The organism is Pseudomonas putida (genome assembly GCF_003228315.1).
Lineage (GTDB): Bacteria > Pseudomonadota > Gammaproteobacteria > Pseudomonadales > Pseudomonadaceae > Aquipseudomonas > Aquipseudomonas putida_S.
On the sequence record NZ_CP029693.1, the window covers coordinates 2765204 to 2822874 of the forward strand.

Below are 57671 nucleotides of genomic sequence, written 5' to 3' on the forward strand. Positions count from 1 at the left end.
GAAAACCAGCGCCCCTTGGCGGTCACGCTGCAAGTTGTCTCCATCGTCCTGTTTACCTTTATCGGCTACCTGAACATCGGCATTCCCCTGGCGGTGCTGCCCGGCTACGTCCATAGCGAACTGGGCTTCGGCGCGGTGATCGCGGGGCTGGTGATCAGCGTGCAATACCTCGCCACCCTGCTCAGCCGCCCCTACGCCGGGAAAATCATCGACAACAAAGGCAGCAAACTGGCCGTGATGTACGGCCTGGCCGGCTGCGGCCTGAGTGGCGTGTTCATGTTGCTTTCGGCCTGGACCCAGAGCCTGCCGATGGTCAGCCTGGCCAGCCTGTTCATCGGCCGCCTGGTGCTGGGCAGCGCGGAAAGCCTGGTGGGATCCGGCTCGATTGGTTGGGGCATCGGCCGGGTCGGCGCGGCGAACACTGCCAAGGTGATTTCCTGGAACGGCATCGCCAGTTACGGCGCACTGGCGGTCGGCGCGCCGCTGGGGGTATGGCTGGTGGGGCAACTGGGCTTGTGGAGCATGGGCGTGAGCATCGTGTTGTTGGCGCTGTTGGGTCTGCTGCTGGCATGGCCGAAAACCGCGGCGCCGATCGTCGCCGGCGAACGTTTGCCATTCATCCACGTACTGGGACGCGTGCTGCCCCATGGCTGCGGGCTGGCGCTGGGCTCCATCGGCTTCGGCACCATCGCGACCTTTATCACCCTGTATTACGCCACCCAACACTGGGATAACGCGGTGTTGTGCCTGAGCCTGTTCGGCGCCAGTTTCATCGGCGCGCGGCTGCTGTTCGGCAACCTGATCAATCGTCTGGGGGGCTTTCGCGTGGCGATTGCCTGCCTGTCGGTGGAAACCCTGGGATTGCTGTTGCTGTGGCTGGCACCGGACGCCCATTGGGCGCTGGCGGGCGCGGCACTGAGCGGCTTTGGCTTCTCGCTGGTGTTTCCGGCGCTGGGGGTTGAGGCGGTCAATCTGGTGCCCGCCTCCAGCCGCGGGGCGGCGGTCGGCGCCTATTCCCTGTTCATCGACTTGTCGCTGGGGATCACCGGACCATTGGCGGGGGCTGTGGCGGCGGGCTTCGGGTTTGCTTCGATCTTTCTGTTCGCCGCACTGGCGGCCATCAGCAGCCTGATGCTCTGCATTTACCTGTACCGGCAGGCGCCGAAGAACCGTCAGGCTCGGGACGCGCGCTAAAAGTCCACCTTGCCGCGCCCGGCCTTGATGTTGCCGCGCTTGCTTTTGGCTTCAAGCCGGCGCGTCTTCGAACCGAGGGTCGGCTTGGTCGGGCGGCGTTTCTTTTCGACCTTGGTGGCGCTGAGGATCAATTCGGTCAGGCGCAGCAGCGCGTCGGCGCGGTTCTGCTCCTGGGTGCGGTATTGCTGGGCCTTGATGATCAACACGCCATCGCTGGTGATGCGACTGTCGCGCAGCGCCAACAAGCGCTCCTTGTAGAACTCGGGCAAGGACGAAGCCGGGATGTCAAAGCGCAGGTGTACGGCGCTGGAGACTTTGTTGACGTTCTGCCCTCCCGCGCCCTGGGCACGAATGGCGGTCAACTCGATCTCGGCATCCGGAATGTGCACGTTATTGGAAATTACCAGCATGGGCCGTCGCTACCTCCGCGCTTTGGGCCATCTAAACAAAAATGCCCGTATCCTGCGATACGGGCATTTTTTATTCAGCTGCGATGTTTATTCAGCAGCCGGTGCCGCCGGCTTGCGGCGCTTGAGCGGGGCCATGCCGTCCTTGCTGACCAGCGACGGCGCTTCGGCCTTCGGACGGTTGGCGGACTTGCGCTTGGTCGGGGTCTTGGCGGCGACTTTTTTCTTGTCACCCTTTACGTCGGTCTTTTTCTTCTTGGTGCCGGCGGCCTTGCCCGAAGCCTTGACCTTCTTCGGTCCGGCGTAAGTGCCCTTGACTTCCTTGATGGTACGGCGCTCGAAGCTCTGCTTGAGGTAGCGCTCGATGCTCGACATCAGGTTCCAGTCACCGTGGCAGATCAGCGAGATGGCCAGGCCATCGTTGCCGGCGCGACCGGTACGACCGATACGGTGCACGTATTCGTCGCCGCTGCGCGGCATGTCGAAGTTGATCACCAGATCGAGGCCGTCGACGTCCAGGCCACGGGCGGCAACGTCAGTGGCCACGAGGATCTTCACCCCGCCCTGCTTCAGACGGTCGATCGCCAGCTTGCGATCCTTCTGGTCCTTGTCGCCGTGCAGCACGAACGCCTTGTATTCCTGCGCCACCAGGCGACCGTAGATACGGTCGGCCATGGCCCGGGTGTTGGTGAAGATAATGGCCTTCTGATAGGTCTCGTTGGCCAGCAGCCAATTGACGATCTGTTCTTTGTGCTGGTTGTGGTCAGCGGTGATGATTTGCTGACGGGTCGTTTCGTTCAGTTGGCTGACCGCATTGAGTTGCAGGTGCTCAGGGTTGTTCAGGACCTTGGCAACCATTTCGCGCAGCCCCGAACCACCGGTGGTGGCGGAGAACAGCATGGTTTGCTGGCGGTTCGGGCATTCGTCCACCAGGCGCTGCACGTCATCGGCGAAACCCATGTCGAGCATGCGGTCCGCTTCGTCGAGTACCAGTACTTCGACTTCCTTGAGGTCCAGGTTGCCGGCGTTTAGTTGCTCGATCATCCGGCCCGGCGTACCGATCAGGATATCCGGCACCTTGCGCAGCATGGCGGCCTGGACCTTGAAGTCTTCACCACCAGTGATCAAGCCGGCTTTGATGAAGGTGAACTGCGAAAAGCGTTCCACTTCCTTCAAGGTCTGCTGGGCCAGTTCGCGGGTCGGCAGCAGGATCAGGGTCTTGATGCTGACGCGGATTTTCGCCGGGCCGATCAGGCGATTGAGGATCGGCAGGACAAAGGCCGCGGTCTTGCCGCTACCGGTTTGCGCCGTCACCCGCAGGTCACGCCCCTGGAGCGCCAGCGGAATGGCCGCTGCTTGCACAGGCGTTGGCTCGACAAATTTCAGTTCGGCCACGGCTTTGAGCAGGCGTTCGTGCAGGGCGAATTCGGAAAACACGGGTGCTACCTCGAAGAAATGCAAAAAATCAGCTGCATAGGGTAACGGTTTCGAGCGCGTAGGCCGAGTTTCTTTATGCAATCGGCAGCAAACAGTGGCTTTTTTGTTGCCTGATTTGTCATCGACCGTAATAGAAAGTGTCTTAAATGCTCTAATCGCCCGTCGCGTCTTACAGAAGAATCGTTTCTACCCATGGATATCAAACAGCTCTGGCTCAACATCCAAGACCTTTGGGGCACCCTCGAACAGCACCCGCTGCTGCAAGCCAGCCTGGCCCTGGTCGTGCTTTTGGTCATCGCGCTGATGCTCGGACGAGTGGCACGCTACCTGATCCTGCATGCCAGCCGAATGCTCGGCCGTCAGCCAGCCCTGCACTGGATCAACGACTTTCGCCATAACAAGGTGTTTCAGCGCCTGGCACAAATGACGCCATCGCTGGTGATCCAGTTCGGCCTGCACCTGGTGCCGGAACTGAGTAAAACCGCGCTGAATTTCCTCGGAAACGTAGCGCTGGCGTTCACCATTCTGTTCCTGGTGCTGGCCATCAGCGCCCTGCTCAATGCCTTGCTGGACATCTACGCCCGTACCGAACACGCGCGCACCCGCTCGATCAAAGGCTACGTGCAACTGGCGAAGATGGTTTTGTACGTGTTTGGCGCGATCATCATTGTCGCCACCCTGATCGACCGCTCGCCCTTGTTGCTGCTGTCAGGTCTGGGTGCCATGTCGGCGGTAATCCTGTTGGTCTACAAGGACACGCTGCTGTCGTTCGTCGCCAGCGTGCAGTTGACCAGCAATGACATGCTGCGGGTCGGCGACTGGATCGAAATGCCGCAGGTGGGTGCCGATGGCGATGTGGTGGACATCACCTTGCACACCGTCAAAGTGCAGAATTTTGACAAGACAATTGTGTCGATCCCTACCTGGCGCCTGATGTCCGAATCGTTCAAGAACTGGCGCGGCATGCAGCAGTCCGGTGGTCGACGGATCAAGCGCTCCCTGTTCATCGATGCCAGTGGCGTGCGCTTCATCCGTGATGACGAAGAGCAAAAACTGTCCCAGGTACACTTGCTGACCGACTACATCAGCCGCAAACAGGCCGAACTCAAGGCCTGGAACGAAGCCCAGGGGAATGTCGCGGCGATGTCAGCCAACCGTCGACGCATGACCAATATCGGCACGTTCCGCGCCTATGCGCTGGCGTATCTGAAGAGCCACCCGGAGGTTCAGCCGAACATGACCTGCATGGTCCGGCAGATGCAGACGACGGCCCAAGGCATCCCGCTGGAAATCTACTGTTTCACCCGCACCACGGCGTGGGCGGATTACGAGCGGATTCAGGGGGATATTTTTGATTACCTGCTGGCGGTGTTGCCGGAGTTTGGCTTGAGCCTTTATCAGCAGCCCAGCGGTACGGATCTACGGGCCGGGTTGTTGCCGGCGGTGTTGGGGGCGAGTCATATCCCCGAGCCTGAAAAACACATTATGTAAGCACGGCCACGTCTCTGTAGGAGCAAGGCTTGCCCGCGATGGCGTAGTGTCAATCGAAATCATCGTTTCCTGACGCACCGCCATCGCGGGCAAGCCTCGCTCCTACGAAGAGCGGACTGCAGCGGGCCTGATGCCGAGTCGGCTGATCCACACCGCCAACAGAATCACCGACCCGCCCAGCAGCAACCGCCCCAATTCCTCGTGCTGATTCCAGATCAGCAGATTGATCAGCAAGCCCACCGGCACATGCAGGTTGTTCATCACTGCCAGTGTCCCGCCGTTGACCAGGCAGGCACCTTTGTTCCACCAATAAAGCCCCAGTGCGGTCGATACCAGGCCGAGGAACAACAGCACGCCCCATTGCAGTGGCGCTTCCGGCAGGAAGTTCTGTTTGCCGAACAACAGGAATGCCGGCAATGCCACCGCCAGCGCGCCGAGATAGAAATAGCCGAAGCGCCGGTAGTGCGGCAGGTCGCTCGGGTGGCGCGCCACCAGATGCTTGTACAGCACCTGTCCGGCGGCATAAGTGAAGTTGGCCAGCTGCAGCAGCAGGAAACCCATGAAGAAGTCCGGATTGATACGGTCATAACGAATCACCGCCGCCCCCGCGACCGCCACCAGCGCCGCGATCAAGGCCCAAGGATTGAAGCGCCGGTTCAACGCATCTTCGATCAGCGTCACGTGCAACGGCGTAAGGATGGTGAACAGCAACACCTCCGGGACCGTCAGAACGCGGAAACTCAGGTACAGACAGACGTAGGTCACGCCGAACTGCAATGCACCGATCAGCAGCATGCCGCGCATGAACGCCGGTTCCACCGACCGCCAGCGCGTCAACGGAATGAATACCAGCCCCGCCAGCAGCACGCGCACCAGCACCGCGAAGTAACTGTCGACATGACCGGCCAGGTACTCGCCGATCAAACTGAAGGAAAACGCCTGAATCAGCGTGACAAAAAGTAGATAGCCCATGCTCGCCTCGTTTCGAATGGCGGCGACGATAGCGGGTTTTGCTGTCGATCGCACCACCTCCTGTAGGAGCAAAGCTTGCTCGCGATGGCTGAGTGTCAGTCCACATTGATGCAACTGATCCAGTGCTATCGCGAGCAAGCTTTGCTCCTACAGAAGGAGGCGCGGATTCATCAAATCACGGGCAAAAAAAAGCCCGATCTCGCTAAAGCGTTCAATCGGGCCAACGCACTCAGGAGCAGAAGTGCAAGGGGAGATTCGATGCGCGTACAGGCTTGAAGGGTTGCGCCAGGTCACTAGACCATCCGGTGATTATCTGGCGATTAACACATCAGGCCACTTGGGAAAGCCGGGCGTTCGCCTGATTCAGGCCTTTCTCCTGGAAGTCGCCACCCAGGTTCATGCCCTCGGCGTGGATGAACGTCACGTCGTGGATGCCGATGAAGCCCATGACCTGACGCAGGTAAGGTTCCTGGTGGTCGGCGGTGCTGCCGGCGTAAATCCCGCCACGAGCGGTCAGGACGTAGGCGCGCTTGCCGCTGAGCAAACCCTGTGGACCGGTTTCGGTGTACTTGAAGGTCACGCCGGCACGCAGTACATGGTCGAGCCAGGCCTTGAGAGTGCTCGGAATCGCAAAGTTGTACATCGGCGCGGCCATGACCAGCACGTCGGCGGCCAGCAGCTCATCAGTCAGCTGGTTTGAGCGTTCCAGGGACAGCTGTTCGATGTCATTGCGCTGATCGGCGGGCTTCATCCAGCCGCCCAACAGGTTGATGTCCAGGTGCGGCACCGGGTTGACGGCCAGATCACGGACGGTGATCTCGTCCTTCGGGTGCGCGGCTTTCCACTGATTGATGAAGGTCTGGGTCAGTTGACGGGAAATCGAGTCTTGCTGACGGGCGCTGCTTTCGATGATCAGGACGCGGGACATGGTTTGTAGGCTCCATCTGAGAATGCTGTAAGGCGATGGAGTGAAGGTTAAACAGCGTCATATCGATAAAAAAGCGCAAATAACTGCTATAACCGATCAATAAATTCGTTTATAAGCGGAGCATGGCTGGCGAACCTGCTCCGCTGGAGGTCATTGCGGCTTGCAGGTCATGCTGATGTACAGCTTGATGATCTTGCGATTGAACTTGGCGGAAAGGTCCGCGCTTTTACCGGCAGCCAGATTGATCCGACGGGTCTTTGGCGACTCGGGACCATTGCGAAACACCACCGCGCAGTCGGCAGCGACATCGCCGTAGTTGTTCACGGTGATGGAGCCCATGTCGTAATCGGTGGCGTAAGTGGTGTAGTCGATCTTCAGGCCATTGAGTTCTTTTTGTACGTCGATCGGGTAGGCAAAGGCCGTCAGCGGCAACATCGCCAGCAAACTCAAACAGATTTTTTTCATGCAGCAGTCTCCAATAAGAACTGCGCAGCTTAGGACAACAGGAGCCCATCATGAAAGCGCCCCGCGTGACCCTTGATCAATGGCGAACGCTTCAGGCCGTGGTCGACCACGGTGGCTTCGCCCAGGCCGCCGAGGCACTGCACCGTTCGCAATCGTCGGTCAGCTACACCGTGGCGCGCATGCAGGATCAGCTCGGCGTGCCGCTGCTGCGCATCGACGGGCGCAAGGCAGTGCTGACTGAAGCCGGCGGCGTTTTGTTGCGTCGCTCCCGGCAACTGGTGAAACAGGCCAGCCAGCTGGAAGACCTGGCCCATCACATGGAGCAAGGCTGGGAAGCCGAAGTGCGATTGGTGGTGGACGCAGCGTACCCCAGCGCCCGCCTCGTCCGCGCCCTGACCGCCTTCATGCCGCAAAGCCGCGGCTGTCGGGTGCGTCTGCGCGAAGAGGTGTTGTCAGGCGTCGAAGAGGTATTGCTCGAAGGCGTGGCCGACCTGGCCATCAGCGGTTTCAGCATTCCCGGCTACCTGGGCGCGGAGTTGAGCGACGTCGAGTTCGTCGCGGTGGCCCACCCGGAACACCCGTTGCACCGGCTCAATCGCGAGCTGAATTTCCAGGACCTGGAAAGCCAGCTGCAGGTGGTGATCCGCGACTCCGGTCGCCAGCAACCCCGGGACGTCGGCTGGCTGGGCGCCGAGCAACGCTGGACCGTCGGCAGCCTGGCCACTGCCGCGACGTTCGTCGGCAGCGGCCTGGGCTTTGCCTGGCTGCCACGGCACATGATCGAACGAGAACTCAAGGAAGGTACGCTCAAGCTGCTACCTTTGGATCAGGGCGGCAGCCGAAACCCGAGTTTTTACCTGTACTCGAACAAGGACAAACCCCTGGGGCCGGCCACGCAGATCCTCATCGAACTGCTGCGTACCTTCGACACCGCGCCGCTGGACGCACCGTTCGCCGCCCCTGAACAAGCCTGACACGGAGTGTATGCATGGCCTATTTCGAACACGAAGGTTGCAACCTGCACTATGAGGAATATGGCCACGGCACGCCGCTGCTGCTGGTCCACGGCCTGGGGTCGAGCACCCTGGACTGGGAAAAACAGATCCCCGCGCTGACCACGCGCTACCGGGTGATCGTCCCCGATGTACGCGGTCACGGGCGCTCCGACAAACCTCGCGAGCGTTACAGCATCTCCGGGTTCAGCGCCGACCTGGTGGCGTTGATCGAACACCTGAACCTCGGCCCCGTCCATTACGTGGGCCTGTCCATGGGCGGCATGATCGGCTTCCAGCTGGGCGTGGATCAGCCGCAACTGCTCAAGAGCCTGTGCATCGTCAACAGCGCGCCAGAGGTCAAGCTGCGCAGCCGCGACGACTACTGGCAGTGGTTCAAGCGCTGGAGCCTGATGCATGCCCTCAGTCTGCGCACCATCGGCAAGGCCCTGGGCGGCAAATTGTTCCCCGAACCCGAGCAGGCCGACCTGCGAGAAAAGATGGCCGAGCGCTGGGCAAAAAACGACAAACATGCTTATCTCGCCAGCTTCAATGCCATCGTTGGCTGGGGGGTTCAGGAACGACTGTCGAAGGTGTCCTGTCCAACCCTCATCGTCAGCGCCGACCATGACTACACGCCGGTCTCGCTGAAGGAAAATTACGTAAAGCTGCTGCCCGATGCGCGACTGGTGGTGATCGCCGACTCGCGTCACGCCACCCCGCTGGACCAGCCCGAACGCTTCAACCAGACACTGCTGGATTTCCTCACCACCGTTGAAACCACCCCACTCAGGATCACTGACCCATGCTGAAAAAAATCGCCCTCGCCGCTGGCTCCGTTCTGTTTGCCGCCAACCTGATGGCGGCAACGCCTGCCAAGGCGCCGCATGTATTGCTGGAAACCACCAACGGCCAGATCGAAATCGAACTGGACCCGGTCAAGGCCCCGATCAGTACCAAGAACTTCCTTGATTACGTAGACAGCGGCTTCTACAACAACACGATTTTCCACCGCGTGATTCCGGGCTTCATGGTCCAGGGCGGCGGTTTCACCCAGACCATGCAGCAGAAAGACACCAAGGCGCCGATCAAGAACGAGCACAGCAATGGCCTGGTCAACGTGCGTGGCACCTTGTCGATGGCCCGTACCTCGGTGCCGGATTCGGCCACCAGCCAGTTCTTCATCAACGTCAAGGACAACGACTTCCTCGACCAGGGTGACGGCTATGCGGTGTTCGGCAAAGTGGTCAAAGGCATGGACGTGGTAGACATCATCGTCAATTCGCCAACCACCGTGCGCAATGGCATGAAGGACGTGCCGGCTGACCCTGTATTCATCAAGTCCGCCAAGCGCATCGACTGAAACTAAGCTGGACATGGATGTCCGAGCCGTTGCCGGTTTTTCCGGCAACGCTCAACCCGTCAAAAGGAGTGCCCGCTCGCGGGTGGAAAAACGATGCTTTATCGCCGTTTTGAAAAACTGATCGATATCTTTCGCGACGCCCCGACAGCCGCGCCGCCAAATCGGGTCTGGCCCTTCTATACCTATTACCTCAAGCAGGTCTGGCCCAGCTTCGCCGCCCTGCTGGTGGTCGGCCTGTTCGCCGCCCTGGTCGAAGTGGCACTGTTCAGTTACCTGAGCCGCATCATCGACCTCGCCCAAGGCACGCCCAACGCCGACTTTTTCAAGGAACACGGCCTCGAACTGGCCTGGATGGTGGTGGTTGCACTCATCTTGCGTCCGGTGTTCGTCGGCCTGCATGACCTGCTGGTGCACCAGACCCTCAGCCCCAGCATGACCAGCATGATCCTCTGGCAAAACCACAGTTACGTGCTCAAACAGAGCCTGAACTTCTTCCAGAACGACTTCGCCGGGCGCATCGCCCAGCGCATCATGCAAACCGGCAACTCCCTGCGCGACTCGGCTGTACAGGCCGTCGATGCCCTGTGGCATGTGCTGATCTACGCCATCAGTTCGCTGGTGCTGTTCGCCGAAGCCGACTGGCGCCTGATGATTCCGCTACTGACTTGGATCGGCGCCTTCATCGCTTCGCTCTACTACTTCGTGCCACGGGTCAAGGACCGTTCGGTGAGGTCTTCCGATGCGCGCTCCAAACTCATGGGGCGGATCGTCGACGGCTACACCAACATCACCACGTTGAAGCTGTTTGCCCACACCAACTACGAACAGCAGTACGCCCGCGAAGCCATCAAGGAACAAACCGAAAAGGCCCAGATGGCCGGTCGTGTGGTCACCAGCATGGACGTGGTCATCACCAGCCTCAACGGCCTGCTGATCGTCTGCACCACCGGCCTGGCGCTATGGTTGTGGACGCAGTCGCTGATCAGCGTGGGGGCGATTGCCCTGGCCACCGGGCTGGTGATTCGCATCGTCAACATGTCCGGCTGGATCATGTGGGTAGTCACCGGCATCTTCGAAAACATCGGCATGGTGCAGGACGGCCTGCAGACCATCTCACAACCGGTCAGCGTCACCGACCGTGACCAGGCCAAGCCGCTGGCCGTGGGCCGTGGCGAAGTGCGTTTCGAACATGTGGACTTCCACTACGGCAAGCACAGCGGGGTCATCGGCGACCTTAACCTGACCATCAAGCCCGGTGAGAAAATCGGCCTGATCGGCCCGTCCGGCGCCGGCAAATCGACCCTGGTGAACCTGCTGCTACGGCTGTATGACGTGGAAAGCGGACGCATCCTCATCGATGGTCAGAACATCGCCGACGTCAGCCAGGAAAGCCTGCGCGAACGCATCGGTATGATCACCCAGGACACGTCCCTGCTGCATCGTTCGATCCGCGACAACCTGCTTTACGGCAAGCCCGACGCCACCGAAGGCGAACTCTGGGAGGCCGTGTACAAGGCCCGGGCCGACGGTTTCATTCCGACCCTGTCGGACGCCGAAGGCCGTATTGGCTTTGATGCCCATGTCGGCGAGCGCGGGGTGAAGCTATCCGGTGGTCAGCGCCAGCGGATCGCCATTGCCCGAGTGCTGCTCAAGGACGCGCCGATCCTGATCATGGACGAAGCCACCTCGGCACTGGATTCGGAAGTCGAGGCGGCGATTCAGGAAAGCCTGGAAACCTTGATGCAGGGCAAGACCGTGATCGCCATCGCCCACCGGCTTTCGACCATCGCCCGGATGGACCGGCTGGTGGTGCTGGAGAATGGCAGGATTGCGGAAACCGGCAGCCATGCTGAACTGCTGGCGCTGGGCGGGTTGTATGCGCGGTTGTGGGCGCATCAGACGGGTGGGTTTGTCGGGATCGACTGAATTTGAGATCCCCGCCACTGTAGGAGCGAGCCTGCTCGCGATGGACGTCAACGATGACGCGGGATGTCTGACACCCCGTGGCGTTCTCGAGTTCATCGCGAGCAGGCTCGCTCCTACAGAGACCAGCATTCACTCCTGGCGATAAGGCAAAGCCGTCCTCGCTTCCTCCGCATACGCCATCACCCCTACCCGCTCCTGCTGAAGGAAGTCTTTGACCGCCGCCTTCAACCCCGGATGCCGCAGGTAATGCCAGGAATGGGTGATCACCGGTTCAAAGCCGCGAATCAACTTGTGCTCACCCTGGGCTCCGGCGTCGAAGCGCTGGTAGCCATTGACAATCGCGTAGTCCATGCCCTGATAGAAGCAGGTTTCAAAGTGCAGGCGATCAAACTCCGCCAGGCATCCCCAGTAACGACCGTAGAAACTGTCCTTCCCCACCAGACTGAACGCCATCGCCACCGGACGTGAGCCTTGTTTGGCCAGCACCACGCGAATCGATTGCGGCATGCGTTCGGCCAGCAGGCTGAAAAATTCCCGCGTCAGGTAAGGCCTCTGCCGGCGTACCGCGTAGGTATTGGCATAGCAGGCATAGACAAAATCCCACTGCGCCTGGGTCAGTTGCCGCCCTTCCAGCCATTCGAACTCAAAGCCCTGCCCCGCCACTTGCTCGCGTTCCTTGCGCATCTGTTTGCGCTTGCGCGAGCTCAAGGCATCTAGGAAATCCTGGAAGTCCCGATAGTCGCGGTTCTGCCAGTGGTACTGGCAGCCGATACGTTGCAGCCAGCCTGGCTGCTCGGCCAAGGCGGCATCGGTGAAAGGGTCGGTGAAATTGATGTGAGCACTGGAGAGTTGTTCGATCTCCAGATAACCCGGCAGGCTTTTGAGCAACTCGAAACCGTCCTCGACACGGGCAGCCAGCAATCGCGGGCCACTGACCGGACTGAACGGCACGGCGGAAAGAAACTTGGGGTAGTAATCGATCCCGGCGCGCTCGCAGGCGTCGGCCCAGGCGTGGTCGAACACGTACTCGCCGTAGGAATGCCATTTGCGATAACCCGGCAAGGCGGCAATCAATCGATCGCCTTCGACATGCAGTAAATGCTCGGCTTGCCAGCCGGAATGAGGACCCACACTGCCACTGTCCTCCAACGCACTCAGGAAGGCGTGACTGAGAAACGGCTGGTCCTCGGGCACCAGGGCGTCCCAGGTTTCGGCGGTCACTTCGGACAGACTTTGCAGGCATTGCAACGGCATCACCGTCCTCACTCGTTCAGGGTATGAAAGCCTCGCGAGTATCGCTTATCGCCCTCCAATGCACACCCGAAAACCGATGACAACGCTCTAGCTCAATAGTTCGGAAAGACTTCATATCGTCACCGACATGCCATCACATTGCCACCGCTCTGTAATAAACCATCGCGATACTGGCGCCTGTTTTTAGAGCGCCGGGTTATAGCCCGGTCACTGTTTTCCGTCCATCAATGGTCGGTTGTGCCCTGGATGGCTCAAGCCATCCACTCTCATCTTCGGAGATTGATATGCGTCTTGCTTCCACGAAAACTGCGGCGGCCCTGTGTGGTGGCCTGCTGTTGGCCATGAGTGTTCCGGCCACTGCCGCAGTCGACGCCAAACTGCTCGACATGCTCAAGGCTAACGGCTCGATTACCAACGCCCAGTACACCGAACTGCAAGCCGAACTGGCCCGCGATCAGAAAGACCAACAAATCGCCCGTCAGGCTCAGCAAGAGACCAACGAGCAAATCGCAGCAACTGCGAAGAAAACCAATGAGCTGAGCACTTTCGACCAGAAGCTCGCCTGGGCTGCCAAGACCCAATTCAAGGGCGACGTGCGTTTCCGTCAGGAAACCGTGCAAAACGACGGCGTACCGAACAACAAGGACCAGAACCGTCAGCGCGTTCGTGCCCGCCTGGGTGCCTACACCGAGATCAACCCGCAGGTTGATACCGGTATCCGTATCGCCACCGGCAACAACGATGACCCGCGTTCCACCAACCAGAGCCTGGACAACTACTTCGACAAGAAGCAGATCTGGCTGGACCAGGGTTACGTCGACTACCACCCCGACGCCATCAAGAACCTGCACATCGTTGGCGGCAAGATGCCACAGCAATGGGTGAGCATGGGCGACATCATCTGGGATAGCGACATCAGCCCCGAAGGTCTGTCGCTCTCGTACAAGTACCCGCTGAGCGGCAACACCGAACTGTTCGGTAGCGCCGGTCACTACACCCTCAAGGACAACGTCGATGGCGAGGGCGTGCAGTTCAAACACGACCTGCGTCTGTACGCCGGCCAGCTGGGCGCGCGCTTTGCCATCACCGACAACCTGAAAATGACCCTGGGCGGCAGCGTCTACGGTTACGACAACGATGACAACATCACTCCGGTTGCCGGCGTGATCCCAGGCCAGCTGGCGATCAACGGCAACAGCCCGAACGAGCAGTTCAAGCTGTACGAAGGCTTCGGTCAGCTGGACATCGGTGGCCTGGCAGTACCGCTCTCGCTGTACGGTCAGTACGTCAATAACAAGGACGCCAGCAACGACCAGGACACTGGTTGGTTGACTGGTGTGAAGACCAAAGTCTACGGCTTCGCCATCGACTACAACTACCGCGACGTGCAGCGTAACTCGGTGGTGGGTGCCTTCACCGACTCCGACTTCGCCAACGGCTTCACCGGTTCGCGCGGCAGCAAGCTGAAAGTGAGCTACGAGCTGGACAAGAACTTCGCCCTGGGTGCCACCTACTTCATGGCAACCTCGGACCAGACCAACGCCAACATCAACAAGAAAGATTCGGACATCAACACCCTGCAACTGGATGCCGAAGCCAAGTTCTGATTCACAGCTTCACGAGTCGGGCAAGGAAGCCCGGATCGCCTTTACAGCCTGGCGTTGGTCTGACGGTCCCCATCATCCGTCCGGCAGATCAACGCGAGCTGTTTTCCCGCCCTCCCGCGCCACTTCCTCGAATCAGCACAGGTCTCAGACCCGCGCCTGACTCTTGCTCCAGTCGGTCAGCAGACTGTACGCCACCGCCAGCAATGTCGGCCCGATGAACAGGCCGATGAAACCAAACGCCAGCAACCCGCCAAACACCCCAAGCAGCACGATCACCAAGGGCAGATTCCCGCCGCGACTGATCAGGTAAGGCTTGAGCACGTTGTCCACGCCGCTGATGATGAAAGTGCCCCAGATACCGAGGAACGCCGCCATCGTGTAGTCACCTTTCCAGGCCAGCCAGGCCGTGGCCGGAATCCACACCAGCGGCGGTCCCATGGGAATCAGGCTGAGCAGGAAGGTTACGATGCCCAGTACAAGGGCCCCCGGAACCCCGGCAATCAGGAAGCCGATCAGCGCCAGAATCGCCTGGGCCGCAGCGGTACCGATTACCCCGTTGACCACCCGTTGCACGGTGCCCGCAACCAGCTCGATGTAGTAGCCGGCGCGATCGCCGATCAGGCGCTCCAGCAGGCTATGGACGAAAGCCGCCAGTCGCGGCCCGTCGCGATAGAAAAAGAACACGAAAACGATGCTCAGGGTCAGCTCGAGTACGCCACCGCCGATCTGTGCGCTGCGCGCCAGCAGCCAGTTACCGACCTGCCCGAGATAGGGTTTGAGCGACACCATCATGGCCGCGCCCTGCTGGTCGATGCTGTTCCAGATCTCCATCAGACGCTTGCCCACCAACGGAATGCTGCCCAGCCAGGCGGGCGCTTCCGGCAGGCCATCGACCTGCACATCCTTGATGAACGCCGTGGCATCACGCACATGATCGGCCAGGTTGAACCCCAGCCAGACCAGGGGCGCCGCCACCAGTACCATCCAGCCCACGGTCAACACCGCGGCCGCCAGGGATTCGCGGCCATTGAACCAGCGGGTCAGCAGGCGCATCAGCGGCCAACTGGCAAAGGCCAGCACCGCGCCCCAGAACAGCGCCGACCAGAACGGCGCCATCACCCAGACGCTCGCCCCGAACAGCACCAAAAGCAGGATCTGCACCAGCATCCGATCGTTATTGATCATCCATTGTCCTGAAAAAAGGAAGGGAAAAGTCCGTCCGAAAAAGAATAGGCGAACGCGCGGAACGCGTTCGCCTTTCGGAGGGTTATCGCAGTAGCTGGAAGTGCAGGCCAGAGCCTTCGGCGCTGCCGGTTTCCATGCGTGCCGCACGCACGCCCTGCCCGATCAGGGCCTGGCGCCAGTCTTCGGCCTTCGGTCCTGAAAGACTGACCCGTAAAGTTGCGTCGAGGTTCAGGCCACGGGAAATCAGGCGCACCCAGGTTTCATCCGATGCGTCGGTCAGTGTGGGGAAGTCCAGTTCGCCGGTGCTCTTGAGTTCGCGCAGCAAGGTCGCGGACGTTGGTCGCAAATCGCCCAGCGGGGCCGCCGCCTCGAACTGTTCGACATGCACGTAGGCTTTGCGATTGCCACGGGTGATGCTGTAAAGCGCCACCAGCGTGTTGTCCTTCGGTGCCGCCAGACGCAACAGCAGGTATGCCTGTTCGTTGTCGGAACCGTAGAGCTTGGCATTGCCGAACACCTCGTTGGCCCACAGGCTGCTTTCGCCGCAATCCCGGGCCTGACACCAGAACAGCAACTGGGCGTCCTGCTTCTGCAAGGCTTCGCGGGCGGCGGTGAAAGCGTCGATGGCGGAATGTTCCGGTGGCAATTCGTAGGTCACTGAGGTGGTATTGCCACGGGCGCTGACCTGGCTGTCGAAGCGTAGTTGGCCGCTGATCTTGCGGATCGAGCCAAGAGGATAAATCCGCTCCAGTTCCACGGCCGGGCGATAGTCGACGATCTGCGCATCGACCATGCGTGGCACGATCGGCAGATCCTGACTGCCTGGAACATCAGCGGCAAACAACAAGGGACTGAAACTGAACAGCGCCAGCAGGCTGAGAGATCGCATCGGCAGACTCATTGGGTCAGCATGGCGTTATCGAAACTGAAGGCTCGCCCCCTGGGTTCCTGGGGCACGATTGAGATCTTGCGATCATTGGGGGTCGTGGCGGTGTATAGATCCATCATGGTGGTCTCCCGTTTCAAGCCGCCCAGCCTCGACAGTTGCCCGGCGCAAGTCAAGGAATGGCAAAGAACCGATTGAAACAGTCTGCGACAAGATCGGCGCCGTGCTCGTCATTCAGATGCAAATGATGGCCGCCTGGCAGCTGCTCACGGCTAAAGGGTAGACGCTCCAGCAGTTCAGGATGTTTGGCGAGCATGCCGCCGCCGGCCACTACCAACTTTGCCGGGCAAGCGATGCGCTGGACGAAGGCCATGGCCTGCTCGGTGGTGAGGCGCAGGGGCGATGGCAGCGTCAGGCGGCTGTCGGTTCGCCAGGTGTATCCACCGGGTGCCGGCATCAGGCCACGTTGCGCCAGCAGTTCGGCGGCTTCGCGGCTGACGGCCACCAGCCCTTTCATTCTGGCCTCGACAGCCCGTTCGAGGGTGCTGTAGACCGGCTTGCGTTTTTCCCGCAGGTCCAGTTGCGCCTGCAGGGCCATGCCCATGCGTTCGGCAGCGTTTTCACCTTTGTCGGTAGGCGGGATGACGCCGTCGATCAATGCCAGATGAGTGACACGCTCAGGGAACGACCCGGCAATGATCACGGAGGCAATCGCTCCCATGGAGTGCCCCAACAGCGCAAATCGCTTGAGGCCCAGTTGTTCGGCGACTTGCAGGACATCGTGGGCGTAATCCCACATGGCGTAGCCGGCACCTATCGGGCGATGCCCGGAGTGACCGTGACCGGCCATGTCCAGGGCAATGATGCGCAGGCCTTTGAGCTTCGGCGCCAGCCGGGCGAAGCTGTTGGCGTTGTCGAGCCAGCCATGCAGGGCAATGACCGGCAAACCGTCTTCCGGGCCGAACAGGTGTGCCGCCAACTCGATATGCGGCAGGCTCAGGCGAACTTCTTCGACAACGTGGTTCATGCGCAATCCTGTTGGCGACCGTCCCAGCGGCTGAACAGTTTTTTCAGCATCGCGGCCGTGTCCTGGGGACGTTCGAGGGGGAACATATGGCCACCGGGCATGGACAGGGATTCGCCCTGGGGCATGCGCCCGACCGAGCTGGCGTGATGACGCATCACCACCCGGCTCTTGTGCCCGCGCACCACCGCCAGTGGCACCTGCAATTGCCGGGTGCGGCCAGGGCTGGTGTGAGGGACACCACGGTAGATGCTGATTTCCGTGGCCGGATCGAAGCGCAGGCGCAGCTTGTCGCCGACTTGCTGCAAGCCGTGCTGCAGGTAGGCATCGAAGCAGTCCGGATCGAAACCACGAAACAGGGTCTTGCCGGCGAAATAGCGCCGGGCGCTTTCAAGATCGGCGAACTCTTCACGCCTTCCCAGTGTGCGGCCAGCCGGGGTCAGCCTATCGATGAAACCGAAACGCTTGGCGGCACGGATAACCCATTGATCCGCGCGGGTCAGTACCGGTGAATCGAGCATGACCACCCCGCGGTACAGCTCGGGGCAGCGCAAGGCCGCATGCAGGTGCAAAACACCACCGAAAGAATGACCGACACCCCACACGGGCGCGGATTGCTGGCGCAGATGATGGATCAGCTCATCCACCAGGTTGTACCAGTTGTCGTCCGCCGGAAAACGCGGGTCATGGGCATGTTGCTCCAGATGCGTCACCTGATACTCGGGCGCCAGCGCCGCGAACAATTTGCCATAGGTGCCCGAAGGGAATCCGTTGGCGTGGGCGAAAAATATCTGTTGCGACATAACCGGCAAATCCATGAGCGAGAACAGGGCGTTGATTGTCCGTAAGACCGCGTACAGCAGCAATGACCGTAACTGACAGGAATGATGACAGTCCGGTCACACGAATACAGATCCTGTGGGAGCGAGCCTGCTCGCTCCTACAGGGTGTTGTATCAACGTCCGGGTGGATTCTCACCCAGCGGCACCACCGCCATGGTCAGGCGCGAAACGCAACTGGCCTTGCCCTCATCGCTGGTCAGGCGAATGTCCCAGACGTGGGTGGTGCGGCCGATGTGAATGGGCTTGGCCACAGCCGTCACCCGTCCACTGCGCAAACCGCGCAAATGGTTGGCGTTGATTTCCAGGCCCACGCAGTAAAACTTGCTGGAGTCGATGCACAGGAAGCTGGCCATGGAACCGACGCTCTCGGCCAGCACCACCGAGGCGCCGCCATGCAACAGGCCATAAGGCTGGTGGGTGCGATGGTCGATGACCATGCTCGCGGTCAGGGATTCGTCATCGAAGGCTTCGAAGCGAATATCCAGCACCTCGCCGATGGTGTTTTTCTGGATTGCGTTCAACTTTTCGATGTCGGGAGTGGTGCGCCACAGAGTCATCGCTGATTTTCCTTGTTGGTTTTGTTCGTGAATCAATCCTGCCACAGCACCGCTTCGCCGCGCTCGCTCCATTCCTCGAAGCGCGATCCGTAGGCGGCTTCGATCACGTTGCGCTTGATCTTCAGCGTGGGTGTCAGAAAGCCGTTCTCCACGGCCCAACTGTCCTTGACCACCACCAGCTGACGCAAACGCTCATGCTTGTCCAAGGCGTTGTTGACCTCTTCCAGCAGTTTTTCCAGGCTCGAATGCAACCCGGCCCGCGCCTCCTGTTGCCCTACCGCCGATAGCACGCACAAGCCCAATGGTGCACTCAGGCCGTCCCCCACCACGCACACCTGTTCGATGCGCGAATGAACCGCCAGGCGGTTCTCGATGGGTGCCGGTGCCACATATTTGCCTTTGCTGGTCTTGAAGATTTCCTTCAGGCGTCCGGTCAGGCGCAGGTTGCCTTCAGCGTCCTGCTCGCCCTTGTCGCCGGTACGCAAGAAGCCGTCTTCGGTGAGGGTATCAGCGGTTTTCTGCGGTTCCTTGTAATAGCCGAGCATGGTCGCGTGGCTACGCACCTGTACCTCGCCCGCATCGTCGATTCGCACTTCGACCTCAGGGCACGGCTTGCCGATCCATCCTTCCTTGTACTGGCCCGGCAGGCAGATGTGCGAGTAACCACAGCTTTCGGTCATGCCATAGACCTCCAGTACGTCGAGCCCGAGTTTCTGATACCAGCGCAACAAGGTCAGCGGCACCGGTGCCGCACCGGACAAGGCCACACGCAAGGCATCCAGCCCCAGACCGGCCAACACTTTGTGACCGACTCGCTTGCCGATGATCGGCAGACCGAGCAGGAAGTCGAGGCGTTTTGCCGGGATCTTGCTGTACACACCCATCTGGAACTTGGTCCAGATACGCGGCACGCCAAACAGTGCCGTCGGCCGCGCGCGACGCAAGTCGGTGAGGAAGGTGTCGAGGCTTTCGGCAAAGAACACAGTCTGTCCGGTATAGATAGCCGCCAGTTCGACGAACATGCGCTCGGCAACGTGGCACAGCGGCAGGTAGGACAGCAACCGATCCGACTCATTCAGGCCAAACAATTGTGTGCCGCGAGAGGTGGCGAATCCCAGGTTACCGAAGCTGTGCATTACGCCCTTGGGCATGCCGGTGGTACCGGAGGTGTAGATGATGGTCGCCAGTTGATCGGCGCCGGGCCGGGGGTCGTCCTGAATGGGCGAGCTGCGTTGCAGATCGTCCCAGCTGAAATCGAATTCACCCGGCGGATGCAGGGGCAGGCTGATGGTCACAAGGTCAGGGTTGACCCCACGGGACATGCCGGGCCAGTCATCGAGTTTGCCGACAAAGGCCAGCGCCGCTTCCGAATGCTCCAGCACCTGGGCCACGGACTCGGCCGTCAGGTTCGGATACAGCGGCACCGAGACATGCCCCGCCATCCAGATCGCCAGGTCGGCGATGATCCAGTGCGCGCAGTTTTTTGAAATCAGGGCGATATGACTGCCTTGGGGCAATTCGCGGGACCGCAACCAGTGCGCCGCACAGCGGGCCTGATGACCGACATCGGCCCAAGTCAGGGTCTCGACCTGGCCGCCACCGATGGGCTGGACCATGAAGCGCTGACGGGGATGGCGGGCTTCACGCTCGTAGAACACGTCCAGCGGCAAACGAAAAGCAGCAGACATGCGACTCGCTCCTTTGTTTTTGTTGTGGAGCAAGCGTAGCCAACCAAGCAAGTGCTTGGTTGATAATTTCATACAATTTTTTAAACGACGCTATCCCTGTAGGAGCAAGGCTTGCCCGCGATGGCATCCTCAAGATTGCCATCGCGAGCAAGCCTTGCTCCTACAAAAGCACATGCATTTATGGGTGCTTGATGCTGTTGAGCTTCATCGATCCGATCAGCAGTTCCTCGCCCTTCAATTCGGCAAGGCCGGCGGTGCTGACTTTTTCCGGTGGATGCCCGGCGCCATGCTGCAGGTAGCTCAGCAGGTTGCCCACCAGCGGGTTGTGGCTGACCAGCAGGACATTGCTGACCGACACCAGTTGCTCGGCCACCTTGTCCGGATCGGTTTCCGGGGTCAGCCAATCGACGGTGCGGATCTCCGGCTCGAAACCCAGGGCATCACGCACCAGTTGCGCGGTCTGCTGCGCACGCAAATAAGGGCTGGAATAGATCGCGGTGACAGGCTGCCCGATCAACCGGGCAGCACTGCGCAGCACTTCTTCACGACCATGGTCGGTCAACGCCCGCTGCGAATCGTGGGGCTGAGCCCCGTGTGGTTCGGCTTCACCATGACGCAATACCCAGAGTTTCATAGCTTGGGTTCCTCATCTCGGGCCGGATGTGGGGCTGGCGCCACGACGTGCGGCGCTTCACCTTCCGGCGTACGCGGCGCTGGCCAATCGGCGAACGGCCAAGGCTTCTGGTCGCTGTGAAAACTGCCGAACCGGCCGATCTGCGCCAGAAACTGGCTCAGACTGTCGCCGAAATTCATCAGGCTGGCGCTTGGGGCGCCATAGATCAAACGATAGATCAACTGCACCAGTACAACGGCGCCCAGGATGAACTGCGCTACTTGCCAGACCAGCACAAAAACGATCATCCACAGCACCCGCAACAGAATGGACTCGTATTTGGCTTCCAGTTTTTGATCGCTCATGTCTTGCTCCGTACCTGTAAATTGGAGGGCTCAGTTGAAACCGCTGGTGGAAATGAAGTCGACATCGGTTTTTGGCTCGCCGCGCATCAGTAACCCGATCACCTGCTCAAGCGTGCGCCCTTCGAACAGAATCGCGTGCAATCCGGCGACCAGCGGCATGTAGACCCCCACTTCCTGAGCCTTGGCCTTGAGCACCTTGAGGGTATTCACGCCTTCGGCGACTTCGCCCAGGCGGTTCACTGCCTCTTCCAGGCTCAAGCCCTGGCCGAGGGCAAATCCGACCTGGTAATTGCGGCTTTTGGGCGACGAACAGGTGACGATCAAATCGCCCACGCCCGCCAGCCCCAGGAACGTCATCGGGTTGGCGCCCTGATTCACCGCAAAGCGGGTCATCTCCGCCAGCGCCCGTGTGATCAGCATGCTCTTGGTGTTTTCGCCCATGTTCAGCGCCACGGCCATCCCGGCGATGATCGCGTAGCAGTTCTTCAATGCGCCGCCCAGTTCGACGCCAAAACGGTCGGCGCTGGCGTACACGCGGAACGTACGACCATGCAACACGGCTTGCACCTGCTCGCAGAGCGCTTCGTCTTCGCTGGCGACCACGGTGGCCGTCAGCGCGTGTTCGGCGATTTCACGGGCCAGGTTCGGCCCGGACAACACGCCGATGCGCGCCTGCGGGGCGATCTCTTCGAGGATCTGGCTCATGAGTTTGAAGGTGTGGGCCTCAATGCCCTTGGTCAGGCTCACCAGCATTTTGCCGCGCAGCCGCTCGGCGTGCGGCGCCAGCACCGAGCGCAGCGCGCTGGAGGGCAGCGCGACGAAATTCAGGTCGCAGGCTTCGAGGGTGGCTTGCAGGTCTGTCACCGGGGTCACACCCGGCAGAACCTTGATGCCTTTGAGATAACGCGGGTTCTCGCGATTGACCCGAATGGCTTCCGCCTGTTCCGGATCACGCATCCATTGCAGGACCTGATGTCCGTTTTCGGCCAGCAGGTTAGCCACGGCGGTACCAAAACTTCCGCCTCCCAGAACCGCAATCGGGCGCTGTTCAGTCATATGCAATCCGTTAATCCATACCAGTGGCGATGTCGGCATTATACGGAGCGCCAAGGTGGCGGCCAGCCCTCGAATAAATTACTGCTGCAGAACCGATTAAGTTCAAGAAAAGCGGGGAAAGTGCCGACATCGTGACTGGAAATATGACCCGGCTCGGTTAACATGCGCGCCAACTATCAATGACAAGGACGTGTTGTGTCGCAGGACTCACCCTCACCCCGCTCGCCCCTGGTACTGGCGCTGATTCTCAGCACGCCCGTACTGGGCGACGATTTGTTTCTCGACAGCGATCCGTTGCCGCAAGTGCTGACGGCCACACGCTTGAAACAGTCGCCAGCGGCGGTGCCGGGAAGCATGACGGTGATCGACAACAGCCTGATCACCGCCAGCGGTGCCCGCGACATCAGCGAAGTGCTACGGCTGGTGCCGGGCATGATGGTCGGCAACCTCAGCGGCAATCAGGCGACGGTGAACTATCACGGAACCAATGCCACCCAGGCGCGACGCATGCAGGTACTGATCGATGGCCGTTCGGTCTATCGCCCGGGCCTTGCCACCGTGGACTGGAGCGACATTCCGGTGGCCATGGAGGATATCGAGCGGATCGAAGTTTTCCGTGGCCCGAACACCGTCAGCTATGGCGCCAATGCGTTGATGGCAGTGGTCAACATCATCACGCGCAACCCGGCGGACAGCCACGGTACGCGGATCAAGGTCACCCGTGGCCAGCGCGGCATCGATGACTTCTATGCCAGCCAGGGTGTGGGCTGGGATGACGGCGACCTGCGTTTGTCCCTTTCCGGCCAGCAGGACGATGGTTTCGATAGCGACCGCAATGGTTCCGATTACCGCGACAGTCGCCGCTTGAACCGCTTCAATCTGGCCGTCAGTCAGGCACTTGATGAACGGCAAAGCATCGATTGGCAATTGAACGCCAAGGAAGGCAGCAACCAGCGTCCCTATACCTACCGTCCGGTGTTCTCCGGGATTACCAGCTCCGGGAACAATTCCGACGTCACCGCCAAGGACTACGCCGGTTCGCTGCGCTGGAACCTCGACATTGATCCCGATCACAGTCTGTACATTCAGGGTTCGGCCCAGCATTGGGATCGTCAGCAGACCTGGCGCGCCTGCGATGCTGAGCTATCGTTCAGCCCGCAACTGACGCAGCTCTGGCAGCTCAACCCGAACTACACCGAACGCCTGGCCCGCAGCATCGAGAGTTTCATCGCTCCCGGTGCACCCGCAGGCGATCCGTCACAACAGGCATTGGCCAACCAGGTCCTCGACCAATGGCGCAACGGCGCCAGCCAGACGGTTTGCGGCAACATCGACCAAAGCACCCGGGAATCACGCTACGACCTCGAATTGCAGGACACCCTGAGCCTGTCCGACAGCCTGCGGCTGGTCAGTGGCTTGAACTACCGATACGACCGCGCGGACTCCGAAACCTACTTCAATGGCACCCTCGACGACACCACCTGGCGAGCGTTCGGCCAGCTCGAATGGCGCGCCAGCGAACACTGGCTGCTGCAGGGCGGAGCCATGTTCGAAGACACCCGATTGATCGGCAGTTCGCTGACCCCGCGCGTGGCGGTCAACTACCTGATCAACCCGCGCCACGGTTTGCGTGCGGTGTACTCCGAAGCCATCCGTTCGCCGGACATGTTCGAGAACAGCGTCAACTGGAGTTACCGGGTTACCAACCTCAAACCTGCGGCCTATGGCCAGTCCAGTGCCCGCTATTTCGTCAGTACCCGCGGCCCCGGCGATCTCGATCAGGAACACATGCGCTCCCGGGAGCTGGGTTACAACGGCTACTTCGCCGACTTTGGGCTGGCGGTCGACGTGAAGCTGTTCCACGACGAAATCACCGGGATGATCAGCGAACCGCTGCGCAACAACCAGTTCATCGCGAGCAATGCCAACACCGCACGCTTTTCCGGCGCCGAGACGCAGCTCGACTGGCGAATCGACCAGGATGATCGCCTGCGCCTGACCTACGCCTATGTCGATGCTGACGCGAGCAATCCCCAGGACGCCCAACAGACCGCGCGTAACAGTGGCTCCGCTGGCTGGCTGCGCGATTGGGGCCACGGCTGGAACAGCGCACTCTTCTACTATGGCGACGATGCCCTCAACGGCTATCGCTTCGAACGCGTCGACACGCGCATCGCCAAACGCATCGGCCTGGGCAAGTCCAGCCTGGAGCTGGCCGGCGTGCTCCAGCAACGCCTCGACCATCAGCCCACCACCTTCGTCGACAACAATTACGACGAACGCCGGGTCATTTATTTCAGCGCGGAGCTGGCGTTTTAAATGGCCCATTGTCCGGCGCGCAAGAGGCCAGGTGTCCTGCACCTGCTGGCCGTGCTGTGCCTGGCAATCGGCAGCTGGCTGAGCAGCCTTTCGGCCAGTGCCGCGGACATCCTGCTGACCGGCGTCGAAGACAGCCCCGGCGTGCAAGCCTTCGTGCAGGCCCTGCGTGAACGGCGCCCCGGCGATCACGTGCGTTTCCAGCCGCTGGCCGACGTGCCGACGCCGGCAGCACTGGCGCCCGACATTCGCTTGATTCTCCTCGACCTGCCGAGCCTCGACTGGCGCCTGCAAGATGAGCAAGGCCCGGCGACGCTGGTTTTGCGCATCAGCCGTCTGCAAGCCCGACAACGCCTGGGTGAAACACATCCCCCGCATCTCAGCCTGCTATGGAGCGATCCGCCGCTTGAGCGCCAGTTGCAACTGACCCGGACGCTCCTGCCCCAGGCCAAACGGATCGGCGTGCTGTATGACGATCACAGCGAGTTCCTGCTGGCGGAGCTGCGCCGGGCCGCTCATCCCCTGGGCCTCGAGGTAGTGACTCAGCGCTGGGACAACACCCACGACAGCCGCCCCTTGCAAACCTTGCTCAATCGCAGCGATGTGCTGCTGGGCCTGGATGACCCCGACCTGTACAACCCGAAAACGGCTAAAAACCTGCTGCTGAGCAGCTATTCGCGACAGTTGGCGCTGATCGGCCCCAACGCAGGGTTCGTCAGGGCCGGCAGTCTGGCCAGCACCTACAGCGATCAGAGCGACTGGCTGGCCATTCTCGATGATCTGCTCGACCAGTCACCCGCGACCTGGCCGCGCACGTACTATCCGCCGCGTTTCAAGGTTTCAAGTAACTCGCAGGTGGCTCGTTCATTAGGTATTGAACAGATAAACGAAACATCTGTCGCAACACTGTTGGCTGAAAGAGAGCGCCGCCCATGACTTTCCGTCGCCGCTGGGACATCAATACCCGGACCCAGCTCATCAGCCTCGGCCCCGCCCTGTTGCTGACACTGCTGTTGATCAGCTTCTTTACCTTCGTACGGATCCAGGACCTGCGCCAGGAGCTCAATCACACCGGCCAGCTGATCGCCAACCAACTGGCCCCGGCGACCGAATACGGGGTGATTTCCGGCAATAACGAAGTACTGGAAACCTTGCTCAAGGCGACGCTGGCCACGCCCAACGTGCGTTTTCTGGAAGTCCAGGACAACGCCAACCGGATCCTGGTGTATGTCGAACAACCCTCGGTCAGCCACAATCGCCCGCATCAGGTCGAAGTGTTCCAGGCGCCGGTGCGTTTGCAACGCATCGCGCTGCACAATGATTTTTTCCAGGACAGCAGCGCCGCCAGCTCCGCACCCGCCGAGGACTATCTGGGCCGGGTCATCGTTGGCCTATCCAGCGATGCGTTCAGCCAGCGCCAGCAGGAGATCCTGCTCAAGGCCGGGATTCTGGCGCTCTTCGCCCTGCTGTTCACCTTCGTGCTCGCACGACGCCTGGCCGGGAGCCTGTCGCAACCGATCCGCGACATCGGCAACGCGGTCAAGGCGATTTCGGACGGCGACTATAAAACCCCATTGCCGATTGTCGACGACACTGAACTGGGCGCCCTGTCGCAGCACATCAATAACCTGGCCAGTGGCCTCGAACAGGCCAGTCGTGAACAGCAGCAGGCCATGGCGCAGCTGATCCAGACCCGCGAAGAGGCGGAAAAGGCCAACAACGCCAAATCCGATTTCCTCGCCATGATGAGCCACGAACTGCGCACACCAATGAATGGTGTGCTGGGCATGCTGCAGTTGCTGGAAACCACCGAGATGACCCCGGAACAGGTCGAGTACGCGGCGCTGGCGTCGGAGTCCACCGAACATCTGCTCAAGGTCATCAACGATATTCTGGATTTCTCGCGCATCGAGCGTTCGGAACTGGAGCTGGAACACATTCCGTTCAACCTCGCCGACCTGATCGGTGCCTGCGCCCAATCCTTCCATCACAGTGCCGCGCAACGCAGGCTTGATCTGCAATTGCTGATTCCGCAGGACATGAAGGGCTTGCAGGTTCAGGGCGATCCGACGCGGATCCGGCAGATTCTGGTGAACCTGATCGGCAACGCGCTGAAGTTCACCGAGCAAGGACGCGTCTCCATCGAGACGCAGTGGCAATCACTGGATCATGAATTGTTGTGGTTCACCTGCAGCGTGCGCGACAGCGGGATTGGCATTGCGCCCGAGAGTCTGGAATTGATGTTCAATGCGTTTCAGCAGGCGGATAGTTCTATTTCAAGACGTTACGGCGGCACCGGCCTTGGCCTGCCCATTGCCCGCACCCTGGCCGAACGCATGGGCGGCACCCTGCGGGCGCAGAGCGAAGAAGGCCGTGGCTCGGTGTTCACCCTGGAAATTCCACTGGCGCTCTATCAACAGCCGTTGCCGTCACTGGCACCCCGCACGCCGACGGGCAATGGCGACGGCGAAGGCCGCAATGTGTTGTTGGTCGAAGACAACCCGGTGAACCAGACAGTCATCGAAGCCATGCTGCGCAGCCTCGGGTTTACCGTCAGCGTCGCCGCCGATGGCGCCCAGGCCGTGTTGAGTGCCGAAAGCCTGATGTTCGAGGCAATTCTGATGGACTGCCGGCTGCCCATCGTCGATGGTTACGAAGCCACCCGACAGATTCGCCGCCTGCCCGGTTGCAACCACTTGCCGATCATCGCCCTGACCGCCAATGCCTTGCAGGGTGACCGCGAAGCCTGTCTGTCGGCGGGGATGAACGATTATCTGGCCAAGCCCTTCAAACGTACTGACCTGCAGCAAATTTTGCAGCGCTGGGTGCAGTAGTACAGGCCTTTCACGCATCTGCGACTGGCGTGAAAGGCGAAAGTGCGGCAGTCTTAGGCACCCGTACAGGCCCGAAAAGGGGCTTGAATAAAAATTTCAGTGCACAAGTGTACATTCATGTCCTTGGTGCTGTGACTTTCACTACAACGCAATAGTCTATGAGTAGGCTGCCGGTTCGAGGCATGAACGCTTCGATCGGCCGGGAAGATTTGCCCCACCTGCCGCATGGGACTATTGAGGAGCTCGCATGACCAAACAAAACGCCTTTACCCGGGAAGACCTGCTGCGCTGCAGTCGCGGTGAGCTGTTCGGCCCAGGTAACGCGCAACTGCCCGCCCCGAACATGCTGATGGTTGATCGCATCACCCTGATCAGCGAAGAAGGCGGCAAGTACGGCAAAGGTGAATTGGTCGCCGAGCTGGATATCAATCCGGACCTGTGGTTCTTCGCCTGCCACTTCGAAGGCGATCCGGTGATGCCGGGCTGCCTGGGCCTCGACGCCATGTGGCAACTGGTCGGCTTCTTCCTCGGCTGGCAAGGCCTGCCAGGCCGCGGTCGCGCCCTGGGCTCGGGCGAAGTGAAGTTCTTCGGCCAGGTCCTGCCGACCGCCAAGAAGGTCACCTACAACATCCATATCAAACGCGTCCTGAAGGGCAAGCTGAACCTGGCCATTGCCGATGGTTCGGTCACTGTCGACGGTCGCGAAATCTACACCGCCGAAGGCCTCCGTGTCGGCGTATTCACCTCCACTGACAACTTCTAAGGGTTATTCGCATGCGCCGCGTCGTTATCACTGGTCTGGGCATTGTTTCGTGCCTGGGCAATGACAAAGAGACCGTCTCCGCTAACCTGCGTGCAAGCCGCCCTGGCATCCGGTTCAACCCGGAATATGCCGAAATGGGTCTGCGTAGCCAGGTTTCCGGCTCCATTGACCTCAACCTTGAAGAACTGATCGATCGCAAGATCTATCGCTTCGTCGGCCACGCGGCGGCTTACGCCTACCTGGCCATGAAAGACGCTATCACCGACTCCGGCCTGACCGAAGAGCAGGTTTCCAACCCGCGTACCGGCCTGATCGCCGGTTCCGGTGGCGCCTCCACCCTGAACCAGATGGAAGCGCTGGACATCCTGCGCGAGAAAGGCGTCAAGCGCGTCGGCCCATACCGCGTAACGCGGACCATGAGCAGCACCGTTTCCGCCTGCCTGGCCACTCCGTTCAAGATCAAGGGCCTGAACTACTCCATCGCTTCTGCTTGCGCCACCAGTGCTCACTGCATCGGTACCGCCATGGAACAGATCCAGATGGGCAAGCAGGACATCGTGTTCGCCGGCGGCGGTGAAGAAGAGCACTGGAGCCAGTCGTTCCTGTTCGACGCCATGGGCGCCCTGTCCAGCAAGCGCAACGACAGTCCGCAGCAAGCCTCCCGTGCCTACGACGCCGACCGTGACGGTTTCGTCATCGCCGGTGGTGGCGGTATGGTCGTGGTTGAAGAGCTGGAACACGCTCTGGCCCGTGGCGCGAAGATCTACGCGGAAATCGTTGGCTACGGCGCGACTTCCGACGGCTACGACATGGTTGCCCCGAGTGGTGAAGGCGCGATCCGCTGCATGCAGCAGGCGCTGTCCACCGTCGACACCCCGATCGACTACCTGAACACCCACGGCACTTCGACCCCGGTCGGCGACGTCGCGGAAATGAAAGGTGTGCGTGAAGTGTTCGGCGACAAGGCGCCGGCCATCAGCTCCACCAAGAGCCTGTCGGGTCACTCCCTGGGCGCCGCCGGCGTTCACGAAGCGATCTACTGCATGCTGATGATGGAAGGCAACTTCATTGCCGGCTCCGCCAACATCGACGAGCTGGACCCTGAAGTGGCTGACCTGCCTGTTCTGACCAAGACCCAGGAAAACGCCAAGATCGACACCGTGATGAGCAACAGCTTCGGCTTCGGTGGCACCAACGCCACCCTGGTACTGAAGCGCTGGCAGGGCAAGTAATACCCCGCCATTACGCCGCACATGAAAACGCCCCGACTGGTTCGGGGCGTTTTTTTTCGTTCTTTAAAAATGCAAAACCCTGTAGGAGCGAGCCTGCTCGCGAAAGCGGTGTGACAGTCGATGAAGATTTTGAATGTAATGACGTCTTCGCGAGCAGGCTCGCTCCTACAGGGTCGGCGTTTTGCTCAAAGAACTTCGATGGAAACATGAAGCTTTTGTCATGGAACTCAACGCCCTGCGACGCAATGTCGCGGATTACGCGGGCTGCGGGATTCTGTCCGATTCGGTAACAAACCCTTTCCAATCTCGATCATTTACTTAGCAGGCTAACAAAATCTATAACAGAGTCCTGCACACGCCTTGCTGCAGATATCAGAAAGATTGGAGCTAGCAGATGACTGTAAAAGTGACTGAACGCGACGATTCACGTAAATCCCATGAGGGTGTAGCCGCCGGTATCCGGATCTGGGATGTGTACCAACAGGACCTGCTGGTCGGGATGTTCCATTCCGAGAAAGACGCGCAAAACTACAAGGCCGAACTGGAAACGCTGGAGCAACTACGGGAACGCCGCTCCGCCTGAGCCCTCCACCTACGCAATGGCAGCATTGAAAACGATAAACCCCGCCATGAGCGGGGTTTGTCGTTGTTGCGTGCCTGCGTGGTTTACCACATCAGATCATCCGGGATCTGGTAGGCCGCGTACGGATCGTCCTCGACAGCCACTTCTTCGGTCTTGACGTTCATCTGCACGATGCGCTGTGGGTCGCGCTCCTGAATCTTCAGGGCCGCTTCGCGCGGGATGACTTCGTAGCCGCCGGCGTGATGCACGATGGCCAGAAAACCGTTGCTGAGCTTGTTGCGCATCAGCGCGTTCACCGAAATGCGCTTGACCTTCTTGTCGTCGACGAAGTTGTAGTAGTCCTCGGTCGTCAGCTTCGGCAGGCGCGTGGCTTCGATCAACTGCTTGATCTGCGCAACGCGGGCCTTGGCCTCGGCCTTTTCCTGCTGCTGGCGGTTGAGCTCCTGGTCGCGCTTGACCTTTTCGGCCTGGGCCTCCTGGGCTGCGCGCTGCTGGGAGTCATCCAGTTCGATCTGGCCTTTGTGGGCCAGGCGTTGTTGTTTCTGCTTTTCTTTGCTGACCTGCTTGGCCTGCTTCTGGTTGACCAGCCCTGCTTTGAGCAACTGGTCGCGAAGGGAAATGCTCATGGTGCTTATTACTCACTTAGGCTACTGCTCAACCGCAGCTGGGCACATTCTTTTCCTGGCGTTTGGCTTCGCCCCATAAGGCGTCCAATTCTTCGAGGGTGCAATCTTCCATGGGACGGTGGGTGTCGCGCAATGCCTGTTCGATAAAACGGAAGCGTCGCTCGAACTTGCCGTTGGCGCCACGCAGCGCGGTTTCCGGGTCGACCTTGAGGTGCCGCGCCAGATTGACCACCGAAAACAGCAGGTCGCCAATCTCGTCGGCCACCGCTTCAGGATCTTTTTCCGACATGGCTTCGAGGACTTCATCGAGCTCTTCACGGACCTTGTCTAGCACCGGCAAGGCATCAGGCCAGTCGAAACCGACCTGCCCTGCCCGCTTCTGCAACTTGGCCGAACGGGACAACGCCGGCAATGCGGCAGGAACGTCATCGAGCAGAGACAGCTGCTGCGGTGCATCGGATTTCTCGGCACGCTCTTCGGCCTTGATCTCCTCCCAACGCTGCTTGACCTGTTCCTCACTCAGACGCGGGACATCCAGCGGCGCGTACAGATCGCCGGTGGGGAATACGTGGGGATGACGACGGATCAGCTTGCGGGTAATGCTGTCGACCACGCCGGCGAATTCGAAACGCCCTTCTTCTCGGGCCAACTGGCTGTAATACACCACCTGGAACAACAGATCGCCCAGCTCACCTTGCAAGTGATCGAAGTCCCCGCGCTCGATGGCGTCGGCGACTTCGTAGGCTTCCTCAAGGGTATGCGGGACGATAGTGGCGTAGGTTTGCTTGATGTCCCACGGGCAACCGTATTGCGGGTCGCGCAGGCGGTTCATCAGGTGCAGCAGCTCTTCAAGTGAATACATTTATCGAACTCTGCAAGAACCTGTGGGAGCGAGCTTGCTCGCGATTGCGGGCTGACAGGCAACGTAGATGTTGAATGTTAGATCGTCATCGCGAGCAAGCTCGCTCCCACATTAATTACCATCAAGGCGTACGGTTACGCCGCGTTTCGATGATGTTCGGCAATTGGGAAATCCGCCCCAGCAACCGACCCAACGCATCCAGCCCCGGAATCTCGATGGTCAGGGACATCAACGCCGTGTTGTCCTCTTTGTTCGAGCGGGTGTTGACCGCCAGCACGTTGATCCGCTCGTTGAGCAGCACCTGAGAAACGTCACGCAACAGCCCGGAACGGTCGTAGGCCCGGATGACGATGTCCACCGGATAGGTGAGCACCGGGACCGGTCCCCAGCTGACCTGGATGATGCGCTCCGGCTCGCGCCCGGACAGTTGCAGTACCGACGCACAATCCTGACGGTGGATACTCACGCCACGACCCTGGGTGATGTAGCCGACAATCGCGTCCCCCGGCAGCGGCTGGCAGCAGCCGGCCATCTGGGTCATCAGGTTGCCGACACCCTGGATTTGGATATCGCCACGCTTGCCCGGCTTGTAACCGGTGGCTTTGCGCGGAATCAGCTCCAGCTGTTCGTTGCCCCGCTCCGGCTCGACCAATTGCTGTGCCAGGTTGACCAGTTGCGCCAGACGCAAGTCGCCGGCACCGAGGGCGGCGAACATGTCTTCGGCGGTTTTCATGTTGGCCTTGTCGGCCAGCTTTTCGAAATCCACCGCCGGCAGACCAAGGCGAGTGAGTTCACGTTCCAGCAGGGTTTTGCCGGCGGCAACGTTCTGGTCGCGCGCCTGCAGCTTGAACCAGTGAACGATCTTCGCCCGCGCCCGGGACGTGGTGACATAACCCAGGTTCGGGTTCAGCCAGTCGCGGCTTGGCGTGCCGTGCTTGCTGGTGATGATCTCGACCTGTTCACCGGTTTGCAGGCTGTAGTTGAGCGGCACGATGCGCCCGTTGATCTTGGCCCCACGGCAGTTGTGGCCGATCTCGGTGTGTACGCGGTACGCAAAGTCCAGCGGCGTCGCGCCCTTCGGCAAGTCGATGGCATGACCGTCGGGGGTGAAGATGTAGACGCGATCGGGTTCGATATCGACCCGCAACTGTTCCGCCAGGCCGCCGATATCACCCAGCTCTTCATGCCACTCGAGCACCTGACGCAGCCAGGAGATTTTCTCTTCGTAGTGATTGGAGCCGGACTTGACGTCGGTGCCCTTGTAGCGCCAGTGCGCGCAAACACCCAGCTCGGCTTCCTCGTGCATGGCGTGGGTGCGGATCTGCACTTCCAGCACCTTGCCCTCGGGGCCGATCACCGCGGTGTGCAGCGAGCGGTAGCCGTTCTCTTTCGGGTTGGCGATGTAGTCGTCGAACTCTTTCGGGATATGCCGCCACAAAGTGTGGACGATGCCGAGCGCGGTGTAGCAGTCGCGCATTTCCGGCACCAGTACGCGAACGGCGCGCACGTCGTAGATCTGGCTGAACTCCAGACCCTTGCGCTGCATTTTGCGCCAGATCGAATAGATGTGTTTGGCCCGACCGCTGATGTCCGCCTCGACACCGGTGGCCTGCAGCTCGTTTTTCAGTTGGCTCATCACGTCGCTGATGAAGCGCTCGCGATCCAGTCGCCGCTCGTGGAGCAACTTGGCGATCTGTTTGTACTGGTCCGGCTCAAGGTAGCGGAAGGACAAATCCTCCAGCTCCCATTTGATATGACCGATACCCAGGCGGTGGGCGAGCGGCGCGTAGATGTCGAAGACTTCACGGGCCACGCGGTTGCGTTTTTCGTCATCGGCGGTTTTCACCGCGCGAATCGCGCAGGTGCGTTCGGCCAGTTTGATCAGGGCGACACGAACATCGTCGACCATGGCCACGAGCATCTTGCGCAGGTTTTCGACCTGGCCCTGGGTGCCCATCACCATGGATTTGCGCGGGCTCAGACTGTCGCTGATCGCCGCCATGCGCTGCACGCCGTCAATGAGTTTGGCCACCACCGGACCGAAACGCTGGCTGACGGCCGGTAACGCAATCTGGCCTTCGCGCACGCCCCGGTACAGAACCGCGGCGACCAGCGAATCCTGATCGAGTTTGAGGTCGGCGAGGATCTCGGCGATTTCAAGGCCGGTGCGGAAACTGGAGTTTCCTTCGGACCACAAATTGTTCGCCGCATTGGCTTGTTGTTCAGCCTCGCGAGCGTAGTCGCAGGCCTCTTTCAAGGCTTCGCGATCCAGTGCCAGATCGACACTGACCGCATGATCGAGCCAAGCCTCGAGATTGATACTGCCGTCGGTGTTGATCGGCTGGTGTGCTCTCACCTGTACCATCTTGCTTACCTTCCCTACGACGCAGATTCAATGCGTCAAATCGCTGACCTTCGTTGCCTGTGCACCCACGTCGGGCTGGTACGCGGCTGCACGGGCGGGTCAGTCGGACCAGACGAGCCGTCCTAGCTCGCTTCAAATAACGCCATGGCTTCGACATGCGCCGTCTGAGGAAACATATCGAGAATCCCGGCACGTTTTAACCGGTAGCCCTGCTTGATCAATTCGACCGTGTCGCGCGCCAGAGTTACCGGGTTGCACGATACATACACCAGTCGTTCGGCACCCAGCGACTTGAGCTTGCGTACCACCTCGAAAGCACCGTCACGCGGTGGGTCCAAGAGTACCGCACAAAAGCCTTCGCGCGCCCATTCGGCATCGGTCAAAGGCTGGGATAAATCGGCCTGAAAAAACTTCACATTATGCAGATTGTTGCTAACGGCGTTCGCGGCTGCCCGCTCGACCATCACCTGCACGCCTTCCACCGCGACGACTTCGCGAACGGCTTGCGCCAGCGGCAAGGCAAAGTTACCCAAGCCACAGAACAAGTCCAGTACCCGCTCATCCGCGGTCGGTTTCAGCCACTGCAACGCCTGGGCAACCATCGCCTCATTGACGCCGGCATTGACCTGGACGAAGTCCCCGGGGCGATACGCCAGCTCCAGGTTCCACTGTTCCAGGCGATAGCCCAACGCTTGATCGGCCTCGACCGGTTGCGGCTCGCCTTCACCGTGCAGCCACAACTGGGCCTGATGGAATGCGCAGAAATCCTTGAGGATCGTCAGGTCGGCGTCGGACAGCGGCGCCATGTGCCGCAGCAGCACCGCCAGCGATGAGCCGCTGAACAACTCGACATGGCCGAGGGCCTGAGGTTTGCTCAAGCGCCGCAGCATTTCCGGCAATCGAGACATGATCGGCTGCAAGGGCTGCACCAGCACCGGACATTCATCGATGGCGACGATGTCCTGGCTGCCGGCTGCGCGGAATCCGACTTCAAGCTTTTTCGCCTTCATATCCCAACGCACAGCGACGCGGGCGCGACGGCGGTAGGCGAATTGCGGACCGCTAAGGGGCGCGGCCCACTCTTCCGGCTCGACACCGGCCACCTTCGACAATTGCTCGGCGAGCATGCGCTGTTTCAGCGCCAGCTGTTCGCCATGCGGCAGATGTTGCACGCTGCAACCACCGCAGCGACCGGCATGGGCGCACGGTGCCGGACGACGCAGCTCGCTGGCCTTGAACACCCGCTCGGTACGCGCCTCGACGACCTTGCCATGGGTGCCGAGCACGCGCGCCTCAATCTCTTCGCCGGCCAATGCGCCGATGACGAACCAGGTACGTCCTTCGAAAAACGCGATACCGCGCCCGTCATTAGCCAGGCGCTCGATGGTCAGGCGCTGCTTTTTGCCGGTCGGGATTTGCGGGGCCTTGCTGCCGCCGGTGGGCTGGAAGCGCAGGCCTCTTTCATGTTTGGCCATCAGTTGGGCGCGTCGAAAATGCCGGTCGACAGGTAACGGTCGCCACGGTCGCAAATGATCGCGACGATCACCGCGTTTTCAACTTCTTTGGCCAGACGCAACATCCCGGCCACGGCACCGCCCGAGGAAACACCGCAGAAGATGCCTTCTTCGCGTGCCAGACGACGGGTCACGTCTTCGGCTTCGCTTTGCGCCATGTCGACGATACGGTCCACACGATCGGCCTGATAGATCTTCGGCAGGTATTCCTGCGGCCAGCGACGGATGCCCGGGATCGCCGAACCTTCCATGGGCTGCAGACCGATGATCTGCACGTTTTCGTTCTGCTCTTTCAAGTAGCGCGAAACGCCCATGATGGTACCGGTGGTGCCCATGGAGCTGACGAAATGGGTGATGGTGCCCTGGGTCTGGCGCCAGATTTCCGGGCCGGTGGTGGTGTAGTGCGCTTCCGGGTTGTCACCGTTGGCGAACTGATCCAGCACCTTGCCACGGCCCTCGGCTTCCATATGCTGGGCCAGGTCGCGGGCGCCTTCCATGCCCTGCTCCTGGGTCACCAGAATCAGCTCGGCACCGTAAGCGGTCATCGCGGCCTTGCGCTCGGCGCTGGAGTTGTCCGGCATGATCAGGATCATCTTGTAACCCTTGATCGCAGCGGCCATGGCCAGCGCGATCCCGGTATTACCCGAGGTCGCTTCGATCAGCGTATCGCCGGGGCGGATCTGCCCACGCAGCTCGGCGCGGGTGATCATCGACAGCGCCGGACGGTCCTTGACCGAACCCGCCGGGTTGTTTCCTTCGAGCTTGAGCAAAAGGGTATTGCTGGTGTCGCCAGCCAGGCGCTGCAAACGGACCAGCGGAGTGTTGCCGACGCAATCGGCGATGGTTGGGTACTGCAAGGTCATGGCGTAATTCGCAATCCAGACTGCGGGGGCGCCTATCATACCGGCAAACCCCGCAAGGCCATATCACGCAAAGTGTGGTGCTTATGGCTTATGGGAATAAGCGGGTGAATCAGCCTTCTTCCGCGACATTCAAGGCATAGAACTCATGCAGCTTGGCCTGAAGCAACTGCTTGTCCGGAAGCTTGACCTGATACTCGGCGATCAGTGCCGGTGACAGACTGCGGTTAAGGGCATACTCGACGACTTCGTCATCCTTGCTGGCACAAAGCAAGACACCGATTGCCGGGTTTTCATGAGGCTTGCGTTCATCGCGATCCAGCGCCTCCAGATAGAAACCCAACTTGCCCAAATACTCCGGCTCGAAACGCCCGACCTTGAGTTCGATCGCCACCAGGCAATTGAGGCTGCGGTGAAAAAACAACAGATCCAGGGCAAAATCACGTCCGCCGACCTGTACCGGGTACTCGGAGCCGACGAAGCAGAAGTCGCGGCCAAGCTCGCTCAAAAACTCCTTGAGACGCGCCAGCAAGCCCTGATGCAGGTCGGTTTCGGCGTGAGCGCCGGGCAGGTCGAGAAACTCGACCATGTAGGCGTCTCGGAATATCTCGAGCGCCGAAGGGTGTGTCTGTTTGAGTACTGCGGAGACCTTGGCCGGCTGGGTCACGCTTCGTTCAAACAGTGCCGCCTTGAATTGGCGCTCCAGCTCACGCTTCGACCATTTCTCCTGAACTGCCATTCGTAGATAGAACTCGCGCTCTTCCGGCCGTTTGCATTGGCCAAAGATGATCAGGTTGTGTGACCAGGATAATTGTCGCGCCAGTGGTGCGACTTTTAGCTCGGAGCGATATGTCTCATAAAACTGGCGCATGCGAAACAAATTCGACCGGGTAAAACCACGCAACCCCGGCTGCGTCTGAGCCAAATGCTCAGCCAGTTGCCCAACCACGGAATCCCCCCACTCCGCCTTCTCCAGTTTGCGACTGATATAAGCCCCAACCTGCCAGTACAACTCGATCAATTGGGTATTGACCGTTTGCATCGCCTGTCGCCTGGCGCCGTGAATCAGCGCGAGTACTTCATTGAAACGGTCGTCGGTTGTGCTATCGGGAATTTGGTATACGGTCATGCCGGACTCCTTGAATGAGCAAAAGCGCGAGCTTAAACCGTCAAGGATGCTTGAAATGACCGGTGATACCCTTTGGGAAATGTCGTACAAAATTTCGGGAATACTCTGGAAAAATCGGAATGGTCGTTATTCGAAGCAGCCTATTTAGTACGTTTCGGAGTTGCCCCGTAGAAAGACAAGCCCAACACCTTGCCGCAGCTTTCTGCTTCAGACCCCTCTCCATTTTTCCTACGTGATCCTAATACCAACTCTGTAAGAAAGACGTATATCCACAAATATTCTTTGTGAGAAGACGGAGTATCTGGACAGTTTTGTCGGATGTTTCTCGCGCACGCTATCGACCCTCATGAACTGGTGCAAAATTGGATACTTCGTTAATCTTAGACCGTATATTTTAAATAAGAAGCAAGTGCAATCATCCTTGGTAAACGTGATACTGGGTAATCCGCTCAACGTGAAAAAAAACAATTACGAAACCGAGCATTTACCCCCATCAACTACAACATACTTAACAGCGACCAAGCTACGCTCGAGACCTACGAGATATAAAACCACGCAAAAAGCAGTCAAATGAAGATCATCAAATGTATGGAGTGGAAAATATGATGACTGGCAGGGAACAAAAAATCTTAACTCTAGTGATAGAAGGAAAAACAAATAAGGAAATTGCTAAAATCATTGGTGCAAGCGACTTCACAGTACGAGAGCACGTTTCATCCATTCTTCATAAAATAGGGGTTCGCTCGAGAGTCGAGCTGCTCGCAGCCGAGATAAAAAAACTTGAAAATCAAAAGAACAACCGTTAGGGGCACCCACCGCCAAATACTTTCAAATAAAACACATCCAAGGCGCGCCCTATGAAACACGCAATACATTTGACACACATTAACTTTCCAATTTACATAGGCGGCAGCATACTACCTCCGTTCATACTGAGCCACTTAGACAACTCCCTTCAGCCACTTATAGCCTTCATGGCACTTTTGACCATCCTTTTCATCACAACCCACATTACTAACTACAAAATCTTATGGCTTACAGGAAACTATTTATATCTAAAAAACGGGCTCAGAATATTAAAATTCAACAGCAAAAAAACAATGCTAATCAGCTCGCAAGGGCCAGCACCTGAAAAGTTTCAGATAAAAATAACCGATAACTCAAAAACAGCGACAGTAACACTATCAAACTATATATCAAAAAAACAAAAAACAACTACCATTGCGATGATTCAAAAACTTTGCACCGATAACAAAATCAAATACGAACATAGACATATTTAAAGGCATTCACCTCGCTCGCCCTTTAATCCGTACCAGGACTAAACAAGAAACCTTGGAAGAACATATTCAAATGCCGACTTAAGTAAACCAAAGGTATCTTACACATCATCCCATACACACATCCAACAAGGTAGATAACTGAACCAGCATACCACCTCAAAAAAATCAAGAAACCAAACCAATGGTTATTTAAACACCATCAAACAACTACCGCTTCGCAATACACTACAACCTTCATGTCTTGACGAATTCCTCCGCTGATTATTCCACCTCTATACCGAGCCTAACCCTTTTTATCCCCCCTATTCCTAGGGGACCAGAAAACACTCAAACAACTGCGGCAGTTGCAATAGTAAAATCCGCCGTATTGAATATCCCTCCTCCAACAGAAGTTCCAATATAGCCTGCCGTTGCGCCACCAGCGGCCGCTCCAACCAAAAGCGTACCGTTAGCGCCACCCACTGACTCCTTTCAGCTAAAGAAATCTCGCAAATTGCTACTCCACAAATTAGTTATCTCAGGACAACCCTAGACATATCATCATCTTCGAAACGATGCCCAAAGCCAAAAAAACAACAGCAGGAACATAAAATGCGTCAAGATACTTATTTGAAAAACTGAATCCAAAAGTTGCTTTCGCAAAGTCATTACCCCCTCTACAGGCTAACGCCACGAGCAACGAAATAGCCACACACAATAGTATTGTCATAATTTCACCGGGACGCTTATAAATATCATAAAAACAGATACCACATAAAAAGTAACCTAACCAGCAAACATATAAAACTTGCTACAACCGATTCAGGCTTCCATACAACCAAAACCAACATTACTTCCGCACAGATTCTTTTCTCGGCTTATATTGGCCGCGATTACTCCGCCGCCACAACCAAACTCAACAATTCTTATTGTGTTACCTGCCCTATGAACCCCAACCTGCCGATCCAGCTTGTACACCTCCAACTGCAAAATCCATTTCGCACCACATTACTTATCAAAAATAGCCACTAACTTACTCTCGCCAATCGAGCTTACTACGATCAAGACCATCCTAGGCACCCCGCCAATCGGGGAACGACCATCAATACAAATAAAACCATTACTGGAAAAATAACCAATTGAACAAGTGTTTCTGAAGGAGTGTAGCCAAACACCGACCTAAGAAGGGCAACCCCGCCTTTATATGCAAAGCCCATAAACAACCCAAGTAACGCAGACAATAAAATAGACATCCACCCTCCTAAATGTTAATTACTTTAAAAGCAAGCATGCAGCACGACACGAAGTCATGCTGCATTGAAATCGGCTAACTTAATCAAACCAGCTGTCAACCACCACTCCCCTTCATCTCTCGGCTAATACCTCCACCAATTATTCCTCCTCCATAACCGAGTCCAACACCTTTTATCGCATTACCTATTCCTACGGGACCAGTAAATGCCCCAATGACTGCGCCAGTTACAGTAGTGCCTACAAAATCCGCCGTATTGAATTTCCCTCCTCCAACAGAAGTTCCAATATAGCCTGCCGCTGCCGTCGCGCCACCAACGGCCGCTCCAATCAAAGCCGCACCGTTAGCGCCACCGACAGACTCCATTTCAACTAAAGAAATCTCACGCATTGCTATTCCTCGAATTAGTAAATACTCTGTTTATGCAAACAAGAATTCCTAGAAGCTTCTTAACATAACTTTGCACTCCCTATTCTCGACCGACGAAACAATTGGTAGCAGCCGACTTTCCGAATCATATAGTCCTCATTTCGACGCGCCCAACATACCGTTTTAATATTTTCATCTTGGAAGTAATTTTTTAATATTCGTACGGCTTCCTTTACTCCCCCAAAGGGAACGCAAAAATCGATGATCCAGGTTCGCCCGCCCTCGTTCCACTCAGAAGGATGAATTGTAAAATCACGATGCTTAAGCAAGCGTTCCTCGCTGTCTTCCGCTAAGTGTGCCCACGTTACATATCCAATAGGTCTGGAACTCTTATCAAAAAAAATCAAAATCTGCTCATGGTCGATTGCCGGACAGAGCCAAAACCTCAATGTACGTATTGATAAACACGAATAGCGAATGGACATAGACGCGACAAGGCATGCAAACCCAAGTAGCTGCGCCTTATTGATAACTACCGAATTCTTGCAAGACAGCTTAAAGTCAAAAATTTTTTTCAAGGATACAACCCCACATATCACCATAAAAATAGATCACATTGACTAATTCATTTTCATCGACGTTAGACGAAGACAAACGCTCCACCCACAGTAGGTTGCCACGTGCCTGTTCAACCCCATATAGACCGGTATTCATGTTGTACCAGATTTTTGCAGATCCACTTATCCAGAATGGAACACTGCCCCCGTCCTCTGTATAAAACTGAAAATATGCTGCGTTAGTAGCGCACTCAACCAATGCTGCACATTCTTTCTCACTTCTCAGCTCTGAATCTACAAGCTTTTCAATATATCTATCAAGGTCCACTAATAAAACATTAGTTCGATTTAATCTAACTAAATTTATAGCCATACCACAAACAGCACTTGCACGACTAATTCCAGCTGAGATTGCTTCATTACACACCAAATCAAAAAGCTCACTATATGTAGTAATCAACCTACTTGACGACATCGCATCTACTTTGAGAGCAGAGAATTTCTGCTCCACATCAAAAGTCTTTCCTTTGAATAGCATCATAAACAAACGACACTCCCAGGAATCGTAACCATCCCAACCGGCTCCTGTACAAGTTGGCGCCATTGAAAAGTCATCGAAGCCCAACACCCTTTGCAGTGCCTCAGAAAACTCAAAAAAAATACGGCTATTAGTCACTTTATTAAGAATGCAAGAAGGGAATCCCACCCGTAGGACACATTGAAATTTGAATGTTTTATTGTACTGCAAAGTAAAGGTCTCTAAGGCCTCCCTCAGAATCAATTGAGATTGGCCAAAACCAATAACCTCATACTTGCTCAAGTAATAACAGATATTTTCAATACTCTCCACAGCCGACACGTGTTCCCCCATGAAGTTATCGATATCAACCTTATCTCCAACGATCAGCCCAGAAAAAATTCTGGCACTACTGAAGTCTAACCACGCCCCATCCAAAGACAAGTTTGACGCACTTATATTGTAGTGAACTATCCGCCTGGTTTTGGCGATTGCAAACTGCCTCGCGAAACGCTTTGCCAATTCGCTCAAACCTGACTTTAATTGCTCGTACAAAGATCCTTTAATGCCTTTGATCAGTCCATACTTATCAGCAGGCAAAAAACTAACGAGCCTTTTAACAACCGCACGCACGCGCTTTGCGTCATCAGTCAATACACCTATTTGTTTTTCTTTAAAATAAACCGCTCTGATAAAATGCGCTGGTCTTACTGCAGGTACTCGAACCAATAAACCACGGGAATATTTTTTTCCTTTATGCTCGAAATCAAGTCCCGCATCGAGAATGGCTACGGATCTGACAGCCCCATACGGAAGAGCAATATGTATAATTTCCGCCCAGATGGTTTCATAAATTGCCGAGCCCAGACTCATCAGACCATTCCCATCAGCCGATTCAGCATCATCAGCTACTAGCTGATTTGGCCCCAGTCCCTTTAACTGAAACTCTCCATCAAATCCACAACGACCACCCCCTCCGTTCCGGAGAATGGCGTCACCGCCGTATCGCTCTGCATAGAAAGTTCTTCTACCCGTATCCAGTCTGCCTTTTAAGCAGCCGTCATCCACCACATATGCGTACCTTGACAGCAAACTCTCTTTACTCGGTGTGCATAGTAGTTTCTTATTTGAAAATACAACTTTCGCTTCTTTAAGTTTCGACACCTCAAAGGGTACGAAAACCTCATGCAAATCCGACAAGCTACTCCGTTCCATATCGCTCCCTCTATCCATGACAGCTTGTCAATTCAACAATTCGTTCAAGATAAAACCTATTCAAAAAATTGAAAACCCTACACATGTAGGGGATGACGAGCACAAATTTCCGCCCGTATATTTAACTCAGGCAGGCCGCAGCATTTGCAAAAGGAAATTCTTTACACTGATGGAAAACACACCGTTATTTAGAAATGAGGCGCTAGAAGCAAAACAGCAAAAACCATTAGGCAATATTGTGTTGGTTTGGCCTCTATCTTTCACCACACTTACCCTTTTCTCTGTTTTTTCAGCGATGCTGATAGGCATTTTTTTCATTTGGGGCAGCTATACCAAGCGGACGACAGTAATCGGTCAATTAATACTGTCCTCTGGCCAAATAAAAATCTATGCACCACAGTACGGGCGCATTTTGGAAAGTTTCGTTCATGAAGGCCAATTCATCAAAAAAGGCCAGCGCCTATTAGTAATATCCAGTGAACGTTATGATACAGGGCTGAACCCAGTCCAAGCGGAAATCAGTGATTCTCTAATGCAGCGAAAAGCATCGCTATTAGATGAAATTGAAAAACAAAAAGAGTTACAGCTTGAGGAGAAAAAAAGCCTTCTTAACAAACTAAGCAGCGCTAAAGAAGAAGTAAAAAATCTTGACCAGCAAATCTCCGACCAGAGAAAGTTAACTTTATTAGCTTCAGACGCTTCAAATCGCTACCAGGCGTTAATGGAGAAAGGGTACATATCAATGGACCAATTTCAGCAGCGCCAGACAGAACTGCTTAGCCACAATCAAAACTCAAAAGCACTGCTGCGTGAACACACAAAGCTTCAGCAACAAATCACAGATTACCAAAACGAACTTTCCTCGTTACCCGCCAAACACTCCAACCAGCTGTCCATGATCAATCGAAACTTATCAAGCATTGAACAAAACATAGTAGAAAGTGAAGCCAAGCGCTTATTAGTTATTACAGCACCCGACGATGGAGTTGCAACCGCGGTTCTGGCCGAGTCTGGCCAGACTGTCGACAGTTCCAGGCCGGTTTTAAGTTTGATTCCAAATAGTGCTCTTTTACAGGCAGAGTTTTACGCGCCTAGCAAATCCATTGGTTTCATAAAAACCGGAGATTCGGTACGTATTCGCTACCAATCCTTCCCCTATCAAAAATTCGGTCAGCACTTGGGCCACGTAAAGTCCATTTCGAAGACATCCATTTCACCGTCGGAACTGGCAAGCATGACGGGGGCTGTCCCCGGACTTGGGCTGGACGGAGAGCAGTTCTATCGAATTCGCGTTGATCTCGAGAAGCAACAGGTCCTGGCTTATGGCGAACTACGTTCACTTCAGACCGGCATGCTGCTCGAAGCGGACATATTTCAGGAAAGTCGTCGGCTTTATGAGTGGGTTCTTGAACCTCTATATAGCCTCACCGGCAAACTTTAGGAGTGCCACGGATGGCATACTGGGATTCAATTTCATTGACTTTTGGCCGCAAACTTCCCTTGTTACTCCAGACCGAAACCACAGAATGCGGGCTAGCATGCCTTGCAATGGTTCTCGGTTTCCACGGATACAGATGCGACTTAGTAGAATTGCGACGTCGCTTCAATATCTCGTTGAAAGGAGTCACGCTCAAACACATCACCCAAGCAGCGGACCAGCTAAAACTTGGATCTAGAGCTGTAAGACTTGAACTAACAGACCTTGATAAGTTAAAGCTGCCGTGTGTTTTACACTGGAATTTCAACCATTTTGTGGTGCTGAAATCCGTACATAAAAACCACCTGATATTGCACGATCCCGCGCACGGGGTCCGCACCGTGAAAACCGAAGACGCAGGCCGATCCTTTACCGGTATTGCGTTAGAGTTATGGCCCAACACAGGGTTCGAAAAGCAAGACTCAAAGCCGAGAGTCAAGCTTTTAAGTATGTTCGGGAGCATCACCGGGCTTTATCGCTCGCTATTACAAATTCTGTTACTGGCTCTAGCATTAGAGGTATTCTCATTAGTCAGCCCACTGCTCCTTCAATGGACGGTCGACAATGTACTGGTAAGCCAAGATAGGAACCTACTAACGACCTTAATCATTGGCTTCGGTTTATTGATGCTCTTGCAGCAAGCAGTATCAGGCATTCGCGCTTGGGTGATGATGCATATGAGTACCATGCTCAGTGTGCAATGGCGAGCCAACGTGTTCACACATATGTTGAAATTACCGATTGGGTATTTTGAAAAGCGGCACCTTGGTGACATCATTTCAAGATTTGGAGCAGTGGATAATATTCAACACACCCTCACCGCTGCTTTTTTTTCTACCATCCTCGACGGAATTATGAGTATCGCCACATTGGCACTCATGTTTACATACAGCCCAACATTGGCGCTTATCTCTTTGATTGCAATTGCACTCTATGCACTTGGCCGGTGGATTTGGTACCGCCCTTTACGCAACGCAACTGAAGAACAAATTATCCATGCAGCTAAGCAAGAGAGCCACTTCTTAGAGACCGTGAGAGGAATTCGCCCCCTCAAATTATACCAACGGCAAAATGAAAGGCGTTCAGCTTGGCTTGGGTTATTAATCGAGCAAATCAATGCCGGCCTTCGCACTCAAAAACTTCAATTAATCTACATCCAACTAAACGGCCTGCTCTTTGGTTTGGAAAATATAATTTCCGTATGGCTTGGTGCAACTATGGTGATGAACAGCCAATTTACTGTAGGGGTGCTGATGGCGTATACAGCCTACAAATCACAGTTTATAACTCGGATTGCAAGCTTGATCGACCATTTATTTGAGTTACAGATGCTCAAGTTACAAGGTGAACGTTTAGCGGACATCGTTACTCACCCACCGGAGAAAAATCACCCAAAAATTGATAGCTCAATGCTTTCTCAACGCGAGGCAAGCATCGAAATCACTGGATTGTTTTACCGCTATTCCGAACAAGAGCCTTACATTATCAACGATTTAGATTTATGCATCACGGAGGGCGAGTGCATATCCATTACAGGATGTTCAGGCAGTGGAAAGAGCACATTACTCCGTCTTATGCTCGGTATTTTGCAGCCGACCTCTGGACAAATACGCATCTCTGGATTCGATTTTGATCGAATGGGGCTGGATTGCTTTAGAGGGATGATAGGGACAGTGATGCAGGACGATGTCTTATTTGCGGGATCCATAGCAGAAAATATTTCTTTTTTTGAGTCACACACAGATCTGTCATGGATAATCGAGTGCGCGCAAGCAGCAGCAATTCACTCCGAAATTGAATCAATGCCCATGGGATATAACACGCTGATTGGAGATATGGGAACGGTACTATCCGGGGGTCAAAAACAACGAATTCTACTGGCCAGAGCTTTATACAAAAGACCTCGATTAGTTTTTCTTGACGAAGCCACCAGCCATTTAGATGTGCTATGCGAGCGAAAAGTCAATAGTGCAATCAAAGCGCTGCACATGACGAGAATAATAGTTGCTCATCGACAAGAGACAATTGAGTCTGCCGACCGAATCATTACTCTTGAGGCGGGAAAAATAATCTCGGACAAATCAATATAACCTTATTACTCATGACTCTACTCAAATCAAAACCTACAAAGCCATTACTTATATTAGTCCTATTCTACACCTACTTACTGCCTATAGGTTCCCCTGCTTCCTCATTAGACATATTCAGTGCTCAACAAACAATTTCAAAATCCTATACAAATGATATTACCCACGGGGAGTTTCTCTGCTTGTTTGGCAATATCCCTAGAGAACTGACTTTGGGGGAGGTAATAGAGAGAATACTTTGTAACGATCCAAAAACACGTTTGGCATGGGCCAATGCAAAAGCGCAAGCGGCTCAGACGGGTATAGCCCAATCAGCCTATTTACCGAGACTGAATGGCGGAATCGGCGTATCCCATGGAAGCACGGTGAGCAATTACGAACAACGACCAGAGCTTTCAAACAAGGGCATTCAGCAACAACGGACAAACAGGTTAAGTATGAGTTGGGTACTGTTTGACTTTGGGAGACGAGACGCGGCATTGAGCAGCGCTAGACAATTACTTGTAGCCGCAAATGCGAACCAGGACGCGACCCTCCAAAACTCATTTGCGGGGGCAGCTCAGCTCTACTACAACGCCATATCTGCGCAACGTAGCTTGAATGTATCGACTCAAATCGAAGTATTGGCTGCTAAAAACCTTGAAGCCGCCAATGCCAAATACAAAGCGGGAACCACAGCACTCTCAGATAGATTACAAGCTCAGACCGCTTACTCTCAGGCAAACCTTGGCCGAGTGCGCAACGCTGGAGCATTGCGCACGGCTACTGGCGTTATCGCGCTGCGGATGGGCCTTCCTCCAGATACCTCTATCAAGCTTTCTGAAAATCTAACTCCTTTACCTGACACTAACTTCGTCAAGACTGTCAACGAACTCCTTGCACAGGCGCGTGAGGACCACCCGGCGTTGATTGCAGCTCAAGCAAGGATCAAGGCGGCCGAGGCAAACCTTCAGGAACGGCGAGCAGCTGGAAGGCCGACATTGTCCTTCACCGCCGACATTTCCGAATCTCAATACAATCGATCCATAGCGCTCAGTGGTGATCGAAACGATCGCGACAGAACTGTCGGTTTGCAGCTCAGCATTCCTCTGTTTGAAGGATTCGAACGCGCCTACCAAATACGCAATGCCCAAGCGCGGCTTGAAGCAAGCCGCGTCGAGCTCATCGATACGGAACAGATGGTACTTATCGATCTATGGACAAACTATCAAACGCTCAGCAACGAAACGCTCAGCCTCAAACGCACAGAGGATCTAGTCGCACAGTCGCGCGAATCTCTCGAGGTCATTCAGGGCCGCTATCAGTCTGGGGTTGGTAGCATGATCGAATTGCTGAACGCGTTGACCTCCTATGCGGCTGCGGAGGAACAGCACATAGCGGTGCTAAGTAATTGGCAACTTTCCCGCTTGAGGTTGGCTTCTAACCTGGGACGACTTGGGTTCTGGGCACTTCCGTAACTGGACGAGGTTTTAGATCATCATCAGCCACCAACCTCATATTCATCCGCAACCCCCGCCCGGCGTTCTTCGCCCAGAGCTGCCCCCCCTGACGCTGCACCGCATTCCTCGCAATGCTCAACCCCAACCCGAACCCGCCATCCCCCGGCCGCGAGCCGTCGAGTCGGGTAAACGGCAGGAAGATCCGTTCCAGATCCGCCTCCGCCACGCCACCGCCCTGATCCTCCAGCCACAGATGCCAGTATTTGCCGTCCCGTCGTGCACCCAGCGTGACCACGCCGCCCTTGGGTGAATGTCGAATGGCGTTACGCAGCATGTTTTCCAGCGCCTGAGCCAGGGTATTGAGATGGCCGCGCACCCAACAGGAGGAATCAACCGAGCACAGCAGTTGCCCTTCCGGCCAGCAGCTTTCATAGCAGGCATTTTCCGTGAGCATTTCCCACAGGGCCTGGATCTGGATCGCTTCGTCGGGCAAGCGGGTGCGCTCGGTGTCGAGCCAGGCCAGTTGCAGAGTGTCTTCCACCAACCGCTGCATGCCGTCGACCTCGCGACCGATACGCTCACGCAGGGCCTGCAAATCCTGCTCGCTTTCACTGGCCACCCGCAGGCGGCTCAGCGGCGTGCGTAGTTCGTGGGACAGGTCGCGCAGCAATTGCTGTTGCAGCGCCACGGTGCTTTGCAGGCGTTCGGACATGTGATCGAAGGCCCTGCCCAGTTCGCCCAGTTCATCGGATCGATTGGTGGTGCGACTGGACAGCCGCACATTCAATTGATCGGCGCGCCAGGCATTGGCCTGTGCGCGCAAGTGATTGAGCGGCACCACCAGCAGGCGATAGAGGCCGACACACAGCAACAAGGTGAATAGTCCTGGAATCACGCCGTTGGTGATCACGCGCCAGAACACTTGATAGCGCCCGGGCACAAAACGCTCGGGCAGTTCGATCACCAGGCTGCCGGCCGATGGATCGCGGGGGAACGGCACGCGCATCCAGGGCCGGCCTTTCTTGTGGATGGGCCAGTCCAGTCCGCGCAGGAAGGTCATGTGCTCGATTTCCTTCTCGCTCAGCGGCTGACTGCTCAGGGATTGCAAATCCCCCCCGATGACACCGACCCAACCCGACTCGCGATGCTGCATGCTCTGCAGCCAGCTATCGACACCCTCACGCCGGTGATGGCGCCACGCCTGGTCGGCTTCGACGGCATAGCGCGTCAAGGTGCCCCGGGCTTCATCGGACAGGAACTGGTTGCGCTCTTCCATATAGCGCCCCCAGGACCAGCTCAGCCAGATCATCAACAGACAGAAAGCCACCAGCAGACAGGCGAGCTTCCAGAACAGCGAGTGCCGTCCCGGCAGATTACATGTCATCGCCGGCACTCAGGATGTAGCCCTTGCCCCAGACCGTGCGCACCTCACGTTCGGTGTAGCCGATGGCCTTGAGCTTGCGACGGATCTGGCTGATGTGCATGTCAAGACTGCGGTCATGGGCGGCATAACCACGCTGCAGCACGTGCTGATAAAGGAAGGCTTTGCTCAGGACTTCATCGTCGTTGCGGTTCAGGGTTTCCAGCAACCGGTACTCGGTACGGGTCAGGCCCCCTGCCTGCTCGCCATAGAAGACCTCGAACAGTTCATCGTCGAACCGCAGACTGTCCAGCACCGGGGTAAAGGTCGCGGGCATTGGCCGGCGATCGAGCGCCACCCGACGCAGAATCGCTTCAATGCGTACTCGCAACTCGACCATGCTGAACGGTTTGGGCAGGTAGTCGTCCGCACCCAGGCGAAAACCACTGACGCGATCAGCCTCGGCACCAAGCGCCGACATCAGCAACACCGGGGTCGAATGGCTCTGGCGCAGTTGTGTCAGTACCGAGAGGCCATCAAGACCGGGAAGCAAAATATCCATCAGCACCACATCGAACGGTTGCTGGCGGGCAGCGTCCAGCCCTTCCTGGCCGTTCTGGCACCAGGTCACCTGAAAGCCGCTGCGGCCCAGATGTTCGTGAACATAGGCACCCAGCACGAGGTCGTCTTCGATGGAAAGGATGCGGGGATGGCCGGCGGCAATGGGAGTCATAGGTATCTGCAAATAATTCTCAGTTGGCGATTATTCAAGATTGAGCGGTGCGGGACAAGTCGAAGGGCTGGCCGAGACAGGAAACGACGAATCCGGGCGACGAATGACGCCTTCGATTTTTACGAAGATTGCCCGCTTGCAAATCGCTACACTGCGCAAGTGGTGCGTACCGGACGTATGCGCAGGTCTATCGATAGCTGGATGCAGGAGAGATGCGTGCTCACGAAACTGGGAATTAAAGGCCGCGTGCTATTGCTGACCCTGTTGCCGACCAGTCTGATGGCGTTGGTCCTGGGCGGTTATTTCACCTGGATGCAGCAAGCGGATTTGCACGCCCAGCTCATGCAGCGCGGCGAGATGATCGCCGAGCAACTGGCCCCGCTGGTGGCGCCGGCCATGGGGCACAGGAACGCCCAGTTGCTGGAGCGCATTGCCACCCAATCGCTGGAACAGCCGGACGTACGTGCCGTGACCTTCCTGGCGCCGGACCGCACGCTGCTGGCTCACGCCGGCCCCATCATGCTCAATCAGGCCCCCATGGGCGACGGCTCGCAAATGCTGAGCCGCAGCGGCAATGATGCAACCCGGTACTTGCTGCCGGTGTTCGGCAAACACCGCAACCTGGCCGGCGACGTCATTCCCGAGGAAACCGACCGGCTGCTGGGCTGGGTCGAACTGGAACTGTCCCACAGCGGCATGTTGCTGCGTGGTTATCGCAGTCTGTTCGCCAGCATGATGCTGATCCTGGCCGGGCTCTGCGGCGCGGCGCTGCTGGCCCTGCGCATGGGCCGCACGATCAATCGACCGATCACCCAGATCAAACAGGCCGTGGCCCAGCTCAAGGACGGTCATCTGGAAACCCGCCTGCCGCCCCTCGGCAGCCAGGAGCTGGATGAACTGGCGTCCGGCATCAACCGCATGGCCGGCACCCTGCAGAACGCCCAGGAAGAATTGCAGCACAGCGTCGACCAGGCCACCGAAGACGTGCGCCAGAACCTTGAAACCATCGAGATCCAGAACATCGAGCTCGACCTGGCGCGCAAGGAAGCCCTGGAAGCGAGCCGGATCAAATCCGAATTCCTCGCCAACATGAGCCACGAGATCCGCACGCCGCTCAATGGCATCCTCGGGTTCACCCACCTGTTGCAAAAGAGCGAGTTGACCCCGCGCCAGCTCGACTATCTGGGCACCATCGAAAAGTCCGCCGACAGCCTGCTGGGGATCATCAACGAGATCCTCGACTTTTCGAAGATCGAGGCCGGCAAACTGGTGCTCGACCATATTCCGTTCAACCTGCGCGACCTGTTGCAAGACACCCTGACCATCCTGGCCCCGGCCGCACACGCCAAGCAGCTGGAACTGGTCAGCCTGGTCTACCGCGACACGCCGTTGTCGCTGGTGGGCGATCCGTTGCGGCTCAAGCAGATCCTCACCAACCTGGTCAGCAACGCGATCAAGTTCACCCGCGAAGGCACCATCGTCGCCCGGGCCATGCTCGAAGAAGAACACGAAGACAGCGTGCAACTGCGCATCAGCATTCAGGACACCGGCATCGGCCTGTCCAGCCAGGATGTGCGCGCGTTGTTCCAGGCGTTCAGCCAGGCGGACAACTCACTGTCCCGGCAACCCGGCGGTACCGGCCTGGGCCTGGTGATTTCCAAGCGCCTGATCGAACAGATGGGCGGCGAGATCGGCGTCGACAGTACGCCCGGCGAAGGCTCGGAGTTCTGGATCAGCCTGAGCCTGCCCAAGACCCGCGACGATGCCGAGGACCTGCCCGGCCCGCCGCTGTCCGGGCGGCGCGTGGCGGTGCTGGAGAACCACGAATTGGCCCGCCAGGCGCTGCAGCATCAACTGGAAGATTGCGGTCTGACCGTCGCCCCGTTCGCCAATCTGGAAAGTCTCACCAATGGCGTGACCGTGGCTCATCAGACTCCCCAGGCAATTGATCTGGCGGTGCTGGGCGTCACCAGCAACGACATGCCGCCAGAACGCCTCAACCAGCACATCTGGGACCTCGAACACCTGGGCTGCAAAGTGCTGGTGCTGTGCCCGACCACGGAGCAGACACTGTTCCATCTCTCGGTACCCAACCCCCACAGCCAGCTCCAGGCCAAACCGGCCTGCACCCGCAAGCTGCGGCGTGCGCTGTCTGATCTGGTCAACCCGCGCCTGCCACGCAGCGAGCCCGGCGAGCCGGTTTCCAGCCGCGCGCCGAAGGTACTTTGCGTCGACGACAACCCGGCCAACCTGCTGCTGGTACAAACCCTGCTCGAAGACATGGGCGCCAAAGTGCTGGCCGTGGAAAGCGGGTACGCCGCCATCAAGGCAGTACAGAACGAGACCTTCGATCTGGTGCTGATGGACGTGCAGATGCCCGGCATGGACGGACGCCAGACCACCGAAGCGATCCGTCTGTGGGAAAGCGAACGGCATTGCACGCCGCTGCCGATCGTTGCCCTCACCGCCCACGCCATGGCCAATGAGAAACGCGCACTGCTGCAAAGCGGCATGGACGACTACCTGACCAAGCCGATCAGTGAGCGGCAACTGGCGCAAGTGGTGCTGAAATGGAGTGGCCTGGCACTGCGCAACCACAGCCCGGAACGCCCGGGCGACAGCCATGGCGCCGCCTATGAGTTGCAGGTGCTGGATCACGAGGAAGGTTTGCGCCTGGCCGCCGGCAAGGCCGATCTGGCTGCAGACATGCTGGCGATGCTGCTGGCATCGCTGGAGGCCGACCGTGAAGCGATTCGTCTGGCCCGGGAAAACCACGACCACAATGCCTTGATCGAACGGGTTCATCGCCTGCACGGCGCCACCCGTTATTGTGGCGTTCCGCAATTGCGCGCCGCCTGCCAGCGCAGCGAAACCCTGCTCAAGCAACAGGACCCGAAGGCCTTCGGCGCCCTGGAAGAGCTCGATCGGGCGATCAATCGCCTGGCGGCCCAGGCGCGGATCAATGCTTGACTCAACGCAAGGCATCTGCCGCTGGAAGCGGCTAATACTGTAGGAGCTGCCGCAGGCTGCGATCTTTTGATCTTGATTTTTATCGCATTCCCCGCAGAGCCGAAGATCAAAAGATCGCAGCCTTCGGCAGCTCCTACACCGGTGTGAAAGCGCCGAGATTCATTCGCCAGGAGTAGCGCATGCGCACCATTCTTTTCAGCAGCCAGACCTACGACCGCGACAGTTTTCTTGCCGCCGAGCTGCCACCCGGCATCGAACTGCACTTTCAGGCGGCACGGCTGAGCCTGGATACGGCGGCGCTGGCCGAGCATCACGAAGTCGTCTGCGCCTTCATCAATGATGACCTCAGCGCCCCGGTGCTGGAACGCCTCGCGGCTGGCGGTACGCGCCTGATTGCCTTGCGCTCGGCCGGCTTTAACCATGTCGACCTCGCGGCGGCGAAACGCCTGGGGCTGACGATCGTCCGGGTACCGGCCTACTCGCCCCACGCGGTGGCGGAGCACGCGGTGGCCCTGATCCTGGCGCTGAACCGGCGTTTGCACCGCGCCTACAACCGGACCCGCGAAGGCGATTTCACCTTGCATGGGCTGACCGGCTTCGATCTGGTGGGCAAGACCGTCGGTGTTGTGGGTACCGGGCAGATCGGCGCCACCTTCGCCAAAATCATGCACGGTTTCGGCTGCACGTTGCTGGCCTATGACCCTTACCCCAATCCACAGGTTGAAGCGTTGGGAGCCCAATACCTGGACTTGCCGCAACTGCTGGCCGAATCGCAGATCATCAGCCTGCACTGCCCGCTCAACGAACAGAGCAGACATTTGATCAACCGTAAATCTCTGGCGCATATGCAACCCGGGGCGATGTTGATCAACACCGGCCGTGGTGGCTTGGTGGACACGCCCGCGCTGATCGACGCCTTGAAGGAGGGGCAACTGGGATATCTGGGGCTGGACGTGTATGAAGAGGAAGCACAACTGTTCTTCGAGGACCGCTCCGACCTGCCCCTGCAGGACGATGTGTTGGCGCGATTGCTGACTTTTCCTAACGTGATCATCACGGCACATCAGGCCTTCCTGACCCGCGAAGCCCTGGGTGCCATCGCCGCGACCACGTTACAGAACATCGCGGGCTGGGCAGCCGGTTCGGTGCAGAACCTGGTCGAGGGCTGATCCCTTCAGTCCCTGGACAAGGCAATCAAGAATCCCATCCAGCCGAAACCAATCAAGCGTTGCAGGTTGGAATGCCCGGGACGCAGCAGGAACCAGACAAAAAAGGGTGGCAGCAAAAACACCATGATTTTCAGCCACAGCTCCACCGGCCGCGGCCCTGCTGATGTCACCACTGGAACTTCGACTTGTGGCTCGGCCTCCGGTTTGCGCTGACGCCCGAAAGCCGCCGGACGTACCCGGGGCACGCTTTCATTGGTGGGTAAACGCCCGAACGAAATCGGCGTCTCCTGCTGCTTTGCCTCTGCCTTTGCAGCTTGCATTGTCCCCGTTGGCGCACCGCAATGAATGCAGGCCGGCGCCATCGAACTGATGCTTTGCTTGCATTCAAAACACTCAATCAACGCCATGTTCGTTCCCTGGAAATGCAAAAGCGGCAGTTTGCCATGAGATGGTCGGCAAATTGAACCTGATCGAAGGTCATATGCCCGCGCCATCCTGTTCGTATGCCCGTGCTAGCATATCGCGCATATTTGGAGGACCCATGGTCGAACACGATTTCCGCTACAGCCTGATGAACCCGCAACACACCCTCACTGAATGCCGTGCCCTGGTGCCGGGACGCTATCAGGTCACCGGCAACGGCGGCTCGATTCGTAATAACGATGTGCTGGTGGTCACCCTCAAGGGCGCCAAGGACCTGTCCATGCGCCTGACCGTCGAAACGGTTCGCCACTTGATCAACCCGCCCGGGCAATGGGTGGCGGTGGCCAGTGGTCCGGTGTTCGGCGAACTGGCGATCCACACCTGGCAGGTGAACTGCGACAGCTGCGCCAAGGAGCTGAGTTTCGAGTTCGCGGTCGACGCCAAGCTGGGCAACAAGGCCGAAAAGCCTGCCGCCACCGCGCGGATTGCCGAGCTGGGTTGGAAGTCCGTCGGCGAGAAACACCTGTGCCCGAAATGCCAGGAGCCTGCGTGATGAAACACCAAGCTCTGGCCGCGATGGTAGGTGCCGGCCTCATGGGCTGCGCCGCCGAACCGGTGCAATTGCAACAGAACCGTAGCTACATTCTGGAGTGGATCGGCGAACGCCCGCTGATGGATTACAGCCACCTGACCATCACCCTCGGTGAAGACGGTCGCGCCTATGGTAATGGCGGCTGCAACCACTGGTTCGCGCCGTACACCCTCGAAGGCGACAAGCTGTCCTTCGGCAAGATCGGCAGCACCCGCAAACTCTGCGCGCCGGCGCTGATGGAACAGGAAAAACGCTTCCTGCAAGCCCTGGAACAAGTGCAGCGCTGGGACGTCTCGGAGATAGAGCAGATGCGCTTCTGGCCTGCCGAGGGCAAGCCGCTGCGCTGGTGGCTTGAAGAGGGTTGATTCCTTCTATCTGATCGTTCCCACGCTCTGCGTGGGAATGACGCCCGGGACGCTCCGCGTCCCTTCGCAAATTGTGACGCAGAGCGTCACAGGATGCATTCCCACGCAGAGCGTGGGAACGATCATCACTCAGGTCAATTTTTAGCCTGCAACGCCTCCAGCTTCGCCATCACCCCCGCCGCCGTCTGCTCCCCCATCAACTGTTCCCGCACCTTGCCCTTGTTGTCGATGATGTAGGTCACCGGCAATGCCTCGCTGCGCGGCAGTTCGAAAATCTCGGAAGGATCCTGCGCCAGCACGGTGAACTTGATGCCGAGTTTCTCGCTGGCATTTTTCAGCTCTTCGCCCTGTACATTGTCGAAGTTGACCCCGAAAACACCGATCTTCTTGTCCTTGAGCTGATCGGCCAAGGCGTTCAACTGCGGAATCTCGGTTCGGCACGGGCCGCACCATTCAGCCCAGTAATTGAGCACCAGCCATTGTTTGTCCAATCGATCGGAGGCGACCTTCTGCCCGTGTTGATCGGTCCCGTAATCGTTACCACACCCCGCCAGCATCAAAGCCCCGATGATCGCCAATGCCGCTGCCAATCGCCTTGCCATGTCGTGATCCTTGTCGAAAAAAGAATACTGCCGCGACCCATTGCCTCCCAAGGTTCTGGATTACGCGTTGCACAGTTAGAATAGCCGCCACCTTACACAACATGCGACCCGCCCATGACCGATCTGACGCTTTATCACAACCCGCGCTGCTCGAAATCCCGTGGTGCGCTCGAACTGCTCGAAGCCCGTGGCCTGACCCCGACCGTGGTCCGCTATCTGGAAACCCCGCTGGACGCCGCGCAAATCCAGAGCCTGCTGGCCAAACTGGGCATCGGTGCCCGGGAACTGCTGCGCACCGGCGAGGACGAGTACAAAACCCTCAACCTGGCGGACACCACACTCAGCGAAGCGCAATTGATCGCCGCCATCGCTGCCCACCCCAAACTCATGGAGCGACCGGTCCTGGCCGTCGGCGACAAAGCCATCATCGGCCGTCCACCGGAGCAGATCCTGGAACTGCTGCCATGAGTGCGCCGTACATTCTGATTCTGTATTACAGCCGCAGCGGTTCGACCAACGAAATGGCGCGACAGATCGCCCGTGGCGTGGAGCAGGCGGGCCTTGAAGCGCGACTGCGCACGGTGCCGGCGATTTCCACCGAATGCGAAGCCGTGTCGCCGGACATCCCGGACGAGGGCGCGCTATACGCCAGCCTCGACGACCTGAAAAACTGCGCAGGCCTGGCCCTGGGCAGTCCGACCCGCTTCGGCAACATGGCGGCGCCACTCAAGTATTTCCTCGACGGCACCAGCAACCTGTGGCTGACCGGCGCCCTGGTGGGCAAACCGGCTGGCGTCTTCACTTCCACCGCAAGCCTGCACGGCGGCCAGGAAACCACCTTGCTGTCGATGATGTTGCCGTTGCTGCACCACGGCATGCTGATCACCGGCCTGCCGTACAGCGAATCGGCGCTGCTGGAAACCCAGGGTGGCGGCACGCCATATGGCGCCAGCCATCACGCCGGGGCCGACGGCAAAAGCGGCCTGGATTCCCACGAAGTGGCGCTGTGCCGCGCACTGGGCATGCGCCTGGCCAAGACCGCACAGAAGCTGGAGGGCTGAGGGTGGCCAGAAAGCCGAAGATCCTCCCCGCCCTCGAATGGCTGGAACCCCGTGTCCGTGCGATGCGCGTGATCAGCCTGTTGTGCTTTTTCGGCCTGGTGGGGTTGCTGTGCATCTACTACCTGCTGGTCGCCGATCTGCACGGCGCCCGGCCATGGGTGATTTTGCTGATCGAGTTGGTGCCGCTGCTGCTGTTGGCGCCCGGCATGATCAGCGGCAGCCCGCGTGGGCATTCATGGATGTGTTTTGTGGTGAATCTGTATTTCATCAAGGGCGCATTGGCGGCATACGACCCGAATCGGCAGATGTTCGGCTTGCTGGAGATGGGCGCGAGCCTGGCGGTGTTCTGCTCGGCGCTGCTGTATGTGCGCTGGCGGCATCAGTTGAATCGCAAATTGGCTGGCGAGGGTGAAGTTTCCGTCGCCTGATACGACGCCATCGCTGGCAAGCCAGCTCCCACAAAGTTTGCGGTGATCACATTATTTGTGAACGACTTGAACCCTGTGGGAGCTGGCTTGCCAGCGATGGGCGCGATGCGGTCTCAATGATTGGCTGTGTAAGCCAGCATCATCGAAATCTGGCTCATCGGCCGCCCGCCACTTTCTTCATGCCACCGGTTGAACACCTCCTGTACCAACGCCAGATCGCGCAGGCTGCTCGGCACCTTGTCGATGATGTTCTGCGCATTCAACGCGGCGACCACATCGTAGCTCGGCACGAAGGTGTCCTTGCCAACCATGCGCAAGAAGCGTGGCGCCGAGAGACCACCCAATTGGCTGCCGCGTTTTTTCAGGAAGGTCCACAGCCCGACGATATCCGTCACCGGCCAATCGGCGAGCAGCGCACCGAAGCTGCCCTTTTCATGGGCCACATCGAGCACGAACT

General features: G+C 57.7%; 53 protein-coding genes and 1 pseudogene (2 of these 54 running past the window's edge). 24 read left to right on the forward strand and 30 right to left on the reverse strand.

The window, feature by feature from the left end; all coding sequences use genetic code 11:
* A protein-coding gene (locus tag DKY63_RS12750) for an MFS transporter (RefSeq protein ID WP_110964419.1) crosses the window boundary here: on the forward strand, window positions 1–1194 show its 3' portion. Its footprint begins 6 nt before the window's first position; the window shows 1194 of its 1200 coding nt (coding positions 7–1200); the start codon falls outside the window, past its left edge; its stop codon occupies window positions 1192–1194.
* Here the strand turns inward: DKY63_RS12750 and arfB are convergent.
* Both arfB and DKY63_RS12760 read right to left on the reverse strand, forming a co-directional pair.
* Window positions 1191–1604: an alternative ribosome rescue aminoacyl-tRNA hydrolase ArfB gene (gene arfB / locus DKY63_RS12755; RefSeq protein WP_110964420.1), complete on the reverse strand. Its 414-nt coding sequence runs from the start codon at window positions 1602–1604 to the stop codon at window positions 1191–1193. The genes DKY63_RS12750 and arfB overlap by 4 nt on opposite strands.
* An 87-nt stretch (window positions 1605–1691) precedes the next feature.
* Window positions 1692–3038: a DEAD/DEAH box helicase gene (locus tag DKY63_RS12760; RefSeq protein WP_110964421.1), complete on the reverse strand. Its 1347-nt coding sequence runs from the start codon at window positions 3036–3038 to the stop codon at window positions 1692–1694.
* A gap of 192 nt (window positions 3039–3230) precedes the next feature.
* Here DKY63_RS12760 and DKY63_RS12765 point away from each other — a divergent pair, with 192 nt between their 5' ends.
* The gene (locus DKY63_RS12765) at window positions 3231–4529 is read left to right on the forward strand and encodes a mechanosensitive ion channel family protein (protein ID WP_110964422.1); all 1299 of its coding nucleotides are present in this window, start codon (window positions 3231–3233) and stop codon (window positions 4527–4529) included.
* Between the two features lie 102 nt (window positions 4530–4631).
* On the opposite strand, the gene DKY63_RS12770 is transcribed toward DKY63_RS12765, so the two are convergent.
* From DKY63_RS12770 to DKY63_RS12785, 3 genes are all read right to left on the reverse strand, one after another.
* Window positions 4632–5501, reverse strand: coding sequence for a carboxylate/amino acid/amine transporter (locus DKY63_RS12770; protein ID WP_110964423.1), 870 nt, complete (start codon window positions 5499–5501; stop codon window positions 4632–4634).
* Between the two features lie 328 nt (window positions 5502–5829).
* On the reverse strand, window positions 5830–6429 hold the full coding sequence (locus tag DKY63_RS12780; RefSeq protein ID WP_110964425.1) for an FMN-dependent NADH-azoreductase: 600 nt from the start codon (window positions 6427–6429) through the stop codon (window positions 5830–5832).
* A gap of 150 nt (window positions 6430–6579) precedes the next feature.
* Window positions 6580–6894, reverse strand: a complete 315-nt coding sequence (locus tag DKY63_RS12785; RefSeq protein WP_110964426.1) for a 3-phosphoglycerate kinase — start codon at window positions 6892–6894, stop codon at window positions 6580–6582.
* 50 nt (window positions 6895–6944) lie between these two features.
* On the opposite strand from DKY63_RS12785, the gene DKY63_RS12790 reads away from it, so the two are divergent.
* The 4 genes and pseudogenes from DKY63_RS12790 to DKY63_RS12805 all read left to right on the forward strand — a co-directional run bounded on the left by DKY63_RS12790 (window position 6945) and on the right by DKY63_RS12805 (window position 11175).
* Entirely contained in the window at window positions 6945–7868 is a 924-nt protein-coding gene (locus tag DKY63_RS12790; protein ID WP_110964427.1) for a LysR family transcriptional regulator, read from the forward strand.
* A gap of 14 nt (window positions 7869–7882) precedes the next feature.
* Window positions 7883–8688, forward strand: a pseudogene (locus DKY63_RS12795) (alpha/beta fold hydrolase).
* A 3-nt stretch (window positions 8689–8691) separates the two neighbouring features.
* A complete protein-coding gene (locus DKY63_RS12800; protein WP_110964429.1) occupies window positions 8692–9249 on the forward strand; it encodes a peptidylprolyl isomerase in 558 nt (185 codons plus the stop codon).
* A gap of 93 nt (window positions 9250–9342) precedes the next feature.
* Window positions 9343–11175 (forward strand): ABC transporter ATP-binding protein, encoded by a 1833-nt coding sequence (locus DKY63_RS12805; RefSeq protein WP_110964430.1) that lies wholly within the window; start codon window positions 9343–9345, stop codon window positions 11173–11175.
* Between the two features lie 129 nt (window positions 11176–11304).
* Here DKY63_RS12805 and DKY63_RS12810 read toward each other — a convergent pair whose 3' ends face one another.
* Entirely contained in the window at window positions 11305–12429 is a 1125-nt protein-coding gene (locus DKY63_RS12810) for a GNAT family N-acetyltransferase (RefSeq protein WP_110964431.1), read from the reverse strand.
* Between the two features lie 284 nt (window positions 12430–12713).
* Between DKY63_RS12810 and DKY63_RS12815 the strand changes: the two genes are divergently transcribed.
* Window positions 12714–14036 carry a putative porin gene (locus DKY63_RS12815; RefSeq protein WP_110964432.1) on the forward strand — a complete coding sequence of 441 codons (1323 nt, stop codon included), beginning with the start codon at window positions 12714–12716 and terminating at the stop codon, window positions 14034–14036.
* A gap of 144 nt (window positions 14037–14180) precedes the next feature.
* On the opposite strand, the gene DKY63_RS12820 is transcribed toward DKY63_RS12815, so the two are convergent.
* The 9 genes from DKY63_RS12820 to DKY63_RS12860 form a co-directional block, all read right to left on the reverse strand.
* Window positions 14181–15221, reverse strand: a complete 1041-nt coding sequence (locus DKY63_RS12820) for an AI-2E family transporter (protein ID WP_110964433.1) — start codon at window positions 15219–15221, stop codon at window positions 14181–14183.
* 82 nt (window positions 15222–15303) lie between these two features.
* On the reverse strand, window positions 15304–16110 hold the full coding sequence (locus DKY63_RS12825; protein WP_110964434.1) for a DUF4892 domain-containing protein: 807 nt from the start codon (window positions 16108–16110) through the stop codon (window positions 15304–15306).
* A gap of 169 nt (window positions 16111–16279) precedes the next feature.
* Window positions 16280–17134, reverse strand: a complete 855-nt coding sequence (locus tag DKY63_RS12830; protein WP_110964435.1) for an alpha/beta hydrolase — start codon at window positions 17132–17134, stop codon at window positions 16280–16282.
* Window positions 17131–17934, reverse strand: coding sequence for an alpha/beta fold hydrolase (locus DKY63_RS12835; protein WP_110964436.1), 804 nt, complete (start codon window positions 17932–17934; stop codon window positions 17131–17133). The genes DKY63_RS12830 and DKY63_RS12835 overlap by 4 nt, the downstream gene beginning before the upstream one ends.
* Window positions 17935–18086: 152 nt before the next feature.
* Window positions 18087–18530, reverse strand: a complete 444-nt coding sequence (locus DKY63_RS12840; RefSeq protein WP_110964437.1) for a hotdog fold thioesterase — start codon at window positions 18528–18530, stop codon at window positions 18087–18089.
* Window positions 18531–18562: 32 nt separating this feature from the next.
* Window positions 18563–20218 carry an AMP-binding protein gene (locus DKY63_RS12845; RefSeq protein ID WP_110964438.1) on the reverse strand — a complete coding sequence of 552 codons (1656 nt, stop codon included), beginning with the start codon at window positions 20216–20218 and terminating at the stop codon, window positions 18563–18565.
* A gap of 178 nt (window positions 20219–20396) precedes the next feature.
* Window positions 20397–20852, reverse strand: a complete 456-nt coding sequence (sixA, locus tag DKY63_RS12850) for a phosphohistidine phosphatase SixA (protein WP_110964439.1) — start codon at window positions 20850–20852, stop codon at window positions 20397–20399.
* Window positions 20849–21196 (reverse strand): DUF4389 domain-containing protein, encoded by a 348-nt coding sequence (locus tag DKY63_RS12855; protein ID WP_110964440.1) that lies wholly within the window; start codon window positions 21194–21196, stop codon window positions 20849–20851. The genes sixA and DKY63_RS12855 overlap by 4 nt, the downstream gene beginning before the upstream one ends.
* A 30-nt stretch (window positions 21197–21226) precedes the next feature.
* A complete protein-coding gene (locus DKY63_RS12860) occupies window positions 21227–22252 on the reverse strand; it encodes an NAD(P)H-dependent glycerol-3-phosphate dehydrogenase (protein ID WP_110964441.1) in 1026 nt (341 codons plus the stop codon).
* A 195-nt stretch (window positions 22253–22447) separates the two neighbouring features.
* Here DKY63_RS12860 and DKY63_RS12865 point away from each other — a divergent pair, with 195 nt between their 5' ends.
* The 6 genes from DKY63_RS12865 to DKY63_RS12895 all read left to right on the forward strand — a co-directional run bounded on the left by DKY63_RS12865 (window position 22448) and on the right by DKY63_RS12895 (window position 29980).
* Window positions 22448–24571, forward strand: a complete 2124-nt coding sequence (locus DKY63_RS12865; protein ID WP_110964442.1) for a TonB-dependent receptor plug domain-containing protein — start codon at window positions 22448–22450, stop codon at window positions 24569–24571.
* Window positions 24572–25504, forward strand: a complete 933-nt coding sequence (locus tag DKY63_RS12870; RefSeq protein ID WP_110964443.1) for an ABC transporter substrate-binding protein — start codon at window positions 24572–24574, stop codon at window positions 25502–25504. It abuts the gene before it with no gap.
* Entirely contained in the window at window positions 25501–27402 is a 1902-nt protein-coding gene (locus tag DKY63_RS12875; RefSeq protein WP_110964444.1) for an ATP-binding protein, read from the forward strand. Before DKY63_RS12870 ends, DKY63_RS12875 begins: the two co-directional genes overlap by 4 nt.
* A 247-nt stretch (window positions 27403–27649) precedes the next feature.
* Window positions 27650–28165, forward strand: coding sequence for a 3-hydroxyacyl-[acyl-carrier-protein] dehydratase FabA (fabA, locus tag DKY63_RS12880; RefSeq protein ID WP_003227150.1), 516 nt, complete (start codon window positions 27650–27652; stop codon window positions 28163–28165).
* Between the two features lie 11 nt (window positions 28166–28176).
* Complete coding sequence (gene fabB / locus DKY63_RS12885; protein ID WP_110964445.1) at window positions 28177–29397, forward strand: beta-ketoacyl-ACP synthase I; 1221 nt, start codon at window positions 28177–28179, stop codon at window positions 29395–29397.
* A gap of 394 nt (window positions 29398–29791) precedes the next feature.
* Window positions 29792–29980 carry a hypothetical protein gene (locus tag DKY63_RS12895; protein ID WP_110964446.1) on the forward strand — a complete coding sequence of 63 codons (189 nt, stop codon included), beginning with the start codon at window positions 29792–29794 and terminating at the stop codon, window positions 29978–29980.
* A gap of 83 nt (window positions 29981–30063) precedes the next feature.
* Here DKY63_RS12895 and DKY63_RS12900 read toward each other — a convergent pair whose 3' ends face one another.
* The 6 genes from DKY63_RS12900 to DKY63_RS12925 form a co-directional block, all read right to left on the reverse strand.
* Entirely contained in the window at window positions 30064–30606 is a 543-nt protein-coding gene (locus tag DKY63_RS12900) for a DUF2058 domain-containing protein (protein WP_110964447.1), read from the reverse strand.
* Window positions 30607–30634: 28 nt separating this feature from the next.
* Complete coding sequence (gene mazG / locus DKY63_RS12905; RefSeq protein ID WP_110964448.1) at window positions 30635–31468, reverse strand: nucleoside triphosphate pyrophosphohydrolase; 834 nt, start codon at window positions 31466–31468, stop codon at window positions 30635–30637.
* Between the two features lie 121 nt (window positions 31469–31589).
* Window positions 31590–33833: a GTP diphosphokinase gene (gene relA / locus DKY63_RS12910; RefSeq protein WP_110964449.1), complete on the reverse strand. Its 2244-nt coding sequence runs from the start codon at window positions 33831–33833 to the stop codon at window positions 31590–31592.
* 122 nt (window positions 33834–33955) lie between these two features.
* Window positions 33956–35308 (reverse strand): 23S rRNA (uracil(1939)-C(5))-methyltransferase RlmD, encoded by a 1353-nt coding sequence (rlmD, locus tag DKY63_RS12915; protein WP_110964450.1) that lies wholly within the window; start codon window positions 35306–35308, stop codon window positions 33956–33958.
* A complete protein-coding gene (gene cysM, locus DKY63_RS12920; RefSeq protein WP_110964451.1) occupies window positions 35308–36210 on the reverse strand; it encodes a cysteine synthase CysM in 903 nt (300 codons plus the stop codon). Before cysM ends, rlmD begins: the two co-directional genes overlap by 1 nt.
* 109 nt (window positions 36211–36319) lie before the next feature.
* Entirely contained in the window at window positions 36320–37336 is a 1017-nt protein-coding gene (locus tag DKY63_RS12925; RefSeq protein ID WP_110964452.1) for a PDDEXK nuclease domain-containing protein, read from the reverse strand.
* Between the two features lie 605 nt (window positions 37337–37941).
* Between DKY63_RS12925 and DKY63_RS12930 the strand changes: the two genes are divergently transcribed.
* Window positions 37942–38142, forward strand: a complete 201-nt coding sequence (locus tag DKY63_RS12930) for a response regulator transcription factor (RefSeq protein ID WP_239499405.1) — start codon at window positions 37942–37944, stop codon at window positions 38140–38142.
* 1517 nt (window positions 38143–39659) lie between these two features.
* On the opposite strand, the gene DKY63_RS32180 is transcribed toward DKY63_RS12930, so the two are convergent.
* The 4 genes from DKY63_RS32180 to DKY63_RS12945 form a co-directional block, all read right to left on the reverse strand.
* Window positions 39660–39851 (reverse strand): hypothetical protein, encoded by a 192-nt coding sequence (locus DKY63_RS32180; protein ID WP_162634898.1) that lies wholly within the window; start codon window positions 39849–39851, stop codon window positions 39660–39662.
* Between the two features lie 95 nt (window positions 39852–39946).
* On the reverse strand, window positions 39947–40240 hold the full coding sequence (locus tag DKY63_RS32185) for a hypothetical protein (RefSeq protein ID WP_162634899.1): 294 nt from the start codon (window positions 40238–40240) through the stop codon (window positions 39947–39949).
* Window positions 40241–40299: 59 nt separating this feature from the next.
* The gene (locus tag DKY63_RS33065) at window positions 40300–40821 is read right to left on the reverse strand and encodes a toxin-activating lysine-acyltransferase (protein WP_110964455.1); all 522 of its coding nucleotides are present in this window, start codon (window positions 40819–40821) and stop codon (window positions 40300–40302) included.
* Window positions 40781–42493 (reverse strand): hypothetical protein, encoded by a 1713-nt coding sequence (locus tag DKY63_RS12945; RefSeq protein WP_162634901.1) that lies wholly within the window; start codon window positions 42491–42493, stop codon window positions 40781–40783. The genes DKY63_RS33065 and DKY63_RS12945 overlap by 41 nt, the downstream gene beginning before the upstream one ends.
* Before the next feature lie 184 nt (window positions 42494–42677).
* Here DKY63_RS12945 and DKY63_RS12950 point away from each other — a divergent pair, with 184 nt between their 5' ends.
* From DKY63_RS12950 to DKY63_RS12960, 3 genes are all read left to right on the forward strand, one after another.
* Window positions 42678–43949, forward strand: coding sequence for an HlyD family secretion protein (locus DKY63_RS12950; protein WP_110964457.1), 1272 nt, complete (start codon window positions 42678–42680; stop codon window positions 43947–43949).
* Window positions 43950–43960: 11 nt separating this feature from the next.
* The gene (locus DKY63_RS12955) at window positions 43961–46075 is read left to right on the forward strand and encodes a peptidase domain-containing ABC transporter (protein ID WP_110964458.1); all 2115 of its coding nucleotides are present in this window, start codon (window positions 43961–43963) and stop codon (window positions 46073–46075) included.
* 179 nt (window positions 46076–46254) lie between these two features.
* On the forward strand, window positions 46255–47529 hold the full coding sequence (locus DKY63_RS12960; protein WP_430523147.1) for a TolC family protein: 1275 nt from the start codon (window positions 46255–46257) through the stop codon (window positions 47527–47529).
* On the opposite strand, the gene DKY63_RS12965 is transcribed toward DKY63_RS12960, so the two are convergent.
* Both DKY63_RS12965 and DKY63_RS12970 read right to left on the reverse strand, forming a co-directional pair.
* Window positions 47492–48895 carry a sensor histidine kinase gene (locus tag DKY63_RS12965; RefSeq protein WP_110964460.1) on the reverse strand — a complete coding sequence of 468 codons (1404 nt, stop codon included), beginning with the start codon at window positions 48893–48895 and terminating at the stop codon, window positions 47492–47494. The genes DKY63_RS12960 and DKY63_RS12965 overlap by 38 nt on opposite strands.
* Entirely contained in the window at window positions 48885–49604 is a 720-nt protein-coding gene (locus DKY63_RS12970) for a response regulator transcription factor (RefSeq protein WP_110964461.1), read from the reverse strand. Before DKY63_RS12970 ends, DKY63_RS12965 begins: the two co-directional genes overlap by 11 nt.
* A gap of 216 nt (window positions 49605–49820) precedes the next feature.
* Between DKY63_RS12970 and DKY63_RS12975 the strand changes: the two genes are divergently transcribed.
* Both DKY63_RS12975 and DKY63_RS12980 read left to right on the forward strand, forming a co-directional pair.
* Window positions 49821–52574: a response regulator gene (locus DKY63_RS12975; RefSeq protein ID WP_110964462.1), complete on the forward strand. Its 2754-nt coding sequence runs from the start codon at window positions 49821–49823 to the stop codon at window positions 52572–52574.
* 179 nt (window positions 52575–52753) lie between these two features.
* A complete protein-coding gene (locus tag DKY63_RS12980; protein WP_110964463.1) occupies window positions 52754–53743 on the forward strand; it encodes a 2-hydroxyacid dehydrogenase in 990 nt (329 codons plus the stop codon).
* 5 nt (window positions 53744–53748) lie between these two features.
* On the opposite strand, the gene DKY63_RS12985 is transcribed toward DKY63_RS12980, so the two are convergent.
* A complete protein-coding gene (locus DKY63_RS12985; protein WP_110964464.1) occupies window positions 53749–54150 on the reverse strand; it encodes a hypothetical protein in 402 nt (133 codons plus the stop codon).
* Window positions 54151–54284: 134 nt separating this feature from the next.
* Between DKY63_RS12985 and DKY63_RS12990 the strand changes: the two genes are divergently transcribed.
* Together DKY63_RS12990 and DKY63_RS12995 are read left to right on the forward strand one after the other, a co-directional pair.
* Window positions 54285–54719, forward strand: a complete 435-nt coding sequence (locus DKY63_RS12990; protein ID WP_084321985.1) for a hypothetical protein — start codon at window positions 54285–54287, stop codon at window positions 54717–54719.
* Window positions 54719–55123 carry an META domain-containing protein gene (locus DKY63_RS12995; protein ID WP_110964465.1) on the forward strand — a complete coding sequence of 135 codons (405 nt, stop codon included), beginning with the start codon at window positions 54719–54721 and terminating at the stop codon, window positions 55121–55123. Before DKY63_RS12990 ends, DKY63_RS12995 begins: the two co-directional genes overlap by 1 nt.
* 134 nt (window positions 55124–55257) lie before the next feature.
* On the opposite strand, the gene DKY63_RS13005 is transcribed toward DKY63_RS12995, so the two are convergent.
* Entirely contained in the window at window positions 55258–55725 is a 468-nt protein-coding gene (locus DKY63_RS13005; RefSeq protein WP_110964466.1) for a TlpA disulfide reductase family protein, read from the reverse strand.
* Window positions 55726–55839: 114 nt separating this feature from the next.
* Here DKY63_RS13005 and arsC point away from each other — a divergent pair, with 114 nt between their 5' ends.
* From arsC to DKY63_RS13020, 3 genes are read left to right on the forward strand one after another with little or no spacing between them, the layout of a single operon-like run.
* Window positions 55840–56193 carry an arsenate reductase (glutaredoxin) gene (arsC, locus tag DKY63_RS13010; protein ID WP_110964467.1) on the forward strand — a complete coding sequence of 118 codons (354 nt, stop codon included), beginning with the start codon at window positions 55840–55842 and terminating at the stop codon, window positions 56191–56193.
* Window positions 56190–56786: an NAD(P)H:quinone oxidoreductase gene (wrbA, locus tag DKY63_RS13015; RefSeq protein WP_110964468.1), complete on the forward strand. Its 597-nt coding sequence runs from the start codon at window positions 56190–56192 to the stop codon at window positions 56784–56786. The genes arsC and wrbA overlap by 4 nt, the downstream gene beginning before the upstream one ends.
* Before the next feature lie 2 nt (window positions 56787–56788).
* Window positions 56789–57214, forward strand: a complete 426-nt coding sequence (locus DKY63_RS13020) for a DUF2069 domain-containing protein (RefSeq protein ID WP_110964469.1) — start codon at window positions 56789–56791, stop codon at window positions 57212–57214.
* A 113-nt stretch (window positions 57215–57327) separates the two neighbouring features.
* Here DKY63_RS13020 and DKY63_RS13025 read toward each other — a convergent pair whose 3' ends face one another.
* Window positions 57328–57671 carry the 3' portion of a DNA-3-methyladenine glycosylase I gene (locus tag DKY63_RS13025; protein ID WP_110964470.1) on the reverse strand. It continues 331 nt past the right edge of the window, so the window shows 344 of its 675 coding nt (coding positions 332–675); the start codon falls outside the window, past its right edge — the gene reads right to left on this strand; its stop codon occupies window positions 57328–57330.

Bases quoted from the DNA above. Each gene is read 5' to 3' on its own strand.
- arfB (WP_110964420.1), bottom strand. From the start codon at position 1,604: ATGCTGGTAATTTCCAATAACGTGCACATTCCGGATGCCGAGATCGAG.
- DKY63_RS12765 (WP_110964422.1), top strand. From the start codon at position 3,231: ATGGATATCAAACAGCTCTGGCTCAACATCCAAGACCTTTGGGGCACC.
- DKY63_RS12770 (WP_110964423.1), bottom strand. From the start codon at position 5,501: ATGGGCTATCTACTTTTTGTCACGCTGATTCAGGCGTTTTCCTTCAGT.
- DKY63_RS12780 (WP_110964425.1), bottom strand. From the start codon at position 6,429: ATGTCCCGCGTCCTGATCATCGAAAGCAGCGCCCGTCAGCAAGACTCG.
- DKY63_RS12785 (WP_110964426.1), bottom strand. From the start codon at position 6,894: ATGAAAAAAATCTGTTTGAGTTTGCTGGCGATGTTGCCGCTGACGGCC.
- DKY63_RS12790 (WP_110964427.1), top strand. From the start codon at position 6,945: ATGAAAGCGCCCCGCGTGACCCTTGATCAATGGCGAACGCTTCAGGCC.
- DKY63_RS12800 (WP_110964429.1), top strand. From the start codon at position 8,692: ATGCTGAAAAAAATCGCCCTCGCCGCTGGCTCCGTTCTGTTTGCCGCC.
- DKY63_RS12805 (WP_110964430.1), top strand. From the start codon at position 9,343: ATGCTTTATCGCCGTTTTGAAAAACTGATCGATATCTTTCGCGACGCC.
- DKY63_RS12810 (WP_110964431.1), bottom strand. From the start codon at position 12,429: ATGCCGTTGCAATGCCTGCAAAGTCTGTCCGAAGTGACCGCCGAAACC.
- DKY63_RS12815 (WP_110964432.1), top strand. From the start codon at position 12,714: ATGCGTCTTGCTTCCACGAAAACTGCGGCGGCCCTGTGTGGTGGCCTG.
- DKY63_RS12820 (WP_110964433.1), bottom strand. From the start codon at position 15,221: ATGATCAATAACGATCGGATGCTGGTGCAGATCCTGCTTTTGGTGCTG.
- DKY63_RS12825 (WP_110964434.1), bottom strand. From the start codon at position 16,110: ATGCGATCTCTCAGCCTGCTGGCGCTGTTCAGTTTCAGTCCCTTGTTG.
- DKY63_RS12830 (WP_110964435.1), bottom strand. From the start codon at position 17,134: ATGAACCACGTTGTCGAAGAAGTTCGCCTGAGCCTGCCGCATATCGAG.
- DKY63_RS12835 (WP_110964436.1), bottom strand. From the start codon at position 17,934: ATGTCGCAACAGATATTTTTCGCCCACGCCAACGGATTCCCTTCGGGC.
- DKY63_RS12840 (WP_110964437.1), bottom strand. From the start codon at position 18,530: ATGACTCTGTGGCGCACCACTCCCGACATCGAAAAGTTGAACGCAATC.
- DKY63_RS12845 (WP_110964438.1), bottom strand. From the start codon at position 20,218: ATGTCTGCTGCTTTTCGTTTGCCGCTGGACGTGTTCTACGAGCGTGAA.
- sixA (WP_110964439.1), bottom strand. From the start codon at position 20,852: ATGAAACTCTGGGTATTGCGTCATGGTGAAGCCGAACCACACGGGGCT.
- DKY63_RS12855 (WP_110964440.1), bottom strand. From the start codon at position 21,196: ATGAGCGATCAAAAACTGGAAGCCAAATACGAGTCCATTCTGTTGCGG.
- DKY63_RS12860 (WP_110964441.1), bottom strand. From the start codon at position 22,252: ATGACTGAACAGCGCCCGATTGCGGTTCTGGGAGGCGGAAGTTTTGGT.
- DKY63_RS12870 (WP_110964443.1), top strand. From the start codon at position 24,572: ATGGCCCATTGTCCGGCGCGCAAGAGGCCAGGTGTCCTGCACCTGCTG.
- DKY63_RS12875 (WP_110964444.1), top strand. From the start codon at position 25,501: ATGACTTTCCGTCGCCGCTGGGACATCAATACCCGGACCCAGCTCATC.
- fabA (WP_003227150.1), top strand. From the start codon at position 27,650: ATGACCAAACAAAACGCCTTTACCCGGGAAGACCTGCTGCGCTGCAGT.
- fabB (WP_110964445.1), top strand. From the start codon at position 28,177: ATGCGCCGCGTCGTTATCACTGGTCTGGGCATTGTTTCGTGCCTGGGC.
- DKY63_RS12895 (WP_110964446.1), top strand. From the start codon at position 29,792: ATGACTGTAAAAGTGACTGAACGCGACGATTCACGTAAATCCCATGAG.
- DKY63_RS12900 (WP_110964447.1), bottom strand. From the start codon at position 30,606: ATGAGCATTTCCCTTCGCGACCAGTTGCTCAAAGCAGGGCTGGTCAAC.
- mazG (WP_110964448.1), bottom strand. From the start codon at position 31,468: ATGTATTCACTTGAAGAGCTGCTGCACCTGATGAACCGCCTGCGCGAC.
- relA (WP_110964449.1), bottom strand. From the start codon at position 33,833: ATGGTACAGGTGAGAGCACACCAGCCGATCAACACCGACGGCAGTATC.
- rlmD (WP_110964450.1), bottom strand. From the start codon at position 35,308: ATGGCCAAACATGAAAGAGGCCTGCGCTTCCAGCCCACCGGCGGCAGC.
- cysM (WP_110964451.1), bottom strand. From the start codon at position 36,210: ATGACCTTGCAGTACCCAACCATCGCCGATTGCGTCGGCAACACTCCG.
- DKY63_RS12925 (WP_110964452.1), bottom strand. From the start codon at position 37,336: ATGACCGTATACCAAATTCCCGATAGCACAACCGACGACCGTTTCAAT.
- DKY63_RS12930 (WP_239499405.1), top strand. From the start codon at position 37,942: ATGACTGGCAGGGAACAAAAAATCTTAACTCTAGTGATAGAAGGAAAA.
- DKY63_RS32180 (WP_162634898.1), bottom strand. From the start codon at position 39,851: ATGTCTATTTTATTGTCTGCGTTACTTGGGTTGTTTATGGGCTTTGCA.
- DKY63_RS32185 (WP_162634899.1), bottom strand. From the start codon at position 40,240: ATGCGTGAGATTTCTTTAGTTGAAATGGAGTCTGTCGGTGGCGCTAAC.
- DKY63_RS33065 (WP_110964455.1), bottom strand. From the start codon at position 40,821: ATGGTGATATGTGGGGTTGTATCCTTGAAAAAAATTTTTGACTTTAAG.
- DKY63_RS12950 (WP_110964457.1), top strand. From the start codon at position 42,678: ATGGAAAACACACCGTTATTTAGAAATGAGGCGCTAGAAGCAAAACAG.
- DKY63_RS12955 (WP_110964458.1), top strand. From the start codon at position 43,961: ATGGCATACTGGGATTCAATTTCATTGACTTTTGGCCGCAAACTTCCC.
- DKY63_RS12965 (WP_110964460.1), bottom strand. From the start codon at position 48,895: ATGACATGTAATCTGCCGGGACGGCACTCGCTGTTCTGGAAGCTCGCC.
- DKY63_RS12970 (WP_110964461.1), bottom strand. From the start codon at position 49,604: ATGACTCCCATTGCCGCCGGCCATCCCCGCATCCTTTCCATCGAAGAC.
- DKY63_RS12980 (WP_110964463.1), top strand. From the start codon at position 52,754: ATGCGCACCATTCTTTTCAGCAGCCAGACCTACGACCGCGACAGTTTT.
- DKY63_RS12985 (WP_110964464.1), bottom strand. From the start codon at position 54,150: ATGGCGTTGATTGAGTGTTTTGAATGCAAGCAAAGCATCAGTTCGATG.
- DKY63_RS12990 (WP_084321985.1), top strand. From the start codon at position 54,285: ATGGTCGAACACGATTTCCGCTACAGCCTGATGAACCCGCAACACACC.
- DKY63_RS12995 (WP_110964465.1), top strand. From the start codon at position 54,719: ATGAAACACCAAGCTCTGGCCGCGATGGTAGGTGCCGGCCTCATGGGC.
- DKY63_RS13005 (WP_110964466.1), bottom strand. From the start codon at position 55,725: ATGGCAAGGCGATTGGCAGCGGCATTGGCGATCATCGGGGCTTTGATG.
- arsC (WP_110964467.1), top strand. From the start codon at position 55,840: ATGACCGATCTGACGCTTTATCACAACCCGCGCTGCTCGAAATCCCGT.
- wrbA (WP_110964468.1), top strand. From the start codon at position 56,190: ATGAGTGCGCCGTACATTCTGATTCTGTATTACAGCCGCAGCGGTTCG.